Consider the following 56,585-nt stretch of genomic DNA (forward strand, 5'->3'; position numbering starts at 1 on the left):
TGCGATGCGCTCGGGCGGATAAGCCGGATCGATCGGGACGAACCCGGCACCGGTCTTGGTGATCGCCCAGACCGCGGCCACGGATTCGGCGGAACGTTCCACCGCCATGGCGACGAGTGTCTCCGGTCCCGCGCCCGCGGCCAGCAGCGCGCGGGCCAGGCGGGTGGTCTCGGCGTCGAAGTCGCGGTAGGTCCACTGCCGGTCGGCGTAGACGATCGCGATGCCGTCCGGGTTGGTGGCGACCGCGGCCGCGATGAGCTCGGCCAGGGTCGAGGGCGCGACCGTCTCGGTGCCGCGCCACGGGACCAGCCGCGCGGACTCGGCGTCGGTGAGCAGCGGCAGGGCGCCGATCGGGGTGTCCGGATCGGTGGTGGCGAAGGCGGTGAGGAAGCGCAGGAACCGGCGCAGGTGGGCGTCGAGTTCGTCGGCCCGGTAGCGGTGCCGGTTGCCCTCGAGCTCGACCCGCACCCGGTCCGCCGAGCCGGGGTACAGGTTCAGCGCCAGATCCTCGACCGGCCCGGTCGAGAGCAGGTGCAGGGTGCCGTGCGCGGCACCGAGACGCACCTCGGGCTGGAAGTTCATGATGTTGACCGCGGGGCCGAAGCTCAGCGAGCGGGTCGGGCGCCCGGCATCGCGCCACATGTCCGCGCCGCGGTAGCGCTGATGCCGTAGCGCGCCGGTGAGCTGTCCGCGCGCGGCGGCGACGGCCGCCGCGACGGTGTCGTCGGCGGGGCAGCGCAGCGGCACGATATTGGAGGTCATGCCCGCGCAGCCGCGCAGCGCGGCGGTGGTGCGCGCGGTCATCGGCAGGCTCAGCGCGACGGCGTCGGTGCCGGTCATCCGCGCCAGATAGGCGGCGAAGGCGGCCACCAGCACCGGCGCGTGACCCGGGCCGTCGGCGCGCTCGCGCAGCGCGGTCACCAGCTCGTCGGCCAGGTCGGCACCGGCCAGGCGGGGCAGCGGGTCCGGGTCACCGGCGCGGGTGGCCAGGGTGACCGGCTCGGGCAGCTCGGTCAGCTGGGCCCGCCAGTATTCGCGGTCGGTCTCGTGGCGGCGCGAGGCACGGTAGTCCAGATCGGCGGCGGCCAGCAACCCGGGCGAGTCGACGGTGCCGGTGGGCGGTTCGGTGCCCTCGACCAGGGCGGCGTAGTGCTCGGCGAGCCGTTCGTGCACGCGCATGCCACCGTAGCCGTCCAGGGCGATGTGGTGGGCGCGGGTGTAGAGGAACCGGCGGTCCTCGCCGATGAGCAGAATCGTGGTGTACATCGGCGGGTCGACGGTGACGTCCAGCGGCGACTGCTGGTCGGCGCGCATCCACGCGAACGCGGCGGCCTCGGGGTCGTCCTGCCCACGCAGGTCGACCACCTCGATGTCGTCGCGAACGGTGAGGTCGTGGGTCTGGCCGGGTTCCCCGTCGACGACCACGAAGCGCTGATGTATGCCCAGATCGCGCCCGGTGCGGCGCGCGGCCTCCTGGTGCGCGACCACATCCAGCGGTCCGGCGAGGTCGACGTACTGGGCGATGGTGAGCGGCACCTCGCCCAGCAACTGCTGGGCGAACCAGACCTCCCGCTGTGCCGCGCTGAGCGGCCGGACTTCCTGCGCGGGGCCGAACGAACTCATGGTGCCACTGCCCTTCAGACGAAACATGCAGAATGAAGGTTAGCCTAAGCTTGTGGCGGGTACCTATCCGAGTCGGTTCTCACCAGAACCGTGGACGGAGCCCCCAGGCCGCGAATTCGGCGGAGAGCAGCTCCTGGAGCGCCGCCCTGGTGGGGAAACGGTCGGGATCGCCGCCGGTGACGACCAGGGTGACGGTGTCGTCGTCGCAGGAGAACGCGAGGTTCACCCCGACCTCCACCTGCCGGAACAGCTCGACCGGACCAGGGTTCACCACCGGCCGCATGATGACATCGCGGGCCCGGTGCGGGCCGAGGACCGCGATGTTCTGCGCGGTGCGGCCCATATTCGTGCACAAGCACTCCGGGGCCTTGGCGGTGCGCGCGAACTTGTGCAGCACCACCTTGGGCAACAGCATCTGCACCGGCTGCAGGTGCTGGATCGGCGGGATCGTCGCCGGGTCGCGATAGGCCAGGCCCGCCGCCTTGAGCGCCGCGCGGATGGCGGGCAGATCGGCGCGCTGTCCGGCGCGGTAGTCGACGCTGATCGGCAGGCCGGTGGTGGCATTGGCGCGCGGATCGTCGGCCTCGCGCAGGGAGTGCGGGATGTCCACGCGGACCCGCGCGCCGTCGGCCACCCGGCCGCTGCGCCCGAGCAATCCCACCGCGACACCGATGAGCAGGCCGTTGGTGGTGCCGCCCTGCGCGGCGGCGACGGCGTCCCACTCGGCCAGATCCAGCTGGACGATGGTCTCGGCCGCCTGCCAGGTCTCGGCGTGCGGCAGGCGCGGCTCGGCCGGACGCGGATTACGGGCGGGCTCGCTGACCCCCTTGGCCCGCCGCGCGGCCCGGATGCCGCGCCCGACGGCCCGCAGTTGTCCGCGCGCGTCGGCGAGATCGGCCGCCCAGCGGCCCGCCCCGGCGACCGGGCCGACCAGCCGTCCGGCACTCGCCGCGCGATCCGGTGCTTCGCCCCGGCCGAGCCGGTCGAGCGAGTCGACGATCGCGTGCATCATCCCGCCGCCGTCACAGGCCACGTGCGAGGCCACCAGGGTGACCACCGTGCCGCCCGAGGTGGTGTGCGCGCCCGCGAGCTGCCAGACCAGACCCCGTTCGGGATCGAACTCCACCGCCGCCTGCTCGAGGAACCATTCGAGGACCCGGTCGTCGGGAATCGGGCTGTCCGACCAGACCAGCGGCAGCGACTCGGTGGCCGGTTCCCAATGGGCGCGCGCGATCGGGAAACGCGTGGTGACCACCCGGCGGGCGATGAAGCCGGTGGCCAGGTGCGCGTGCCAGCGTTCCAGCAGCTCGCGGTCCAGCGGCTCGTCGAAGCGGTAGGCCAGCTGGTTGACCAGTGCGTTCGGGTAGAGACTGTGCAGTTTGAAGAACAGGTCGTCGTCGGCGGTGATCCGGTTGAGGCCGGTCGGCCCGGCGGCCACCGTGGCGGCGGGGGAGGTGACGGTCATCGGGGGACTCCTAGCGGGAACGGAGAGTGCGCACGGTCAGCGGCGCGAAGACGGCGACCACGACCACCGAGGCCACCAGCGACCAGCAGGCATCGCTGCCCACCGCGCCGTCGGCGGCCAGCGTGCGCACCGCCGAGACCAGGTAGGACACCGGATTCACGTCGGAGACGTGCTGCATCCAGGTGGGCATGGACTCCTCGGGCACCAGCGCGTTGGAGGCGAAACCGAGGAAGGTCAGCACCAGCATGCACATGCCCTGCACGGCGGCGGGGCGGGCGATGGTGGCGCCGATGAAGGCGAACAGCCAGCTGATGGCGGTGGTGGCCAGCACCACCAGCACCGCGCCGGCCAGGAAGCCCGCGGTGTGCTCGGGGCGATAGCCCATACAGAATCCGACGATCACCACCGTGGTGGCGGCGAGGAGATAGCGCACCATCCCGGCCAGCAGCGCCCCGGCGACCGGGGCGGAGCGCGCGATCGGCATGGCCACGAACCGGTCGAAGACCCCGGAGTGGATGTCCTCGGACAGTTGCACGCCGGTGGCGACCGAGGAGGTCAGCACGATCTGCACCAGCACGCCCGGGATCATGATCGGCAGATACGCCGCCATGCTGCCCGCGATGGCGGTGCCGAAGATGCTGCCGAACAGGACCGGTCCGACGATGGGTAGCAGCAGCGCGTCGTAGAGCAGCTGCGGGCTGTGCCGGAAGGTGAGCAGCCCGCGCCAGGCCATCATGAGCGAATGGGCCACGGCGGCAACGGGTCCGATGCGGGTCACACGCGGGGCGCGCACCACCCGGGTGGGCGCGGGAGTGGTCTCGGTGGTGACGGTCATGAGTTCTCTCCTCAGGCGGCGGCGCGCGCGTGGCCGGTCAGTGCGAGGAACACCTCGTTGAGATCGGGCCGGTCGACGGCGAAGCCACGCAGGCCGATCCCGGCGGCGCGGCAGGCGGCGACGATGTCGGCGGCCACGGCCACCTCGGTGAGCGCGACGGTGAGCGTGCCGCTCGACGACCCCTCGGGGATCTGGCCGGTCATCTCCTGCACGAGCGCCTCGGCGCGGCGCAGATCGGCGGTCTCCGGAATGTCCAGGCGCAGGACCTGATCCCCGATCGAGGACTTGAGTTCGGCGGCGGTGCCCTCGGCGACCAGGGTGCCCCGGTCGACCACCGCGATCCGGTCGGCCAGCGCGTCGGCCTCCTCCAGATACTGGGTGGTGAGCAGCACGGTCGCGCCGCGCCCGACCAGTCCGCGCACGATGCCCCACATACGATCGCGGGTGTGCGGGTCCAGACCGGTGGTCGGTTCGTCCAGGAAGATCAACGGCGGCACCGTGATCAGCGTGGCGGCCAGGTCGAGGCGGCGGCGCATCCCGCCGGAGAACGCGCTGACACTGCGCCGCGCTACGTGGGTGAGCTCGAACTCCTCGAGCAGCTCGTCACAGCGGCGGGCCGCGGCCCGCCGGGACAGGCCGAGCAGCCGGGCGAACAACCGCAGATTCTCTCCGGCGGACAGGGTCTCGTCGACCGAGGCGTACTGGCCGGTGAGCCCGATCATCGAGCGCACCGCGGTCGCCTCGCGCACCACGTCGTAGCCGAAGACCTCGGCGCTGCCCCTATCTGGGCGCAACAGGGTGGCCAGCATCCGCACGGTGGTGGTCTTGCCCGCGCCGTTGGGGCCGAGCAGGGCGAAGACCGAGCCTGCCTCGATGTCCAGATCGACGCTGCCGACTGCGGTGAAATCGCCGTAGGACTTGCCGAGCCCGCGGGTGCGGACGGCGATGTCGGTGCTCATTGCGGCCTCCCCGCGTGGTCGAGTTCTGGTGCCGGAATCGACAGCGGCAGCAGCGATTCCACCGCGTCGGCGGCGCGCGCCACCCCGCCGGTGGGGAACGCGCGCGCGTAGGCGGCGGCCTTGGCGAGGACGGCGGGTTCGGCGACCCGGTCCAGCAGCGCCGCGAGCGCGTCGGCGTCGAGCTCGGCGGCGGGCAGGGTGGCGGCCAAGCCGAGGCGGGTCAGTGCCCGGCCCCAGTACGGCTGGTCGGCCTGCACCGAGCAGATCACCTGGGGCACTCCGGCCCGCAGCGCGGCGGCGGTGGTGCCCGCCCCGCCGTGGTGCACCGCGGCCACACAGCGCGGGAACACCGCGGCGTGGTCGAGCTGTTCGACGACGGCCACCTCCGCCGAGAGCTCGGGGGTGATTCCGGCCCATCCGGCGGCGAGCAGCAACCTGCGCCCGCGCCGGGCGCACACCGCGCGCAGCATGCGCACCAGCGCGGCCGGATCGTCGACGGCCATCGACCCGAAACCCACGTAGACCGGCGCGGGCCCGGCGTCGAGCCAGGCGGCCAGGGCCGGATCGGTGCGCCCGGCGAGGAATCCGCCGGTGTCCACGGCGAACCCAGTGACCGGATGACGGCCGGGCAGCTCGGCGGCCAGCCCCGGGAACAGGTCGATGTCGTAGGCCTGGATCGAGACCCGCCCCGGCAGCGGATGCTCGACGATCCCGGACTCGGCCAGCGGCTGCGCGAGCGCGGCATCGCGCGCCCACCGCAGCCCCGACCAGATCCGGCGATTGAGCCCGCCCGGAATCCGGGCACCCCAGGCGGCGGGCACCACCGGCACCGCACGGCTCGGGTGGATCGGGAAGAAATGCACTGCGGCCAGCGGTATTCCGACGCGGCGGGCTACCTTCTCGGCGGCTTCCTCCCCGGCCATCCCGGTCACCAGCACGTCGTGGCCGGGCGCGAGCGCGAGCAGATCGCGCACCGCCTCGGACACGCCACGCCGCTGCAGATCCAGCACCGCGCGCATCCGCTGCCGCGGGGACGGGCTGCGGAAGCGGCGGTCCTCGTGCTGGGTGCGCAGCAGCTCGGCGCTGTCGCGGCCGAAGCCGACCGCGGGAATGCCGTGCGCGGTGGCGAAGCCGGCCAGGTTGGGCGAGAGGGCGAGGGTCACCGCGTGCCCGCGAGCCCGGAGCTCGCGGGCCAGCAGGATGCCGGGCTGCGCGTCGCCGCGGCTCCCGGTGAAGGCCAGCAGTGCGCGCATCAGCCCGCGATCGTCGCCGCCGCGGCGTCGACGGCGGCGGCGATATCGGCGACGGGCGCGGCGAGGGTGGTCACCGCGTAGAGGGCACGGGCGAACTCGCTGAGGAAGCGATCCATCACCTCGGCGGGCAGACCCGCCGGATAGCGGGTGGACAGGTAGAGACCCTCGGGCCCGCGCACCACCCAGAAGTAGACCTCGTCGGTGGAGTACGACACCGCCCGCAGGGTCCGTCCGCGCAGGTCGGCGACCAGTTCGTAGTCCGGCAGCATGCGGATGTCGAGGAAGGAGGCGCCGTAGACCGGGCCCTCCACCGCGCCCACCATGGCCAGCGACCGGCCCCACGAGGCGTCGTCGCACAGGTGTGCCCGCTTGAGCGCGCCCCGGGTGACATCCAGCGCGGCGGCCATATCGGCCCCCGCGGGCAGGGTGACATCGACCGGGACGACATTGACGAACCAGCCCATCGACTCCAGCCAGCTCAGATCCGGCCGGGTCGCGATCGGCATGACCGTGCGGAAACGGTTCTCCCCGAAGACTTCCCGGCTGGCCACGGCCAGCGCGGCGAACACGGTGACCGAGAGGCGGTGCTTGATCCGGTCCAGCGCGGCCTCGACCTCCTCGAGCTGCGCGAGGTCGAGCAGCGTGCGCGAGACGCTGGGCTGGGCGTGCTCGCCCGCGAGGTCGGCGACCCGGCCTTCGGCGAAGCGCGGCATGGGTGAGCCCGGGGTGCCGAGGAATTCGCGCCAGACCCCGACGGCGGGGGAGTCCGGGCCGAGTTCCTCGGCGGCGGCGCGTTCGAAGACCGCGTAGTCGGCGGCGGAGCCGAAGGTGGCCGAATCGCGGATCTCGCCGCCGGTGGTGACCGCGGTGTAGAGGGTGCGCAGTTCGAGGATGAGCACGGCCTGGGAGTAGGCGTCCAGCACGGAGTGGTCGGCGCCGACCAGCACGGTGAAGTCGTCGGTGTCGTGCGCGACGGTGGCCACCAGCAGATGCGGCCAGATCAGCGGCGAGAGGCGCAGTTCCAGGGTGTCGGCGAGGTACTCGTTGATCTCGTCGCCGTCGGTCAGACCGGGGACCGCGGTGGCGGTGACCCGCACGGTGCCCGGCTCGGTGGTGATCCGGTGGTAGCCGCCGTCACCGGTGGGGGCCACGGTGGTGCGGAAGCCCTCGTGCCGGTCGTGCCACAGCTCGAGGGTGCGCGCCCACGCCCGCGCGTCGAGCGGGGCGTCCATCTCGAAGATGGTGCCGATCCAGCGGCCCCGGCCCGGGCGCGGATCCTCGGGATCGAGGAAGCCGAGGTACTGCTCGTGCACGCTGGCCAGGGGGCGGTCGTCGTCGCTCCAGGCGTCGGCGGCGGTGACTTCGGGGGTCCAGAGCGAGAGTTCGCCGGAACGGATCTGGAATTCGGAGAGATGGGTGTATTCCATGCGGACTGACCTCATGACGCACTGCGAGCCGCAAACGGCGCGAACGGGGATGCGGTGAACGCGGTTGCGTCACCGGGAGTATTGCTCTGGATCCCGCACCGGAGATGGCCGGCGAACCCTGGGCTAATCCGGAGTCTATAACTCTGAGAGATTTCTGAAACGGTTCTTAGTCAGAATTTAGAGATGTGAAGAAGCTCACCTTCTGATTGTTTCGGAATGCCACCCTAACCCCGGGCCCCTGGAGTAGGGGGCGTTTTGTTCAGCGGGCCCGATCGGCGCCGGTCACGCCGGTGCGCTACCGCCGTACTCGGCCAGGACGGTGCCGTGACGGACCACGCCGGACAGGCCGGGGACCTCGCGCGGCGGGGTCCAGGTGCGGAAACCGTCATAGCTGTCGCTCATCAGATAGCGACCTTCGGTGTAGGCGTCGAGATAGAGGCGGTAGCCGCCGTCGGCGAGACGCACCACCGACTGGCCCTCGCGCGGCCCACCCCAGCCCGCCCAGTCGCCGCGCGCGATCACGGTGTACGGGCCGAGCGGGCGATCGGCCACCGCCAGCTCGACGAGTTTGGTGTCCTCGTTCTTGGCGAAGGCGAAGATCCGGCCGTCGCGGCGGACCAGGGTGGTGTCGATATAACCGAGCGAGCCCGGCCCGCCGGGACCCAGGCCGAGCAGCGGCAGCGGCGGTGCCCACTGGGTGAGCCCGGCGTCGACGGGGATCAGCAGGTGCGGGGTGAAGCCGTGACCCCAGGTCAGCGAGACGATGATGCCGACCCGGCCCGCGGCGTCGGCGTACCACTCCGGCGCCCAGGCGCCCTCGAGCCTGCCGGGCACCAGCATCGGCACATTCGCCAGGAAGGTCCAGCTGATCCGGTCCCGGCTGCGGGCCAGGCCGATCGCGGTGGCGTCCCCGGCGATCGTGTAGGTGAGGTAGTAGCAGCCGTCGGCGTGCAGCAGCACACTGGGATCGCGGACCAGCCCGCGCGGTGGGGTGAACGCGTACTCGCTGACCGGGGTGAAAGCGGTGCCGTCGAAGGACTCGTACACCGCCAGGCTGGTATCGCTGTCGGCGCGGAAGCCGGTCATCGTGTAGCGCAGCGGCGGGCGGTCGGGTTCCGGGCCGACACCGGGCCCGAGCGAGGACTGCGCGCGCACCGGCGCGGCCGCGAGCAGCGGCAGCCCCGCGAGCAGGGTGAGAACCGATCTGCGCCGCACGGTGATCGCCATGACCGGGGATTATCCGGCCGGGCGCGGGCCGCCGACGGCAGGCGCGCCGGGTCAGCGGGTAACGGCCACCGGCTCGGCCGCGGGCGCGAGCGGGTCCAGCTCCACCGGCATCCGGGCATCCACGAGCAGGCCGATCACCCCGATCGACAGGCAGATCGCGGAGACGGTGACGGCCACCGGATGGGTGTCCCCGGCCAGCGACCCGGCCAGCACCACCGTCGCGATGGTGCCCGGCGCCGACCCGACCACGGTCGCGACCAGATAGGGCAGCACCCGCACCGAGGACAGCCCGCAGCAGTAGTTGACCACCGAGAACGGCGCGAACGCGATCAGCCGCAGCGCGGCCACGGCCAGCCAGCCCCGCCGGGCCAGGCGCGCGTCGATCGCGCGCACCGCCGGATGTGTCAGATGCGCCGCCACCCGGTCCCGGCCGAGTACCCGCACGCCGAGCAGGGCGATGGTGGCGCTCACCGCGGTCGCGGTCAGCGCCAGTAGTGAACCGAGCACCGGACCGAACAGCACTCCGCTGGTCACCGTGAGTACCGTGCGCGGCACCGGTGCGACCGCGACGACGGCATAGAAGAGGAAGAACAACACCGGCAGCAGCGGTCCCGCGTCCCCGGCCCAGTCCCGGATCTGCTGCGGGCCGGGCAGCGGCACGAGCATCGCCACCACGAACAGCGCGGCGACCCCGGCCAGGGCCATGAGCAGGCGCGGGGAGCGGATCAGTCGGGACACCCGGGTAAGCGTACCGGCCGGTAGGGGATGGCCGGAGTGGGTAGACACGGTGTCACAGATAGCATCGTCACGCGGTCGTCGACTGGAAGAGAGAACGCAGCTATGCCGAATGGTTCAGAGTCCGGGGCCGGGCTCGCACCGGATCCGGTGCCCGAGTACCCCGCATGGCGCAAGGGTGTGGCCGGTGTGCTGGCCAAAGCGCGACGGGTCGAGGCGTCCGAGCTGCCCGCGGAGCCGGAGCATCTGCTCGACGAGACCACCTACGACGGGCTCACCATCGCCCCGCTCTACACCCGCCGCGACGAGCTGCCCGAGCAGCCGCTGCCCGGCGCCTTCCCGTTCGTGCGCGGCGGCGACGCCACCCGTGACCCGCAGCGCGGCTGGTTCGTCGGCGCCTTCGCAGGCTCGCCCGACGCCGCGGCGACCAACCGCACGATCCTGTTCGGCCTGGAGAACGGCGTCAGCGCCACCTCGCTCGGCATCGGTGCCCACGGTGTCGCGCCCGCCGACATCCCCACCGCGCTGACCGGGGTGCTCTTCGAACTCGCCCCGCTGACCCTGGTCGCCGGCGCCGATGTCGAGGCCGCCGCCGACGCGGTCTTCGCCGTGCTCGACGGCTACCCCGTCGACGACCGCGCGCAGATCCGGCTCGGTCTCGGCGCCGCCCCGCTGACCAGCGCCTTCGCCGGGACCGCCGATATCGACCTCGAGCAGGCCGTCGCCCTGGCCGCGCGCGCGATCGCCCGCCCGGAGACGGTGCGCGCCCTCACCGTCGACGGCACCGCCTTCCACAACGCCGGTGCCGCCGACGCCCAGGAACTCGGCGCCGCGGTCGCCGCCGGACTCGCCTACCTGCGCGCGCTCACCGCCGCCGGAGTCGATATCGCCGACGCCTTCGGTCAGCTCGAGTTCCGCTCCGCGGCCACCGACGACCAGTTCGCCACCATCGTGAAGTTCCGGGCCGCCCGGCGCCTGTGGGCCCGGGTCGCGCAGGTCTGCGGCGCGCCCGCCTTCGGCGCCGCCCCGCAGCACGCGGTCACCTCGGCGGCCATGATGACCCAGCGCGATCCCTGGGTGAACCTGCTGCGCACCACCCTGGCCGCCTTCGGCGCCGGTGTCGGCGGCGCCGATTCGGTGACCGTGCTGCCCTTCGACTCCGCGCTGCCCGCGGGCGAACTCGGTGTCTCGCAGTCGTTCTCGGACCGGATGGCCCGCAATATCCAGCTGCTGCTGCTCGAGGAGTCGCGCCTGGGGCACGTGCAGGACCCGGCCGCTGGCTCCTGGTACGTCGACGCGCTCACCGACGAACTGGCCGCCAAGGCCTGGGAATTCATGCAGGAGATCGAGGCCGCGGGTGGCTACCAGGCCGCGCTGGCCTCGGGTCTGCTGGCCGAGCGGATCGCCGCCACCGCGGCCACCCGCGCCGCCGACATCGCGCACCGCAAGACCGCGGTCACCGGCGTCAACGAGTTCCCGAATCTGGCCGAGACCCCGCTCTCGGAGCAGGCCCGCGCCGATGTCGCGGTCGCCCGCTACGGCGCGGCCTTCGAGGCGCTGCGCAACCGCTCCGACGCCTACCTCGCGTCCGAGGGCGCCCGGCCCAAGGCGCTGATCGTGCCGTTGGGCCCGGTCGCCGAGCACAACGCGCGCACCATCTTCACCGCCAATGTGCTGGCCTCCGGCGGGATCGAGTCGGTCAACCCCGGCCCGCTCACCGTCGACGGGATCGCCGCCGCCGCGGCCGATGCCGGTGCGCGCCTGGCCGTGCTCTGCGGTGCCGACAAGCGCTACGGTGAGGAGGCGGGCGCCGCGGTCGAGGCCCTGCGCGCCGCGGGCATCGACACCGTGCTGCTGGCGGGCCCGGAGAAGTCGGTCGCGAACTACAGCGGTACACAGCGTCCCGACGGATTCCTGACCCTGCGCATCGACGCGGTCGCGGTCCTGTCGCAGCTGCTGGAGAAGGTGGGAGCCTGATGACCACATCGAATATCGAGCACGTGATCGGTAGTTTCGCCGAGGTCCCGCTCAGCGAGCACGCCCCGGAGGCGGCCGCCGTGGACGACGCGCAGGTCAAGGAGTTCGTGGCCGAGGCCGCCGCGGCCAACCACACCACCGCCGATCAGCTCACCTGGTCGACCCCCGAGGGCATCGATGTGCCGCCGGTGTTCACCAAGGCCGATCGCGATGCCGTGGTGGCGCAGGGCTATCCGCTCGACACGGTGCCCGGTGTGGCGCCGTTCCTGCGCGGTCCCTACCCGACCATGTACGTCAACCAGCCGTGGACCATCCGCCAGTACGCGGGCTTCTCCACCGCCGCCGACTCCAACGCCTTCTACCGCCGCAACCTGCAGGCGGGCCAGAAGGGCCTGTCGGTCGCCTTCGACCTGGCCACCCACCGTGGCTACGACTCCGATCACCCGCGCGTGCAGGGTGACGTCGGCATGGCCGGTGTCGCGATCGACTCGATCCTGGACATGCGCCAGCTCTTCGACCAGATCCCGCTGGATCAGGTGTCGGTCTCGATGACCATGAACGGCGCGGTGCTGCCCATCCTGGCGCTCTACGTCGTGGCCGCCGAGGAACAGGGCGTCACCTCCGAGCAGCTGGCCGGAACCATTCAGAACGACATTCTGAAAGAGTTCATGGTCCGCAACACCTACATCTATCCGCCCAAGCCCTCGATGCGGATCATCTCCGACATCTTCGCCTTCACCAGCGCCAAGATGCCGAAGTTCAACTCGATCTCCATCTCCGGCTACCACATCCAGGAAGCCGGTGCCACGGCCGATCTGGAGCTGGCCTACACCCTCGCCGACGGCGTGGAGTACATCCGCGCCGGGATCGCCGCGGGCATGGACGTGGACAAGTTCGCGCCGCGCCTGTCGTTCTTCTGGGCCATCGGCATGAACTTCTTCATGGAGGTCGCCAAGCTGCGCGCGGGCCGCCTGCTGTGGAGCGAACTGGTCTCGAAGTTCGAGCCCAAGAGCGCGAAATCGCTGTCGCTGCGCACCCATTCGCAGACCTCCGGCTGGTCGCTGACCGCCCAGGACGCCTACAACAATGTGGCGCGCACCTGCATCGAGGCGATGGCCGCGACCCAGGGCCACACCCAGTCGCTGCACACCAACGCCCTCGACGAGGCCCTCGCCCTGCCGACGGACTTCTCCGCCCGCATCGCCCGCAACACCCAGCTGCTCATCCAGCAGGAGTCCAACACCACCCGTCCGATCGACCCGTGGGGTGGCTCGTACTACGTGGAGTGGCTCACCCACCAGCTCGCCGAGCGCGCCCGCGCGCACATCGCCGAGGTAGAGGCGCACGGCGGTATGGCGCAGGCGATCTCGGAAGGCATTCCGAAGCTGCGCATCGAGGAGGCCGCCGCCCGCACCCAGGCGCGCATCGACACCGGCCAGCAGCCGGTGATCGGCGTCAACAAGTATCAGGTGGAAGAGGACCAGCAGGTCGAGGTCCTCAAGGTCGAGAACTCGCGCGTGCGCGCCGAGCAGATCGAGAAGCTGGAACGCCTGCGCGCGGAACGGGATCCGGCCGCCGTCGAGGCCGCGCTCGCGAACCTCACCCGCGCCGCCGCGGCCACCGAGGGCGGCATGGAGAACAACCTGCTGGCCCTGGCCATCGAGGCCGCCCGTGCCAAGGCCACCGTCGGCGAGATCTCCGACGCACTCGAGAAGGTCTACGGCCGCCATCAGGCCGAGATCCGTACGCTCTCCGGTGTGTACCGTGACGAAGCAGGCAAGGCCTCCAACATCGGCGCCGCCATCGCGCTGGTCGAGGAATTCGCCGCAGCCGAGGGCCGCCGCCCGCGCATCCTGGTCGCCAAGATGGGCCAGGACGGCCACGACCGCGGCCAGAAGGTGATCGCGACCGCCTTCGCCGACCTGGGCATGGACGTCGACGTGGGCCCGCTGTTCCAGACCCCCGAAGAGGTGGCGCGCCAGGCGGCCGACAACGACGTGCACATCGTCGGTGTCTCCTCGCTGGCCGCGGGGCACCTCACGCTGGTGCCCGCCCTGCGGCAGGCACTGGCCGATGTCGGGCGCCCCGACATCATGGTCATCGTCGGCGGGGTCATCCCGCCCGGTGACTTCGACGAGCTGTACGAGGCGGGCGCCGCGGCGATCTTCCCGCCCGGCACCGTCATCGCCGACGCGGCCATCGATCTGCTGCGCAAGCTGGGCAGCTCGCTCGGCCACGAGATCGGTGGCGGCGCAGCGGAATGAGCGAGGCCGCACAGACCACCGGGGGTGCCGCGCACCCCCGGCTCGGCACCACCGCGGGTGTCGGTGCCCCGCGCAACGAGGGCCGCACCGTGGCCAGGGCCGCCCGCACCATCGATGTCGGGGAGCTCGCCGAGGGGATCAAGGACGGGCAGCGCGCGGCGCTGGCCCGGGCCATCACCCTGGTCGAGTCCACCCGCGCCGATCATCGGGAACTGGCCCAGCGGCTGCTGCTCGAGCTGGGTACCGAAGCGGGAACGGTGGTTTCCAACCGGGTCGGCATCACCGGCGTGCCCGGGGTCGGCAAGTCGACGTTCATCGACGCGCTCGGCATGTACCTGCTGGGCAAGGGTCACCGGGTGGCCGTGCTCGCGGTCGACCCGTCCTCGACCCGCACCGGCGGGTCCATCCTCGGCGACAAGACCCGCATGGCCCGGCTCTCGCTCGAGGCCGACGCCTTCATCCGGCCCTCGCCGACCGCGGGCACGCTCGGCGGCGTCGCCAAGGCCACCCGCGAGACCATCGTGCTCCTGGAAGCCGCGGGCTACGACGTGATCCTGGTGGAGACCGTCGGGGTCGGCCAGTCGGAGGTGACCGTCGCCAATATGGTCGACGTGTTCTGCTTCCTCACCCTGGCCCGCACCGGAGATCAGTTGCAGGGCATCAAGAAGGGCGTCCTCGAACTGGCCGAGCTGGTCGCGGTGAACAAGGCCGACGGCAAGCACGAGATGGAAGCCAAGAGCGCGGCCCGCGAACTCCAGGGCGCGCTGCGCCTGATCCACCCGCACGACGCCCTCTGGCGCCCCCCGGTGCTCACCATGAGCGGCCTGGAAGGCCAAGGGCTGGACAAGTTCTGGGACACCGTCCTGGAACACCGCCGCGTGCTCACCGACGCGGGGGAGTTCGCCGAGAAGCGCCGCAGACAGCAGGTCGACTGGACCTGGACCATGGTCCACGACCAGATCCTGCGCCGCCTGGCCGACAATCCGCGCGTCGCCGCCGTGCGCGCCGACATCGAATCCGCCGTCCGCGAGGGCACCCTCACCCCCGCCCTCGCCGCACAGCAGATCCTCGAAGCCTTCGACTCCTGAGGATCCCGCGGTTTGCTGGACCGGTCGATCGCGACGATCCACTGGGTCTTCGATCGACTGTTTTGCCAGCTGATCCGTGTATCGAGGCATGATAGATCCCGCTTCCAGAATTTGCCAGCTGTTGTCTGAGGTGGAATTCGGGGACCGTGGAGGGTGGAAGGGAAAGCCTGCGGTCTAGGAGGCAGTCATGGCGATCTTCCACCGGGATCGAACGATCGGCAGCGATCGCACCCCCGAGCGCGCGACCCAGGGCCCGGACGGCTGGTGGCGCCTGACCTGGCTCCCCGAGCGCCCCCTCACCCGCGACCAGGCCATCGCGGGCCTGCGCCTGGACGAGATCCTCAGCGACCCCGCCCTGGTCGACGACCGCATGGCCATCGCCGAGGCCACGAGCTGCGCCGACCGCATCGGCATCATCCTCGAACAGGCCGTCATCCGCCTCTGGAAGCGCACGTTCACCGCCCTCACCCTGTGCTCCCTGGTGCTGACCCGCCTGCGGCTGAAGCCCGCCGTCTGGGGCTGAACCCGCCCCGGCGGTGTCAGCCGTGATCCATGGCGCTCATCGCCCTGGGGGCGGGCTGTTCGCCCGGGGCGAGGACGAGGAACTGGCCCATCATCCCTTGATCCTCGTGGTGCAGCAGGTGGCAGTGGTACATGTACGGGAATGTCGGGTCGGCGTGGTCGGTGAAGCGCATGGCGAGGGTGTAGGTGCGGTAGGGTTCGGTGTAGACCGTGTCCTTCCAGCCGGACAGGGCCGGGGGCGGCGGATTCCCGTCGACGGCCACGATCTGGAACCGCACATCGTGGATGTGGAAGTTGTGCGGCCAGTTGTCCTTGTTGCGGACCGTCCAGACCTCGGTCGACCCGAGCGGGATGGTCATGTCGATCCGGTTCATGTCCATGCGGCGGTTGTTGATCATGAACCACCGCAGGTCGAAGGACCGGGTCGGCGCGGTATCGGGGGCGACGAGGGGGAGCAGTGGCACCAGCGTCGTGGGGAGAGCCGGTGACGGGCGCAGGGTTTCGGCGGCGCGCAGCACGAGGACGTCGAAGATGTCGTCGAAGCCGAACTCGCGGGCCCGATCGATGCCCGCCCGCTCGGTGATCGGCAGCGACCGTACCGTGACGTTCTCGCCGGGAGTCATCGCCACCACGATCTCCGCCCGTTCCCCCGGGCTCAGCCGGATATCGGTGAGCCGCACGGGTTCCGGGAGCAGGCCGCCGTCGGTGCCGACCAGGTCGAAGGCGCGGCCGTCGGCGAGCGCGAACCGGTACAGCCGCCCCGAGGACCCGTTGAGCACCCGCAGCCGGACCCGCTCGGTGGTGACATCGAGATGCGCGCCCGCGATGCCGTTGGTGATCACGGTGTCGCCGAGCAGGCCGACATCGGTCGGATCGGATTCGTCCAGGGCGCCATCGGCGGTGAAGCGGCGGTCCTGGACGACCAGCGGAATGTCGTCCACGCCGTACTCCTGCGGGAGGCCCAGCGCATCGGCGTCCTCGTCGTCGAGCAGGAAGAAGCCGGAAAGCCCCCGCTGGACTTGCTTCTCGGTGACACCGTGCGGATGCGGGTGATACCAGAGCGTCGCCGCGGGCTGCTCGATCGTCCACTCCGGCACCCACGTCGCACCGGGCGCGATCATCTGATGCGGACCGCCGTCGCAGCGCGCGGGAACATGCATCCCGTGCCAATGCACCGAGGTCGCCTCCGGCAGCGCGTTGGTGACGGTGACCGCGACCCGATCCCCGCGCCGAGCCCGCAGCGTCGGCCCGAGAACATCACCGCTGTAGCCCCAGGTCGGGGTGCGCGTGCCCCGCACCATCTCGGTGCTGCCCGGCTGGGCCCGCAAGGTGAAGCGGCGCACCCCGTCGGCGCCGACCGCCCCGGTGGCGAGCGGCGGGAGTGGCAGCGAACGCGTCGTCGCCGGGCGTGCCGGGGTGCGCGTCGCGCATCCCGCCGCGGCGATCACCGGCGCCAGGGCCGATCCGATGAGAAATCCTCGTCGCGAGACCACGCGTACTCCTTCGGGTGCGGGACAGTTCGGGGCTGGAAATTCCAGCCTCGACCAGGCGCGGCGCCGCCGACTCCACCCGCCGGGCTCGGATTCCGGCCGGGATTGCGCCCGCGCGGCCCTTGCGGACGCGCCGATCGCGTGCTAGCTCGCGGTCCGGGTCCGCCGGTCACCTACCGTGGGGGCGTGATCGACGCCCTGCCCCGCCGCGCGCTGCGCGGGCTGCCGCTGGTGCTGATCCCGGTCCTGCTGCTGGCCAGCACGTATCCGGGCCAGTACCGGGTGCCCGCGCACTACTGGATCCTGGCGCTCACGGCGGGCGTGGTGATCCTCGCCGGGGCGCGACGGCCGCTGGCCACCTCGCTGGTGCTGTCGGCACTGGCCGTGCCGATGCTGCGCACGCCCGCGTGGGGTGTGTCCGGTCTGGTGCCGTATCTGGGCGCGGTGGCCCTGGTCGACGTCCTCGCGCGCACCCACCGCACCTCGACGGTCTGGGTGGCCACCGCCGGGTGGACCGCCGCGGTGGTCCTGGGCCGGGTCGGGCTGCACGACACCTCCATCGGTCGCGCGTCCACGGTGGTCGAGGCCGCGGCCTACGTGGGCCTGCCGCTGCTGCTCGGGCTGTACCTGCGCGGGCAGCGCGATCTCGCGGAGAACCTGCGAATGCGCGCGGCCGAGGCCGAGGCCCGCACCCGCCTCGACGAACGCGCCGCGCTGGCCAGGGAACTCCATGACGTGGTCGCCCACCACATCGCCTCGATCATCCTGCGGATCTCGGTGGCCGGACACGTCGTCCGCACGGCGGACCCGCGCCTGGTCGCCGTCCTCGACGATGTCCGCGCGACCGCCGCCGACGCCCTCGCCGATATCCGCGGACTGCTCGCCGCCCTGCGCGACCCCGCCTTCGGCACCGTCGCCCTCGTCGACGCCGACTCGGTCGACACCGAGATCGCCGCCGTTCTGGCCCGCACCCGCGCCGCCGGATTCACCGTCGACGCCGCGATCACCACCGACCTCGGCGGACTCGACGCCATCACCCGGCTCACCCTGCTGCGGCTGATCCAGGAATCCCTGACCAATGTCATGAAACACGCGGACCCCGCGGTGCCGGTGCGGGTGTCGATCGACGGCCGCGACGGCGGCCTCGCGATCGATATCGTCAGCGGCGGCCACGCGCCCGCCACCGTGGCCGGGCACGGGATCGTCGGGATGCGCGAACGCGCCGCCTTGGCCGGGGGCACGGTCTCCGCCGGGCCCGACGGACGACACTGGACGGTGCGCGCCCGGCTGCCCGGCCGCCCCCGAGACGAGGAGCTCGCATGATCACGGTCCTGCTGGCCGACGACCAGCGCCTGGTCCGCGCCGGACTGCGCATGCTCATCGAGGACACCACCGACCTGACCGTCGTCGGCGAGGCGGCCGACGGCGTCGAAGCGATCCGGCTCCACGCCGAACTCGCGCCGGACCTCGTCGTCATGGACCTGCGCATGCCCGGACTCGACGGTATCGCGGCCACCCGCCGGATCCTCGCGACGGCACCGCGCGCGAAAGTCCTGGTACTCACCACCTTCGACGATGACGACCACCTGTTCCCGGCGCTCGCCGCCGGAGCCGCGGGCTATTTCGTCAAGGACACCGAACCCGCCGTGCTGCTCGACGCCATCCGGCGCACCGTCGACGGCGACCTGCTGTTCTCCCCGGCACTGCTGCGCCGCCTGATCACCCGTGCGCTCGAGGCGCCCACCGCCGCCGAATCCGCCCCGGCCCCACCGGATCTGACCGCCCGCGAACGCGACGTGCTGCGGCTGGTCGGGGAGGGGTACGGCAATCAGGAGATCGCCGGACGGCTGCACCTCGGGGTGAGCACGGTCAAGACTCATGTCGCGAACCTGCTCGACAAGACCGGCACCGACAATCGCGTCCGTTTGGCGGTGTATGCCGCCGATTCCTTTGTGACCCGCCACAGAAACCGTTATGACGGTGACGAATCGGTATGAAACAGGTAACGGCCATGTGACCTGACCCGATATTGTGACCGACCGCACTGAGCGGTCGGTTTTCGGTGTGTGGAGGTTCGATCGATGAGGTGCCGCAGCGCGGTGTCGGTGGTGGCAGCGGTGATGGTGGCGATGGGACCGGCGGTGGCCGGGTCCGCGCTGGCCGAAGGTCCGGGATCCGGTGTCACGGTGTCGAATCGGGCCGTCGCCGTCGACGGCTCCCGCGCCGAGGTGGTCTCGACCTCCGGCCGTCAGGTGACGGTGCGCATCCACTCGGCGGCCATGGGCCGCGACGTCTCGGTGAAGGTGCAGCGCCCCGCCGACACCTCCGTTCCGCGCCCCGCGCTGTACCTGGTCAACGGCGCGGGCGGCGGCGAGGACACCGCCACCTGGGAACACAACACCGACGTGGTCGACTTCCTGGCGGGCAAGAACGTGAATGTGGTGATGCCGATCGGCGGCGCCTGGAGCTACTACACCGACTGGCGCGAACCCGATCCCACACTCGGCGTGAACAAATGGCGCACCTTCTTCCTCGATGAACTCCCCGCCCTGATCGACGCCATGTTCCACACCACCGGCCGCAATGCCATCGCCGCCAACTCGATGACGGTCACCTCGGTGCTGCAGCTGGCCATCGCCAAACCCGGCCTGTTCCGCTCGGTCGCCGCCTACAGCGGCTGCGCCCAGATCAGCGACCCGGTGGGCAGGCAGTTCGTGAACGTGGTCGTCGGCACCGGCGGCGGCGACGCCTCCAATATGTACGGCCCGCCCGGCGATCCGGCCTGGGCCGCCAACGATCCGGTGGTCAATGCCGAGGGCCTGCGCGGCACCAAGCTCTACATCTCCAACGGCAACGGCCTGCCGGGCGAATACGACAAGCTCGGCGACCCGCACCTGATCACCTGGGGCCCGGTCGGTCTGGCCAATCAGATCGTGGTCGGCGGGGTGATCGAGGCCGCCACCAACTGGTGCACCCAGAACCTGCAGGACCGTCTCGCCGAACTCGACATCCCGGCCACCTTCGATCTGTCCACCCAGGGCACCCACTCCTGGGGCTACTGGCAGAAGGCCTTCAAGAACTCCTGGCCGCTGCTGGCCGAGGGCATGGGGATGCCCGCCTGATCAGTCCAGCGCGAACAGCCGCGCCGCATTGTCGTGGCACACTCCGCGCAGCCACTCCGGGCCGAGGTCCAGGCGTTCCAGCGCGGTGATCGCCTCGGCGTACGGGTAGGGGATGTTCGGGAAGTCGCTGCCGAACAGGATGCGGTCGCCGAAGCGGAGCAGCCGGTCGCGTTCGGCGGGCGGGAACGGCGCACCGCCCTCGCTGAAATCGGTCCACACCATGGTCGTATCGAGGAACAGGTCCGGGTACTGCTCGGCCAGGTCGAGGAACTCGGTGTACTCGGGCGTGCCCATGTGCGCGATGATCAGGCGCAGCGCCGGATGGCGGCGCAGCAGCTCGGCGATCGGGGCGGGACCGGTGAATTCGCCGGGCGCGGGCCCGGATCCGCAGTGGATGACGATGGGCGTGCGCGATGCGGCCAGGATCGCCCACACCGGATCGAGCAGCGGATCGAGCGGGGAGAACGCGCCCACCTGGATGTGCACCTTGAACACCCGCGCGCCCCGGTCCAGCGCCGCGCGGACATAGCCGGGCGCCGACGGCTCCGGATAGAACGTGGCCGTGTGCAGGCAGTCGGGGGTGCGGGCGGCGAACTCGGCGGTCCATTCGTTGAGCCAGGCGCCCATCTCGGGCTTGTGCGGGTAGACCAGCGAGGTGAACGCGCGAACCCCGAACTCGCGCAGTGTCTTCAGCCGGACCTGCTCGTCGTCGCGGTAGGTGATCGGCCAGGGCTTGCCGGTGAGCGGGCCCGCCGAGTCGAAGTAAGCCCACACCTTGCGCATCACCTGATCGGGCATGAAGTGGGTGTGTACGTCGACGATCGCGGGCAGGTCCAGGCGGCGCCGGAAGTCGGCGAGGTAGGTGGCGGTGTCGACGGTCATGCGGGCTCCTGGCTCAGGCGGCGGGCGAGCGCGCCGACGCGGGTGACGAGGCGGTCGAAGAAGACCGCGGGATCGGTGCCGATCACGATGTCGGCATTGGGTTCACGGCCCCACATGCCCGCCCAGTCGGCCACCGTGGTGGCGCGGGTGAGCGTGCCCGTCAGCTCGACGTCGACGGTCGCGGGGCGGGTCACGGCCAGGGCCGGGTCCAGCGCGACGGCGGCGGCGAACGGGTCGTGCATGTGCGCGAGATAGCCCAGGTCGTAGAGCTGGTGGAAGTCGAAGTAGAAGCGGACCGCGTCGGTGAGGTACCGGATGACGGGATCGCTTGCCGCCGAACGCCATCCGGGGTGGTGGCCGGGCCCGACCGGTTCGATCGGCGCGCTGCCCGCCGCGCGCGCCAGCGCCTCGAGGTGCGCGGGCCGCATCTCGATGGTCTCGGTGATGTCGAGGGCGCACACCAGCGGCCGCCGGTCCGCCGGTGCCGCGGAGAACGCGTCGAACACCTCCTTGGCGGCCTCGGGGTCGACGTGGATGTTCCACTCGTTGGTCGGGGTGGTGTTGCCGGGGTGGTTGAACGCGCCGCCCATGACGACCAGGCGGCGCAGCAGCCGGGGGAGGGCGGGTTCGAGGCGCAGGGCGAGCGCGAGATTGGTGAGCGGGCCGGTGCACAGCCCGATCACCTCGCCCGGCGCCGCGCGCACCTTCTCCACCCAGAGCTCGGCCGCGGTGCGCGCCGAGAGCGGACGCGCGGAGACGGGCAGTTCGGCGTAGCCCAGGCCCTGCGGGCCGTGCGTGTCCTCGGTGGTGCGCAGCGGGATCGCCAGGGGCTCGGCCGCGCCCAGGGCCACCTCGATCGGCGGTGCCCCGCCCAGATCCAGGATGGCCAGGGTGTTCGCCGCGACCTGTGCCGCGGGCACATTGCCCGCGGTCGCGGCGATCCCGGTGATCCGCGCCTCGGGTGAGGCCAGCAGGTACAGCACGGCCAGGGAATCATCGATCCCGGTGTCGACGTCGAGGAAGATCTGCTGGGGCACGCACCGAGGGTAACCGGGCGTGCCCGGCTCCCCGCTCGGGGTGATCAGTAGGTGGGCAGGGTGAACTCCTCGGTGTGGCCGAAGAAGATCTTCTTGGTCAGCGGACGCATCGGGCGCGACATCATGATCCGCACATTGACCTTCGCCAGCGCGGCCATCACCCGGGTGTTGGGCAGCATGGTCTTCATGCTGCCGCCCGGGATCTGCTTGGCCTTGTCCAGGAACGGGGTGATCACGTCCTGGTAGCGCCGCTGCGCTCCGGCGAGATCGTCGGGGGTGGCGGCGATCTCGGCGGCCAGCACGTAGGCGCCGACGAGTGCCATGGCCGTGCCCATGCCGGTCAGCGGCGAACCGCAGTAGCCCGCGTCGCCGATGAGGGTGACCCGCCCGATCGACAGCTCCGGCACGTCGACCCGGGCGACCTCGTCGAAGTAGAAGTCGGTGGCCGAGTCCATCGCCGCCAGGATCTCCGGCGCGCGCCAGCCCGCGTCGGCCAGCCGGGCGCGCAGCAGCGCCTGCTGCGCCTCGGGGTCGCGGCGCAGGGCCGGGTCGACCTCGGCGCGCACGGTCAGGATCGCCTTGCTGGTGGCCGGATCACCGTCGGGCCGGATGCCGACCATGGTGCCGGGCAGCATCCGCATGTGGAACCAGCCCGGCTCGATGTCGTCGGGGCTGGGCATGGTGAAGAACGCGCCGTACCCGCCGAGGTTGGTGCTGAACTGCTCCTCGGGACCGAAGACGAGCCTGCGGGTGGCCGAGTGCACGCCGTCGGCGCCGATCACCAGGTCGAAGCGTTCGGTGCTGCCGCCCGCGAAGGTGACGGTGGCGCCGGTGCCGTCCTGGTCGATGCGCTCGATCCACTCGCCGTAGCGGTAGTCGAGCAGGCCGGTGTCGGCGGCGGCCACCGCGTCGAGGAGGACCTGGTTGAGGTCGCCGCGGGTGATCTCGATATCGGCCACGATCCCCGCGCCGTCGAAGTCCTCCATGGCCATCCGCGCGTAGGGCTCGCCGTCGGCGCCGATGTAGGACATGCCGCGCTCGTCGAGCTGGTGCTTCGCGATCCCGGGCAGCAGCCCCATCCGCTCGGCGGCGTCCTTGCTGGGCCCGCGCAGGTCGACCGCCTGGCCACCCGGGCGGGGGGCGGTGGCCCGCTCCACCAACGTGGTGCGGATTCCGCTGCGCAGCAACTGGAGTGCGGCCGCGTTGCCCGCGATCCCGCCGCCAGCGACCAGAACGTGCGGGGAGGTGGTGGAGGCCATGATGTGGTTCCTATCTGACGAACGAATGTCTTAGACATATGTCTAACACGGCGATGGCACATATGTCTAGAACAAATGTCTAAGACGGTCGGGTAGGGTGACGCTCATGGGCAATCGAGAAGATCTCCTGGCCGGTGCGCGCAAAGTGATCCTGGAGCGCGGTGTCGCCAAGGCGACCGCGCGCGATATCGCCGCGGCCGCGGGCGTGAGCCTGGCCGCCATCGGCTATCACTTCGGGTCCAAGGACCGCCTGGTCACCGAGGCGCTGGCGGACGCGCTCGGCACGGCCATGGGCGACGGGATGGACGCGCTCATCGCCGCCGGTGCCGGGCAGGCGCCGCTGGCCGGATTCGCCCAGCTGTGGAACGGGATGCCGGAGGTGTTCGCGAACAATCACGAGGCGATGCTGGCCAGCCTGGAGAACATCGTGCGGATCGTGCGCTCGGCGGAGGCGCGGGCCCAGCTGGGCGATCAGCTCGGCGGCGCGGTGGCCGACATCGCCGCCTCGGTGCGGGCCGCGCATCCCGAACTCGACGAGAACCAGGCAACCGCCATCGGCAGGCTGTATTTCGCGCTGGTGCAGGGGCTGGGCGTGCTGTGGCTGCTGACACCGGGGGAGGGACCCGACGGCGATGAGCTGGCTACGGCGGTCCGGGCGCTCGCGGGGACCTGAGCGGGTCGGGCGCACGCTCACCCAGCATGCGCGAGTCCGATCGGGGCGGCCGACACGGGTTGTTCCGTGCGCGGCTGGCACGGGCCGTGGCAGTACCGACGCGGCAGCCGATCAGTGCCGGAGGCTCGCGGCGTCGATCCAGAACGGCTGCGCGGATCCGTAAGGCGGTGCGGGCCATCGGTAATCGTCGTAGCCGACCAGCGCGGGTGCCGCTGTCGTCGTCGCTCCGTGGGAGACGGTCGCGGCCGGGCTCGGCGCGGCCGGTTCCGGATGCCCGGGATCGCGTCCGCCCGCGGCCAGCAGCCAGGACGCGGTGCGGGCCAGCGAGACCCGGACCGTGCGGCCGAGACCGTCCCCGGCGCGCGCGGCCAGCGCGTCGATCACGCCCGCGGCGAGCAGATACCCGGAGCCGTGGTCGAGGGCCTGCGCGGGCAGCGCGCCTGGACGATCGGCGCTCCCCTCCAGGAGCGAGATGCCGGACGCGGCTTGGACGATGCTGTCGAACCCGCGCCGATCACCCCACGGTCCCGTGGTGCCCCACGCCGAGACCGAGGCCTCGATGAGGTCGGGGCACCCGACCGTGCGGACGCCCGCCGCCGCGAGCGCGCCCGGACGGTATCCGGTGACCAGCACATCGGCAGCGTCGAGCAGGGTCTCGAAACTCGCGAGATCGGTGCGCAGGTCCAGCAGGGTCGACCGTTTGCCCTGGCAGGTGTCGAGGAACTGCCAGTCGATCTCGGGGAGCCGGGGCGGATCGACGCGCAGCACATCGGCGCCGAGCAGCGCCAGGGTGCGGGTGGCGACCGGTCCCGCGAGGACGCGCGTCAGATCGAGGACACGCAGACCACGCAGCGGCGCGGGCGAGCTCGGCGCGTGCCGTTCGGGCCAGGTGATCGGCGGGTCGCCTGCGGCACGCGGTCGCGTCGCCGCATGGTCGCGGCGGTCGACCGTGACGAGCGGGCCCGCGGCGGCTGCCCGGCCCATCGGGCTCCCGGCCCATTCGGCCTCGGTGCGCACGCGCACCGCGATAGCACCGGCCGGTGCCGCGGCCGTCTCGATGTCGGCCGCCGCGGTCGTGCGCAGCCGCGCGCGGACCTGCTCCGCGGTCGCGTCGGCGGGAAGATCGAGGACCGCGGCCAGCCGGTCCCGGTGGTGGGGATAGTTGGCATGGGTGCGCACCCAGCCGTCCGCGGTCGGGAAGAAGCCGGACAGCGCGGCGAAGACCTGGGGCGCGGCGTCATGATGCCGCATCAGCCGCTCGCTCGCGAACGCCGCGGCGATCCGGTCGGGATCGAGGCGAATCGGCACGTCCGGCACACCGCGTGTCGCACGCAACCGGTTGGCCGCGGCCTGCACCGCGCCGACCGAGCCCGCGGCCAGCGCCCACACCGGTAGCGTGGCGGCCAGCCGGGCACCGGGATCGGGCTCGTCGGCCAGCGCCGACGTGGGCACGCCCAGCCCGGCCTCGTAGGCGTGCAGAAGCTCTCGCGCGGCGGTCACCTCGACCAGCCTAGCGACCGCGACAACGGAACAGGAGGGTGAGGTGGGCGTGAATACCGCTGCCACGGAATGGGTTCGGGTACTGCGGCCGGAACCGGCGCCGCACCGGCGACTGGTGTGTTTCCCGCCGGGTGGCGCCTCGGCCCCGTTCTACCGGACGCTGGGCAGGCACATCGGGCCGGGCATCGAGGTCAGCGCCGTGCAGTACCCGGGCCGCCAGGACCGCCTCGGCGACCCGTTCGTCACCGACCTGCACCTGCTGGCCGACCGGATCGCCGCCGACATCCTCGGCCAGCCGGGCCCGGCCCGCGTGCTGTTCGGACACAGCATGGGCGCCACCGTGGCCTACGAGACCGCGCGCCGCCTCGACGCGGCAGGCCAGCCGATCCGCGCGCTGATCGTCTCCGGCCGCCCCGATCCCTCCTTCGCTGAGACCGGCAGCCTGCACCGCGGCACCGACACCGCGTTGATCGACGACCTCGAACGGCTGGCCGCCGACCCGGCCTCGGTCGGTGTGCTGCGCACCGAACCGGGCCTGGCCGAACTGGTGCTGCCCGCCCTGCGCGCCGACTACCAGGCGGTGGAGACCTACCGGCAGCAGCCGGGTCCGGTGTTGCGCTGCCCGGTCGTCGCGCTGGTCGGCACCGAGGACCCGACCACCACGGTGGCCCAGGCCGAGCAGTGGCGCGCGGTCACCGACGGCGATTTCACGGTGCGTACCTTCCCGGGCGGGCACTTCTACCTCGATGAGCAGCCCGCCGCCGTGGCCGCGGAGATCACACGGCACCTGAGCTGAGGTGGCGATGCCGGTGGTGCAGGCGGACATAGCCGATCCAGGACGCCAGCACCGCCGTCGCCGCGAGCAACCGGACCAGACCGAGCGCGCTGTCGGGATAGATCACCCCGGTCAGATAGTGGTCGATGAACCCGGTGGGCGGCAGTTCGGCCACCGCCGCCTGCCTGCGCGCCCAGTTCTCGGCATGGGTCAGCGGGCAGTCGAAGCCGATCAGAATCGTGCCGAACCCCCAGGCCACCGCGATCACATGCGCGCCGATGGTGCGCGGCCACCGCCACGCCAGAAAACCACCGGCGACCACGTACGCGATGAACGCGACGTGGGTGACGGCGATCAGATCGGCCAACACCCGGTACGGCACGTGTTCAGGATATGTGCCGCGTCACCGACCGGAATCATGATCGACATTCCGGTTCGGCATCGCTTGGATCGCGCTCACCAGGGGGAAGGACGGTAGTCCTTGAGGAAGCAGCCGTACAGGTCGACCCCGTTCTCGCCCTGCACGATCGGGTCGTAGACCCGGGCCGCGCCGTCGACGAGGTCGAGCGGGGCGTGGAAGCCCTCCTCGGCCAGGCGGATCTTGGTGTAGTGCGGGCGTTCGTCGGTGATCCAGCCGGTGTCGACGGCGGTCATCAGGATCGAGTCGGTCTCGAACATCTCCAGCGCGCTGGTGCGGGTGAGCATGTTCAGCGCGGCCTTGGCCATATTGGTGTGCGGGTGCCCCGGACCCTTGTAGCCGCGGCCGAACTGACCCTCCATGGCCGAGACGTTCACCACATACTTGCGCCTGCCCGCCGCCGCGGCCATCGCGGGGCGCAGCCGCGACACCAGCAGGAACGGCGCGACCGAGTTGCACAGCTGCACCTCGAGCAGTTCGGTGGCTTCCACCTCGCCGACGGTCTGCACCCAGCTGTTGGTGTGCGCCAGATCGGGGACCAGCCCGCCCGCGTCGATCGCCACTCCGTTCGCGATGCGCTCGGGCGTCGCCGAGCCCGCGACCAGGGCGAGTTCGGCCACGTCGGCGGCCGACAGCGACGGCGTCAGCGACGCGGTGAGCGCGGTCGGATGCGCCTGCATGGTCTTGCCGAAGGTGACCATCTCCGGCAGCGCGCCCGCGGGCAGCGGCGCGGTCTCGGCGTCGACCAGGGCGCTGTAGGCGCCCACCGAACGGCGCACGGTCTGGGCGGCGTTGTTGATCAGGATATCCAGGGGGCCCTGGGCGGCGACGTCGTCGGCCAGGGCGACCACCTGCGCGGGATCACGCAGGTCGATGCCGACGATGCGCAGCCGGTGCAGCCAGTCGGCGCTGTCCTCCATGGCGGTGAAGCGGCGGATCGCGTCGTTGGGGAAGCGGGTGGTGATGGTGGTGTGCGCGCCGTCGCGCAGCAGGCGCAGGGCGATGTACATGCCGATCTTGGCGCGACCGCCGGTGAGCAGCGCGCGCTTACCGGACAGGTCGGTACTCGCGTCGCGCTTGGCGTGGCTGGCGGCGGCGCAGTCCGGGCAGAGCTGGTGGTAGAAGGCGTCGACCTGGGTGTAGCGCTGCTTGCAGATATAGCAGGGCCGCGCCTTGAGCAGCGTGCCCGCGCTGGCGCCGCTGGTGGCCGAGCTGATCGGGATGCCCGCGGTCTCGTCATCGATGCGCTGCGGCGAGCCGGTCGCGGTGGCCGCGATCACGGCCCGGTCTGCACTGGCCACCTGCTCGCGCGCCTCGACGCGGCGGCGCTGCTTGAGCTTCTTGAACATGTGCCCGACGGCGCGCTGCACCGCGATCGAGTCGGGGTGCTCCTTCTCCAGGCGCCCGGCCTGCTCCAGCACCCGCAAACAGGTCGCCAACTCGTCCGGATCGATCGTCTTCTCGGTCATCGGGGACTGCGGCATTCCTTCGTGCGGGGGCGTGGGCGCCCTCTATTGTCGCATTGGCCGCGTGCCGTACCCGCTGGGTATCGTGGTCTGCCGCCGCCGCGACCCCGCGGCACCCCGACGAACGCGACGGAGCAGCCCGATTTCCCCGCTGGATACCGACACCGCAGACGCGCCACGCAGGCGCAGGCTCGAACCCGACGAGCGCCGCGCGCAGATCCTGGCCTGTGCCATCGACATGTTCGGGGAGCGCCCGTACGCGGCGGTGTCGACCGCGGAACTGGCCCAGCGCGCCGGGGTCGCGCGCGGCCTGATCAACCACTATTTCGGCAACAAGCGCGACCTGTACCTGGCGGTGGTGCGTCGCATGGTGACCCTGCCGCGCGCGGAGAAGGTGTCCATCCCGGAGGGCACCCCGCGCGAACGGGTCGACGCGATCGTGGGCTGGCTGCTCGACACCATCGCCGAGCACGGCAGCACCTGGGTGAAGGTCACCAGTCACGAGGGCGTGGGCGACGACCCCGAGGTCCAGCAGATCCTCGACCAGGCCGACGACGCCGCCGCCGAACGCATGCTGATGATGCTCGGGCACGCGGATCTGGCAGACGATGCACGGTTGCGCGCGCTGATCCTCGCCTACGCGGGCATGGTGAAGGTGGCGGGCCGGGAGTGGATCACCCGCGGCAGCCTGACCAGGGACCAGGTGCACCGGCTGCTGGCCGACACCCTGCTCACCGTGATGACCGAGACGATGCCGCGCGTGCGCGGCTAGCGGCCGATGCCCCGCACCCGCGGGTGCGCGGGCATGGCGATCTCGCGCGCGCTGTAGCGCTGCGGCCCGAGATGGCCGGGCGCGTGCCCGCTGCGGCCGTAGGCCAGCTCGATCTGCTGTTCGCGCCGGTGCTCGAACAGCAGCGCGGCCGCCCCGCCGAGCAGGAACACCGCGGTGCCGATCGCGCCGAGCACCGCCCAGCCGGTATTGCCGGAGCCCGCGGCGACCAGCGTGCAGGCCAGGCCCACGATGCCGATCGCGCAGGCGATGATCCCGGGGACGTTGTAGTCGTCGGCGAGCAGGTCGCCCGCCTGGGCGTGCCAGACCCGCCGGTCTGCCGAAGTGGTGCTACCGGACATCGGGCCCTCCTCGCGAGCTCGGGATGCGCGCTGTGGTCCCCCTGATGACCAGCATGGACCCGGACCGGCTGGTCAGGCAAAGGTGTTTGCCGCTTCGTTACCCGTGCCGACGCCCCCGTAACCGGGGGCGGGGTCGCGCGGACACATTTGCCGGTTGTGCTGAACCGCTGCCCCGGAGTCCTTATCCTCGTCGCGTAACCCGGCGTCGCGAGCGGGCTCGTTCGCGTGTCCGGGGGCAGATTTCGACACGAGGGACCCGGGGTTGATGGCACGGTACGAGCAATGGGACGACGACCCCGAGGAGGATGTGGACGATCGCCGGTGGAACGGCCAGCGCTGGCCGCACGCGAGCACCGACGACGGCCACGGGGGACGCCAGGCTGAACTGCCGCGGGTGAACCCGTACGCCATGGTGGCGCTGGCGGCGGCCCTGGTGCTGCTGTTCCCGATCGCGATCGTGTTCGGGCTGCTCTCGTTCGGGCATCCGCGCGGACGCGGGATCGCCGTGCTGGCGCTGCTGCTCGGCGTCGCCGAGGTCGCCGCGGCCGCGGCGGTGGGGATGGCGCTGGTCGGCGGCTTCGACGTGACCCTGCCGACGCTCGCGCAGGACTCCACCACGACCGCGCCCACCCCCGTGGTGTCGGCGCACGGCACACCCGAGGCGACCGGGGTGGTCCCCGCGGCGAGCTCCAGCCCGAGCCCGGCGCCGGGCGCGGTGGTCATGAAGGGCACGCCGTGCGCGGCCGAGCAGGCCGGGCTGATCGGGGTGGCCGCCGACGGCGCGACCCTGCTGTGCCTGCGCACCGCGGACGCCTACGGCTGGTCGGGCCCGTTCCGGGTCTCCGGTTCCACCTACGAGACGGGCGCGAGCTGCGATCCGTCGGTGGACAAGTCGGGCCGCACCGCGGGCGATATCGCGCTGGTGTGCGAGGGCAAGGGCAGCACCGGCAGCTGGGTGCCCTGGACCGAGTAGTTCAGTCGGACTTCTTGGCCCGGCTCGGCTGGACCCGTGGCGGCTCGTTGGGCATCTTCGGATACTGCGGCGGCCAGGGCGCGTCCATCAGCCCGGCGGCCAGGTCGCGTTCGGACATGGCCAGCAGCGGTTCGATCGACTGCGGGGTGCGGTCGGCCCACGGGTCGCCGTGCTCGGCGAGCCGGGCGGGCACCGTGGCCAGGGTGAGTTCGTCGGGGACGACGGTGTCGAGCTCGGCCCAGTCGATCGGCGTGGAGACCTGCCCGCCGACCTTGGGGCGCACCGACCACGCCCCGAACACGGTCTTGTGCGGGGCGTTCTGGTTGAAGTCGACGAACACCCGCGAGCCGCGTTCCTCCTTCCACCACTGCGCGGTGATCTCCTCGGGATAGCGGCGCTCGAGCTCGCGGGCCATGGCGACCGCCGCGGCGCGCACCTCGTAGCCGTCCCAGCGCGGTTCGAGCGCGGCGTAGATGTGCAGGCCGCGCGAGCCCGAGGTCTTGACCCGGCAGTCGATGCCCAGTTCGGTCAGCAGCTCGCGGGTGCGGACCGCGGCGCGGCGCAGGTCGTCGAAACCGATGCCGGGCGAGGGATCCAGGTCGATCCGCAGTTCGTCGGCGATCCGCAGATCGGGAACGTGGTTGGGCCACACGTGGAAACCGAGGCAGCCCTGGTTCACCGCCCACAGGATGTGCGCGAGATCGTGCGCGACCAGGGCGTCGCTGGTGGTGCCGTTGGGCGTGGACACCTCCACCGTCCGCAGCCAGTCCGGCGCCGATTTCGGCACCCGCTTCTGGAACCAGGACTTGCCCGAGGCGCCGTCGGGATAGCGCTCCAGCAGCAGCGGCCGGTCGCCGATCACGCGCAGCAGCGGTTCGGCGACGGCCTGGTAGTAGCGCACCAGATCGAGCTTGGTCTCGCCGCGCTTGCTGAAGTACACCTTGTCCGGATGACTGATCGACAGCGTCTGCCCGTCGACCTCGAGCTCGGCCGCCGCGCTCATCGGTGCGCCCCGAAGATGGCGTCGAGTTCGGCGGGGGCGACCTCGTCGAGCTGGGCGTAGGTGCACGACTCCGGGGTGCGGTCGGTGCGGAAGCGCACCAGCCTGCCGCCGTGCCGGAACCGCCCGGACTGCACGTGCTCGTAGCGCACCTCGGCCACCAGTTCCGGCCGCAACGCCACCCACGACAGATCTTTGCCGCCGGTCCAGCGGCTCACCCCGCCGGGCATCTTGCCGCCTGCCTCGGCCTGGGCCATCGCGTCCGCCCAGTCACGCCACGGGTGATCGTCCAGCGCGTTCTCTCGTAACGGCGCGAGCTCGCCGAGCAGTTCGCGCCTGCGCGCGGCGGTGAAGCTCGACGCCACGCCCACGTGATGCAGGTTCCCCTCGTCGTCGAAGAGCCCGAGCAACAGCGAACCCACCCCTTCTCCGTCCTTGTGCACGCGGTACCCGGCGACCACGCAGTCGGCGGTGCGCTCGTGCTTGATCTTGAGCATCACCCGCTTGTCCTGCAGGTAGGGCAGGTCGTCGGCCTTGGCCATCACCCCGTCGAAACCGGCGCCCTCGAACCGGGTGAACCAGTCCTGCGCGATATCGGGGTCGTGGGTGATCGGTGTCAGGTGGATGCGGCCGGGCGCGGCGTCGAGCAGCGATTCCAGGGCGCGGCGGCGTTCGGTGAACGGGGCGCCGGTGAGATCGCGGTCGTCGAGGGCGAGCAGGTCGAAGGCGACGAAGCTGGCCGGGGTCTCGGCGGCCAGCTTGCGCACCCGCGAGGCCGCCGGGTGCAGCCGCTGCTGCAGGGTGTCGAAGTCCAGGCCCTGATCGGTGACCACCACGATCTCGCCGTCCACCACACACCGCGGCGGCAGCGCGGCCTGCAGTAGCTCGGCCAGTTCGGGGAAGTACCGGGTCAGCGGGCGGTCGTTGCGCGAGCCGAGCTCGATCTCGTCCCCGTCGCGGAACACGATGCACCGGAACCCGTCCCATTTGGGCTCATAGCTCAGGCCGGGATCGCGGGGCAGCGACGGCGTGGATTTGGCCAGCATGGGGCGCACTGGCGGCGGCACCGGTAGATCCATCGATTCTCCTCGCGGGTGGGTTCACCCGTGTCGACGATGCGAGCACGCCCGATTCATCGGTGTGGTCCGATCGTAGGTGGAGGGACCGACAAGCGCCGGGACATCCGTCCCGGGGCGCTCAGCTGTCGAGCCAGCCGTGTTCGTCGGCGAAGGTGGTGAACCGGTCGCGAATGGTGATGATCTCCGCCGCGGTGAGTGCGGGGGACGCCTCCAGCAGCAGCTCGGTGATCTGCTGACGCATCTCCTCCGACCCCAGCCGCTGCCCGCGATCCTTGCGCGCCTTGGCCGCCGGTGTCTGCCCGACCGCGGTGAGGTTGACCGCCTTGGGCCCCCGGTCACCCTCGGTGACGTCGAAGGCGAAGATCCGGCCCTGGCGCAGCTCGTCCTCGTCGAGGCCGATGTCGTTGACGTGGACGAACACATCCGGCCCGCCGTCGTCGGGCCGGATGAACCCGAAACCCCGTGACCCGTCGAACGACACCAATTTCCCGATGGACACCAACCAGCTCCTCAGCTCCGCTTCCCGACGCCCACTCTATCGCGGCATTTGGGCGTTTTACCCGGAAAATGGTCACCGGAAGGAGCACGGTCACAATCGGGTAACTTTGCGTTAATCTCCACTCGTTAGCGTTCCAAATCTGTTCGGCGGTGTGGAGGTTGCGGCGAGTGTTCGACCCCGGTGCGGGGATCAGGTCGGGGGGATTCGACGCCGGTCGCGGCGTACTCGTTGCCACGCAGCGCGGTGGCGCGCCGTGTTTCCGGCCGCCCGTGCCGCCGGTGGTCGCGCTGGGACCCCAGCCGCGCCCCGCGCAGGTCCCGCTGGCGCCCGCGCAGGAGCGGATGTGGCATGCCGCGCGCCTGGGTCGGTCGGCGGACTGGAATGTCGCGCGGGCCATGCGATTACAGGGCACGGGCATCGACGTGGCCGCCCTGCGCGCCGCGCTGCGGCACCTGGTGATCCGGCACGAACCGCTGCGCACCCGCTATCCGATGACCGCGACCGGCCCCGCCCAGGTGGTCGCCGACCCCACCGATCTCGTTCTCGACGTGGCCGAATCCGCCGTCACCGAGGACGATCTCGCGGCGGCGATCGCCGAGCAGGCCGCGCACACCTTCGACCTCACCCGTGACCTGCCGGTGCGGGCCCGCCTGCTGGTGCTCGGCCCCGAGGAGGTCGTGCTGGTCCTGGTCGTGCACCACATCTCCGTCGACGGCCGCTCGCTGGGCCCGCTGATCCGCGATCTGGTCACCGCCTACCTGGCCTGCGCGGCGGGCACCGACCCGGACTGGCCGCCGCTGCCGCTGAGCTACACCGACTACACCCTGTGGAAGCACGCCCAGCTGGGCGAGTTCACCGACGAGTGGAGCCGGGCCACCCACCAGCTGCGCTACTGGGCCAACGCGCTCGCGGGCCGTCCCGCGCTGCTCGATCTGCCCGCGCGCGAACAACTCTCGCCGTCGCCGGACCCGGCGGCGGGCGCGCTGATCCCCGTCGGCTTCGACGCGCGCACCCACGCGGGCCTGCTGCGCCTGGCCCAGGACGGGCGGGCCAGCCTGTTCATGGTGTTGCAGGCGGCGTTCGCGGTGACCGTGGGCGCCGTCGCGCGCAGCGCCGATGTCACCGTGGCGACGGCGGTGTCCGGGCGGGAGCACCGCCTGCTCGACGACCTGGTGGGCAACTTCGCCGATGACGTCCTGATGCGGGTGCGCCTGGACCGCGCCGGGGACGTCGCGGAGCTGCTCGACCAGGTCCGCCGAGTGGCCCTGGCCGCCTACGCCCATCCCGACACCCCGAACCCCCGGCTCAAGCGCTGCCTGCTCCAGGACGCGGCGCTGCCGCTGTTCCAGGCGACCCTGATCCTGCAGCGCGCCGAGGCACCCCACGCGCCGGACCCCGCGTCGGCCTCGGTGCTGTCCATCACCGAGCTGCCCACGGGTGTGGTGCGGGCCAAGCACGATCTCGAGTTCGGCCTCACCGACCACTACGACCGGTGCGGGGCGCCCGCCGGGATCGACGGCGCGTTCTGCTACCCGATCGCGCGCTTCGACGAGGAGACCGCCGCGCAGTTCGTCGCCCGCTTCCGCGCGGTGGTCGCGCTGCTGGCCGACGGCTATCGCGGCCCGCTGACCGCGCTGCTGGCCACCACCGCCCGCCGCCGCTCGGTGAGCACCGCGCGCCGGGCGGCCCGGGTGCTGCTGTGATCAGCCCCGCTCCAGCGGCAGGCCCGCGTCGCGCCAGGCGACGATGCCCCCGGCGAGGCTGAACGCCTGGTAGCCCGCGCGCCGGGTGACCGCGGCGAAGCGCAGCGAGGTCTCGCCGACCGGGCACACGAACACCACCGGTCGTGACCGGGCGAACGGAATGCCCTGGGCGAGCAGGTCGTCGAGCTGGTCGTCGCGGATATTGACCGCGCCCGGCACGTGTCCCACCCGGTAGGCCATCGCGCCGCGGGTGTCGACCACGGTGGGTCGTCCGGTGCGGTCGAGTTCGGCCAGCTCGGCGGGGGACAGGGCCGGGGCGGCATCCTCGGGTCCCGGGGCGGCGGGCGCGGCGGGCCTGCCGAACAGGTCGGGTCTGCGCTTGGCGAGATAGGACAGATACGGCTCGAGCCGGTCGCAGACGATGAGCACGGCCACCAGCGGCCCGTCCTCGGGCCGGGGCGCGGCCGCGAGCGTGCGCAGCGCGGCGGCATAGCCCGCGCCGCTGGTCGGCCCGGCGAGCACACCGAAGCCGCGCGCCAAGGTCAGGGTGGCGTCGATCGCGGTCGCGGAGTCGACGGTGACGATCTCCTCGTAGAAGCCCGGCTGGAACAGCCCCACCTCCCACATCTCGCGTTCGGACCGGATGCCGGGGATGAAGTCGAAGCGGTCGGAGACCACCCCGACGGTGCGCAGCGCGGGATGGTGGGCGCGCAGGGCGGTGGCGGTGCCGCGGGTGGAGCCGGTGGTGCCCAGGCCGCCGATCAGATAGTCGAGCCGGGGGATGCCCGCCGCGGCGAGGTCGGTGGCGATCTCGGTGCCGGTGCCGTCGTGATGGGCCGCGATATTGCGTTCGCTGGTGTACTGCGAGGGATGGAACCAGCGGTCCGGGGCCTGGCCGATGGTCTGCTCGATGACCGCCGAGACATCGTCGGCCGCCTGCGGATCCGGGCATTCGGACAGGCCGGGCAGTTCGACGATCTCGGTGCCGAGCAGCTGCAGCAGCTGGCGCACCTCGTCGACCCGGATCCGGTTGGTGACCGCCCGCAGCGGCACCCCGCGCAGCCCGCCGAGCAGCCGTAGCGCCTTGGCGGTATTGCCGCTGGACGCCTCGATGAGCGACTGCCCGTCCCCGGCGATCCGGTCGAGATCGTCGCGGAGCATCGCCCACGCCACCCGGTCCTTGACCGACCCGAACGGATTGTGCGACTCGAGTTTCGCGTACAGCTCCACCCCGTCGAGCCCGTGCACCGCCGGGTCGAGCCGGAGCAGGGGAGTGTCACCGATCAATTCGGTGATGTGGGAGTAGATCACGGCCGCTCCCCGGGCCGGTGGTCCGCGTCCGGGCACAGCACGAATTCCGTGCCCCGCCGCACCACCGCCACCTTCGCCGGGGTGGGATGCATGCTCGCCCCCGCCGCCGACAGATCCGTGTGATAGGCGGCCGTATTGGCGAAGACCACCGGGTCGCCCGGCTCGGGCAGCTGCGGGACCCGGACCTGCCGCTGGGTCACCAGATCCCGTTCCAGGCACAGCCGCCCGGCGAAATACACCCCGGCCGGGCCGGACCCGGTCGCTGCGGTGAGCACGATCGGGTCGATGAGTACCTCCTGATCGGCGGCGGTGACGGTATCGCGACTCAGATCCAGATGCACCAGCGTCGCGCCGCCACCGGTCCGCTTGACGAATTCGACCCGGGCCACGGTGATCCCGGCCCGGTCCACCAGGGCCTTGCCGGGTTCCAGCCACAGTTCGAGGAGATTGTCGGCGAGGACCTTGCCCAGCGCGCGGCCACCGTGCCCGGGCAGCGGCGCGGCCAGCAGCTCGGCGAGCAGGGCCGGGGCCGGGTCGGTATTGGCGTACTTGTGGAACACCGCGCTCCCGTGCACGGCACCGTCGGCCACGTGATACCCGAATGTGCTGGTGCCCCAGTGCAGCGCGGGGCCGTGGCCGAGCAGCCCGGCCCGCAGCGCGGCGTCGTAGGCGTCGTACCCGGCGGGGTCGGCGGTGAACACCTGACGCAGCCCGCCGCCGATATCGAGCACCGTCGGTGTCAGCCCGCGCGCGTAGGCGCGTTCGATCAGCTCCAGGCAGTCGGCGACCGCGCGCACCCGCTCGGCGGTCGAGGCGGTGTCGAGGTGGAAGGCGAACCCGCGTAACGGCACCCGGTCCCGGTGCCGTACGAGCATTTCCAGCGCGGTGTCGATGTCGGCGAGGTCGACACCGAACCGGCTCGGCGCGCTGCCCGCGAACCCCGACACCCGCACCAGGACCGGCGCCGGTCCGAGTGCGGCGAGGGTCTCGAGCTCCCAGAGATTGTCGACATTGACCGTGACCCCGGCGTCCACGGCGGCAACGAGCATGGCCCGGCCCTTGGGACCGGTCACCTCGATCCGGTCGGCCGGGAACCCGGCGGCCCGCGCGGACCGCAGCTCCGGACCCGAGGCCACATCGATGCCGATGCCCGCGTGCGCCGCCGTCGCGGCGAAGGCCGCCGACCGATTCACCTTGTGCGCGTAGCAGATCCGGTACCGCAGACCCGCCCCGTCGAGCACGCCGCGCAAGGCCGCCAGATTGGTCTCGAACACCTGCGGGAACACCAGGTGCACCGGGGATCCGAACCGCCGCAGCGCGTCGCGCACCGCCGCGCGATCGGCGAGGAACGCGGCGACCGGCGGGGCGAGGGCGGCGGGAACAGCGGGCGGGGTCATCCCACCGACGCGCCGGGCAGCGTCGCCGGCGCCTCGTCGACGGGGTTGTAGCCGCCGTCGCGCAGCGCCTCGAACACCCGGAGCCGGTGGCGCGGGCTGCGGATCCGCGCCACCACCCGCTTGGACTCCAGATCGATCTCGCGCACCGGGATCCGCATCGACTCCAGCAGGGCGGTAATGGTCCGCACACAGTGCTTGCAGCTCATATCGGGCACGAAGAAGACCCCGTCGTCGCCCGACGCGGCACCGCCCGGCGCGGCGTCGGAGATGTCGACGACGAGCTCGACCGAGCCCGCCAGCGCGGCGAAGGTCTCGACGAAACGGTCCACCACCGTCGCCAGCACGGGCGTGCCACCGGTGTCGACCGCCGCCGGACACGCGGGCGCGGTCCTCGGCGGCAGCAGCGCGTACTGCCGCGAGATCAGGTCGAGGTCGTCGTGGTACTTGGCCACGGCGGCCTCGGTATCGAGCCCCTCCTCGGTGGTCGCGCGCCGCATGACCGCGTGCGCGTCGGCGATCGTGGCCTCCTTCATCGCCCGCAGCAGGGCCAGCGATTCGGCGGTGTAGCGCACCCGGCCGTCGGGCAGGGTTTCCAGCCGCACCGGGATCATCCCGCGCCGGAAGGTCGAGGCCTGTAGCTCCCAGAACCAGCGGGTCGCGACCGCGGTGAAGATCCCGGAATCGCGTAGGCCCGTGGCGAATTCGGTGATGCCGCGATAGGGCGTGTCACCGGCCACGAGCCCGTGCTGCACCAGCGCCCGCCCCGCCGCCTCGATCCCCACCCGGACGATCTCCACCGGCTCGTGATCGGTGGTGGTCGCGGCCAGCACCGCCCGGTCGGACGCGGGCAGCGCGTCGGCCCGCGCGGCCAGACCCGAGTCCGCCACTGCCCGCCACAGCGCCAGCACGGTCTCCCGCGCGACCACCGCGAGTTCGGGCCCGGCACCGGCGGTGTGGCAGTAGCCGGTATTGGGAATGCCCGCCGAGTCGGTCCAGGTGAGCCGATGTGTCGCGCTGGTGACCTGCTCCGGGCGGCACGGCCGCATGAATCGCTCCAGGTACAGCCGCTGCGACTCGGTCAGCGTCCGTCCCGGCTCGGGCCGTAGTGCCGTGGCCCGCACGGTGATCCGGACCGGCGCGACGGGTTCCGGGGCGGCGAACAGCCCGGGCGCGGCCAGCCCGGCCAGGATCCGGGCGGTGGCCCGGCGATCGTAGTGCTGCGCGGGAGGCGTGCCCATCAGTGCTCCTCGGCTCGGGGGACAGGTCGTGGCTCACCGGCCGTGCCCGGCGAGGCCGGACACGCAGGCGACGAAGCGATCGATCTCGTCGAGGGTGGTGTAGAGGTGGGTGCTCACCCGCACCGAACCCGCGCCGTCCTCGGCCCCGGGCACACAGTGCGCGCCGGTGCGGACCAGGAAACCGGCGTCGGCCAGCACGAACCCGAGATCGGCCGCGCCGATCCCGTCGAGGGTGAACGAGACGATCCCGTAGCCCACCGCGCAGTCCGCGTAGGCGGGACCCGGCAGGAAATCCAGCCCGGGAACCGGGCGCAGACCCGCGATCAGGCGCAGCGTCAGGGCACGATTGTGCGCGGCCACGGCCGCGAGACCGACCTCGTCGAGCAGGTCGAAAGCCGGTGCCAGCGAGAGGATTCCGGGCAGATTCGCGGTGCCGCCCTCCAGCAGCGCGGGCATCCCCGACCCGGTCAGCCCCGTCTCGGTCACCCGCACCCCCGACCCACCGCCGGGCAGGAACGGGCGCAGCCGGTCGTGCACCCGCCGATGGCAGTACAGCAGCCCGACGCCGGGCGCGCCGAACATCTTGTGCCCGGCGAACACGGCGAAATCGGCCCCCAGCTCGGTGACGTCGACAGGCAGATGCCCCCCGCTCTGCGCGCAGTCGAAACACAGCAGGATCTCCGGATCGATCCGCCCGCGCAGCTCCTCGAGCGTGGTGAGCCCGCCGTACACGTGGTGCAGATGCGAGGTGGTGATCAACCGGGTGCGCGGCCCCACCTGGGCGAGGATGTCGTCGGTATCGGCCTCACCGGTGCGCGTACTCCGATAGGGGCGCAGCACGATCCGGCGGCCGAACCGGGCCAGGGTGTCGCGCAGGTGGTGCCAGGGCAGCACATTGGCGGCGTGATCGGCGGGGTTGTAGAGGATCTCGTCGCCGTCGTCGAGGGTGTGCAGCCCCCAGCTGTGCGCGATGGTGCCCAGCGCCGCGGTGGCCCCGGCGGCGAACACGATCTCGTCGGGATGGCGCGCGCCCAGGAATCCGGCCGCGCGGCTACGGATCGCGGCGACCCGGGCGGACAGTGTCGTGGCCCAGCTGTAGGTGCCCCGGCCCGCGTTGGCGGTGTGCGCGCGGTGGTAGCCGGTCACCGCGGCGATGACCGATTCCGGCTTCTGCGCGGTGGCGGCACTGTCGAGATACACCACGGCATCGTCGGCCAGCGCGGGGAAACGGGCGCGGAGGGTGGCGGGTACCGGGGCAGGCGCGTGCCGGGTCGCCGGGACGGCGGCGAGCTCGGGCCGGACGGGGTGCACGCGATCAACGATACGCGCGCACAACACCTTTCGGCCGCGACAACGGTCGAGGCGGTCAGTACCTGCCCTGCAGATAGTCGACCAGATGCCCGCGTTCCTCGGCGAGTTCGGTGATCTCGCTCTTGACCACGTCGCCGATGCTCACGATCCCGACCAGCCGGTCCTCGCGCACCACCGGCATGTGCCGGATCCGGTGTTCGGTCATCACGTGCCGCAGCGAGGAGACGTGATCGTCGGGTCCGCAGGTGCGCACCTGCGCGGTCATGATCTCGGCGACGGGGCGGTCGAGCAGCCCGGCGCCGTCGGCGTCCAGGCGGCGCACGACATCGCGTTCGGAGACGATCCCGCTGATCGTCGCACCGTCGGGGGAGACCACCACCGCGCCGATATTGTGCTCGGTGAGCACGCCGAGCAGGGCGCGCACCGTGGTCTCCGGTGGCACGGTCGCCACCGCCGTTCCCTTGTTCCGCAGGATCTCCGCTATCCGCATGGGCCACTCACTCGGGTCGCACCGGCCGTACGACTACCAGCATGCCTCGCGCGCGGGGCGCTGACCAGCACGGAGACGTCACGGCCTATTCGTCGTCGAGGCCCGCCGAGAGATAAGCCGCCGCGGCCAGCCACTGCCTGCACTGCGGACCGTGCACGTCGTGCTGGCGCAGCATCTCGCGGGCCTGGCGATAGGTCAGCCCGTGCGGCTCGTCGCTACAGGCGGTGGGCGGCGCGAGCGGCGCGCCGAGGTGTCGCGGGATCTCCAGGCCGGCGGTACCGGCCGAGATCCGGCGGGGTGTTCGAAACGGACTGCTCATCCGAGGCCCCTCGCATCCGGCGCCGGTGGGTCGGGACGGCCGGTGTGCCGTCGACCTTCCGGTGATCTCGAGCGCTGAGTCTACGGTCGGTTCGTTTGCAGATGCAAGAACATCTGCACGACCGTCGACGGCGTGTCGCGGGACCGAACGACTTGTGGCGCTTGCGAATTCAGGGGGCTGGACAGGCTTGTGGGCGGCGGCTGCCTGGTCGTGACGCCGGGTAAGTACCGACCGGTGCGCGGTGCCCTGCCCCGTGTTAGTGTCCGCGTCGAATCATGCAGATGCAAGAACGTTTGAGCGTGCATCTGCAATTTTCGTACCGATGGGCATCATTCGAGAACGAGGAGTGTGGCGTGTCCGGAATCCAGCATGATCAGCGCGAACGCCCGGGCGTCGGCGCGTGGCGCAAGAGCACCTTCAGCAACCCCAGCGGCAACTGCGTCGAACTCGCCGAGGCGACCGACGGTTCGGTGGCCGTGCGCAACTCGCGCGACCCGCAGGGCTCGGTGATCTTCTACACGCGCCCCGAAATCGACGCGTTCATCCGCGGCGCGAAGGCCGGAGAGTTCGACTATCTGACCCAGTGATCGGTAATATCGGCGTCCATGACGGCTGAACCCGACGAGATCGGTCGCGTACAACCGGTTGTCGACCGTGGCCCTACCGTGCTGCGCATCGCACTCGGTGGTCAGTTGCGCAAGCTTCGCGAAGGCAAGGGCATCACCCGTGAGGCCGCGGGCGACGCGATCCGTGGCTCACACGCCAAGATCAGCCGACTCGAGTTGGGCCGCACCGGCTTCAAGGAACGCGATATCCGCGATCTGCTCACCCTCTACGGCGTGCACGACGTGGCCGAGCGGGAGTCGTTCTTCGAACTCGCCCGGCAGGCAAGCGAACCGGGCTGGTGGCATCGCTACAGCGACCTGCTGCCCTCCTGGTTCAGCACCTACCTCGGGCTCGAGCAGGCCGCCAGCCAGATCCGTACCTACGAGGCACAGCTGGTGCCGGGTCTGCTGCAGACCCCGGAGTACACCAGGGCCATGGTCACCCTCGGATTCGACGACGCCGAGACCGAACGCCGGGTCCAGGTCCGCCAGCTGCGCCAGGACATCCTGCGCCGGATCGACCCGCCGGTGGTGTGGGCGGTGATCGACGAGGCCGTGCTGCACCGCCCGGTGGGTGGGCGCGAGGTGCACCGCGCGCAGCTGCGCTATCTGGCCGAGCTCTCCGAGCTGCCCAATGTCACCGTGCAGGTCCTGCCGTACGCGGCGGGTGGCCACGCGGCGGCGGGTAGCTCGTTCTCGATCCTGCGCTTCGCCGAACCCGAACTGCCCGACATCGTCTACCTCGAGCAGCTCACCAGCGCGCTGTATCTCGAGCGCAGGCAGGACCTGGCGCTGTACAAGTCGGTCATGGACCAGCTCAGCGTGCAGGCCGCCCGGCCGGACCGCTCGCGCGAGATCCTGCTGGAGTACGCCGAGCGCGACTGAGCGACGGCCTACCCACTGACGCCGACCGGCCCGGAGCCGGTCGGCGTTGTCGTCAGTAGCGGATGCAGCCGGCGGCGATGCGCCAGAACGTATCGGGAGCCAGCGTCTGCAGGTCCCAGTCGTCGGCCATCTCGTGTGCGGTGGTCACGATCCGGTCGATGTCGAAATCGTTGCGGGTCGCGGCGCCGGTGGACTCCACGGCATCGATGACGAACGCGATCGCGGTCTCCCGCGAGAACCCGGCGGTGACCGGGAAGGTGGTCGCCGCGCGATCGGCGAGGCCGAAACGGCCCTTGGTGTTGTTCATAGTGAGCGCCCCTGTGTTTAGGCAGTGGCAAACCCAGGGCAACTAATACCCCGGGTGAGCCGCTCGCGGCCTCCCCTGACTATCCCCTGAATTGTGTTGCGGCCCTGAGTTTAGGACGGCAACACTTTCAGATGCAAGCACATCTGCACGATCGATTCCGTCTCGATGCGCCGCTTTTCCCGGCTTCTGAGCGGCGAATCCGCGCCGGTCACGCCGCCCTCGGCGGACGGCTGTCGTGCGCGACGGCGTGACCGGCGGTTCGTCGGCGAAACCGCGTCCCGGGGTGTTACGCGTGGGATTCCGAAATGGCGCGAACAGGTGAATTGGGTTGCGATAGTTAATTTTCGGCTATCGAAATGTCGGCGACGGCCGTGTCGACCGGCACCGGGCCGGACACCAGCTCGAGGGTGTGCCGAAAAGTGTTGTCCGCGACCAAGATCGACGCGAGGACTGCGGCGACGTCGGCGCGGGGCACCTCGGCCCGCGGAATCGGCGGCGGTCCGAGCGTGACCAGACCGTTGCCTGCCGCGTCGGTCAACCGGCCCGGCCGCAGGATGGTCCAGTCCAGCGCGCGGGCCCGCAGATCCTGCTCCGCGCGGGTCTTGGCGTCGAGGTAGGCGGCCCACACTTCGTCGGTGCCCGGCGCGGGCGGCTGCCCGGCACCCATGGTGGAGATCTGCACGAACCGGCGCACCCCGGTCCGCTCGGCGGCGTCGGCCAGCTGGACCGAGCCGTTCAGGTCGACGGAGTACTTGCGCTCCACGCCGCTGCCCGGGCCCGCGCCCGCGGCGAAGACCACCGCCTCGGAGCCGTCGAGCGCGGCGGCCAGGTCGTCGGTGGTGTCGCGTTCCATGTCGTAGATGACGGGCACGCCGCCGGTGGCGGCGATATCGGCGGCCTGGGCGGGGTCGCGGATCAGCGCGTGGACCTGATCACCGCGGCGGGTGAGCCGCTGGGCGAGCAGCAGAGCGATCTTGCCGTGTCCACCGGCGATGACGATGCGCATGCGAGTGCTCCTTTCGGGCGGTCAGCGTTCCGGGCCGCCGGGGTTGCAGTTGGCCGCCACCGTGGCCGGATAACCGACATCGGGGCGCCACGGCTCGATATTCCAGCTCGGTTTGTCCGGCGCCACCATCCTGGCCCAGACCCAGTGGCAGCGGAACTGGTCGAACATGCCGGGGCTCTCGGCGGTGGCGTCGAGGGCGAGGACCTCCTGCCAGGCGAGCTGGTCGCCGTCGGCGACCGCGGTCTTGCGGCCCGCGACGGTCGGGTAGACCTCCAGGCGTGGACCGTCGATGTTCTCGGTCCAGGTGAGGTGATCGATCAGCGGCTGCCCGGCATAGGGATCCACCGTGGTGGTCGGCGGCGCGATGGTGGCGGGGGTGCGGGCGGTGGTGCTCGGCGCGACCGGCGTCGTCGTGGTGGACGCGGACGCGGGGGGTTCGTCGGCGGGGCCGCATCCGGTGAGCGCGAACACCGCGCTCACGACCAGCACGGGCCGGTGATACCACCGAGTCACGGACGCCTCCTGTTCCCGCGGCGCAGACGCACGCCGCCCGGCCAGCCTAGTGCGGCGGGCCGGGCGGTGGCCGGTGGTCGGGATGACTCAGTGCCAGAGCGAGCGGCAGGGCAGGCGGCGTAAACCGGGGCCGACGTGGCCGTCGACGGTCACCAGCAGCCCGGCCGCGACCGCCGCGGAGGTGAACTCCCACGCCTCGGCCTGGGTGGCCGCGTAGCGCAACACCAGCACGTCCGCGGGGGTGGGGCCGTCGAAGTACACCGTGATCCGCCGGGTGGGTATCTCGGTCCGGTCGACCGGCTGGGCGGTCGCGGCGCTGTTCTCGTCGGTGCGGATCATGGCGTGCTCCTTCTGCCCCGGCGCTGGTGAGCGCCTTCCTACTCGACGGTAGGGCCCCGGCCATCGAGTGGAACATGTTCTGGTAATCGCCTGGAGATCTCACAGTTCCCGTCGGCCCGGCGCGGTGGGTCCACCCCAGCGGGGCGGCCGGCTCGAGTCCGGGCACAGCCTCGCCGAGTGCGGATTGTGAGCCGCGCCGATGTTGCCGGAAAGGGGTGCCGACGGGCCACGGTACCGGTCAGGATCGGCATCGACGGCAGCGACACGGGAGGGACAGCCGGATGACCTGGATTGCCGCGGCACGACAGACTCGGCCGCGCCGCACACTGCTCGCGACGATGGTGACGGCGCTGCTGGCGCTCGTCCCCGCCGCCGCGGGACACAGCGCCCCGCTCTATCCGACCCCCGACCCCGACCCGATGTACCAGCAGCCCGCCGACCTGGCCGAACACCGCCCCGGTGACGTGCTCGCGGTCCGGTCCATGCCACCGCTGGCCATGTTCCCGGACACCACAATCACCCTCGTCCAGTTCCGGTCGACCAACTCCGCGGGCGAGCCGATCGCGGCCACCACCACGGTGCTGCAACCGAACAACCAGCCGCCCGACGCGCCGGTGCTGTCCTATCAGCACATCATCAACGGCCTCGGCGTCCAGTGCTCGGTGTCGAAGGTGCTCTACACCGACGACCCGAATCTGATGGTGCGCGAGGCCGTCTTCTGGAATGTGGCGCTGCGGCGCGGCTGGACGATGGCCCTGCCCGACCACCTCGGCCCGAACTACGCCTACGGCGCGGCGAAGCTGGGCGGTCAGGTGACCCTCGACGGGATCCGGGCCATCCGCCAGGTCGAGCGGTTGCGCGTCGAGCACAGCCGGGTGGCGATGGCGGGCTATTCCGGCGGCGGCATGGCGACGGCGTGGGCGGCCGCTCTGCAACCCAGCTACGCCCCCGAACTGGCGATCGCCGGGGCGGCGATGGGCGGGGTGCCGATGAACCTGGTCGCCATGCTGGAGGGCCTGGGCTTCGGTTCGCATCCGGTCTTCGGGCTGGCGCTGGCCGCGGGCATCGGCCTGGAACGCGAGTATCCCGAACGCTTCCCGATCAGCGACCAGATGAACGCCCGCGGCCTGGCCGCGCGCGCCGCCATCGCGAACGCGTGCACCAACGACATCCTCAGCACCGGCGCGGGCCACGGTATCCTGGACTTCGCCGCGACCACCTCGCTGGTCGACGATCCGCGGGCGCGGGCGGTGGTGGAGGAGAACAGCCTCGCGCTCTACGACGGCGCGCCGAGCATGCCGGTGTTCGAATGGCATTCGCCGATCGACGGGCTGATCCCGGTCGACGCCATCACCGACACCATGCGGCGCTGGTGCGCGGCGGGCGCACCGGTGGTCACCGAATCCACTCCCACCCCGGATCATCTGACCGCGGCCGTGCTCGGCCTGCCCGCCGCGGTGGGCTGGCTGGACGCGCGCCTGCGCGGGGAGCCCGCACCCAGCACCTGCTGAGCCGCCGCCGCGATCGTATTGCGATCGGGACGCGGTGCGCACACGAGTCGGGCACGACGGGGGAGCCCGCGCGGCGGCGCGGGCTACCGTGAATGCACTGACGGCGGGCGTTCTTGGGGGAGATTCGACGGAATTCGAAGCACCGCAACGCGTCACGTCTGTCGACGATTCCGTCGCCACCCGAAGGCGTGTGTGCCATGAGATCTGTGCGTGTTCTCGTCAGTTCGATCGTCCTGCTCTGCTCGTTCGCCGTCGGCACCGCCGCGGCCGATCCGCCGCCGACCCCGGAACTGCCGGTGCCCCAGCCGGGTTCGCCCGGTTTCCTGCCCGATATCCAGCGCTGGATCGATCAAATCCTCCCGTCCCCGATCCAGAGCGGCGCCGCGGCGGGTGACGCCGAGGCCGAACTCGCCGCGCTGCACGCCGCGGTACTGCCGTCGCCGGTGGGGGACACCATGTTCGACGAGTGGCCCGAGGGTCTGGCCGAGCGGGTGCCGGGGGAGCTGCTCGCGGTCCGCGACATCACCGCGACCGCGGGCCCGCTGACCCTGGTCCCGCTGCGCTCGGCCACGCTGCTGAAGTTCCGCACCTCCGACGCGCAGGGCAGGCCCTCCTTCGCCACCGCGACCCTGATCGTGCCCGCGGCCGACTGGACCGGGCCCGGCGACCGTCCGGTGCTGGTCAACAACCTGCCCATCGACGCCCTCGGCCGCGCGTGCACCCCGGGATACACGCTCTCGCACGGGCTCACCCTCGATACGAACATGACCGACTTCTTCCCGCCCACCACCCAGCTGGCCGCGCTGCGCGGCTACGCCGTGCTGGTGCCCGACCACGAGGGCCCGTGGATGGCCTACGCCGAGCCGTATATGGCCGGGCACGCGGTGCTCGACTCGATCCGGGCGATGCGCGGGTTCGATCCGGCCTCCTTCGGCGCCAGCCCGGTCGCCATGACCGGCTATTCCGGCGGCGCCATCGCCACCCACGGCGCGGCCAAGCTGATCGAGCCCTACGCGCCCGAGCTCGCGGAGGTGATCGTCGGCGCGGCGCTGGGCGGGGTGCCCGCCGATTTCGAGATCCTCTCGCGCAGCATGAACGCCAACCTGGCCTCGGGCGTGTTCATGGCGGCGACCTTCGCGATCGGCCGGGAACGCCCGGAGATCCTGGCCGCCATGAACAATCTGGCCCGCTGGGTGGCCACCTCGCCGATGAAGGACCAGTGCATCAGCGTGTTCGCCCTCCCCGGCGCGCTGCACCTGCCCATCGACATCGGCGCCAACATCACCGACCCGCTGCGCTCGGAACTGGCCACCGACATCTACGAGATCACCCGGATGGCCGGGATGCGCTCGGCCACCCCGCTCTACATCTACAACGGCGAACAGGAGTTCTGGATCCCCGCCGCCGGGGCCCGCAACCTCTACAACGAGCAGTGCTCGCTGGGGGCGAACGCGATGTACCGCAGCGTCTTCGGCGAGCACGTCATCGGGGCGGTGACCGGCTATCCGGAGGCGATGCTGTGGCTCGACGAGCGCTTGCAGGGGGTCCCGGCGCGCAGCGAGTGCTGAGACGCTAGACCGGGAACAGCCCGTGCTTGCGGGGATTCGGCCGCACCACCGCCTCCTTCTCGCGCAGCAGGTGCAGGGCGTGCCGGATCTCCAGCCGGGTCGTTGCCGGTTCGACGACGGCGTCGATGTACCCGCGTTCGGCCGCGATCCACGGGGTGGCCACGGTGGCGTTGTACTGGTCGATCATGAACTGGCGCGCGCCCGCCCGGTCCGCGGCCGGAACCTGCTCGAGCTGGCGCTTGCCGACGATGCCGACCGCGCTCTCCGCGCCCATCACCGCGATCCGCGCGGTCGGCCAGGCCAGGCTCAGATCGGCGCCGAGCTGCTTGCAGCCCATCACCGCGTACCCACCGCCGTAGGCCTTGCGCACCACCACGGTCACCATCGGCACGGTCGCCTCGATCACCGCGCGGAAGAACCGGCCGCCGCGCTTGATCACGCCATTGCGTTCCTCGTCGACACCGGGCAGCACGCCGGGGGTGTCGACGACGAAGACCAGCGGAATCCGGAAGGCGTCGCAGATGCGGATGAAATGGGTGGCCTTGTCGGAGCATTTCGCGTCGAGGGCACCGCCGAGCACCATCGGCTGATTGGCCACCACCCCGACCGGTCGGCCGTCGACCCGGGCGAACCCGGTGATCAGATTGGGCGCGGTGGCCGCGGCGATCTCGTGGAAATCGCCGTCGTCGAACAGGCGCAGCAGGATGTCGTACATGTCGTAGCCGGTGCGATCGGCGTCGGGGATGATCGTGTTCAGCTCGCGGTCGCTGTCGGTGAGCTCCGGCTCCAGCCCGGGGTTCACGATCGGCGGCACCTCGTTGCAGCTGCTGGGCAGATAGCTGAGATATGCCCGCGCCCAGGCGAACGCGGCCGCCTCGTCGGCGGCGATGTGGTGGATGGTGCCGTTGTCGGCCTGCACCCGCGCGCCGCCGAGCTCCTCCATCGTGACCGATTCGCCGGTGACCTCCTTGATCACCTCGGGCCCGGTGACGAACATGTAGGACTGCTCGGTGGCGATGAGCACATCGGTGTTCACGGGCGCGTAGACCGACCCGGCCGCGCACTTGCCCAGCATGATCGACACCTGCGGCACCAGGCCGGAGAGCTGTTCCTGGCGGCGGCTCATCAGCGCGTACCAGGCCAGCGAGGTGACCGCGTCCTGGATCCGGGCGCCGCCCGAATCGTTGATCGCCACCACCGGGCAGAGGTTGGCCAGCGCGAAATCCAGTGCGGCGGCGACCTTCCGGCCGAACATCTCGCCGACCGAACCACCGAACACGGTCTGGTCGTGGGCGATCACCACCACCGGCCTGCCGTCGATCTCCCCGCGGCCGGTGACCACCCCGTCGCCGTACATGGCCTCGGCGCGGCCGGGCTGGCGGACCAATTTGCCGATCTCGACGAACGTGCCCGCGTCGAGTAACGCACGCACCCGTTCCCGCGCGCTGGGAATATCCTTCGTTTTGCGTTTCGCGATACCGACCTCGCCCGCCGGTTCCTCGGCCAGTTCCAGCAGGCCCCGGAGTTCATCCAGTTTCTCGCGCGTGACGCTCATCGGTGGTGCGACCCTTCGAACATTTCTCCGCCGTCGTTGGCGACGGTCACGAGACTAGCCCCCGAAGACTGTGAAGTGTGACCATTCCACTCATTTTGCCAGGAAAGTTCCTGTTGGTAGGGGGCCTGGGTGGCCCCGAAAGATTCCTGTGTGCGGTCATGGGGGTCGTCCGCGAGGTGTGGTGACCTGCCCAGAACACACGTGAGGGCCCGGGTCGCGTGAATTCCGCGACTTATGTTCGTTCCGGTTTCGACAAGCCATTCACTCGCCCGCTCCGGAAAAGGGGCGAGGGAATTATCGAATCGCACAGGAAGATACTCCAGACGATGAAATCTCCCAGTCGCAGACGCGCGGTGCAGACAGCGGTATTCGCCGGTGTCGGCGCGCTCGCCGTCGCCCTCAGCGGGGCGGGTGCGGGCGCGTCGCCCGGGTCCGCGCCCACCGAACACGATCTCGCCGAGGTGATGTCGGGCAGCCCGATCGCGGGCACGGGCTCGGCGTGCACCTCCGGCAGCGGCGCCGGTTCGGGCAACGGTTCGGGCAACTGCTACGGCGGATCCGGTTCCAGCTCAGGCTCTTCCGGCGGCAAGTCCACCGACACCGTCGGTGTCGGTCCCGAACAGACCTCGTTCCTCGGCGCTTTCGCCTACGGCCTGGCCAACGGTGACGCCGCCCCGCCCGGCGCCAACGACTGGAACTGCAAGCCCACCGCCGACAAACCGCGCCCGGTGGTGCTGCTGCACGGCACCTGGATGAACGCCTACAACGGCTACGCCTTCATGGGTCAGCCGATCAAGGACGCCGGGCTGTGCACGTTCACCTTCAACTACGGCCGCTCCGGCCTGGTCGAGGGCGGCGGCCTGGGTTCGGTGCTGCCCGGCGTGATGGGCACCGGCTACATCCAGGACTCCGCCGACCAGCTCGCCACCTTCGTCGACCGCGTGCTCGCGGCCACCGGCGCCGACGAGGTCGACATCGTCGCCCACTCGCAGGGCGGCGCGATGGCCAACTGGTACACCAAGTTCGACGGCGGCGCGGCCAAGGTGAAGAACCTGGTGACCTTCGGCGCCACCCATCACGGCACCAGCCTCGACGGCATCGGCGCGCTCGGCCGCGCGATCAACAACCTCGGCATCGATGTGCTCGGCCTGGTCGAGATCTTCGTCGGGCACGCGGGCATCCAGCAGACCATCGGTTCGGACTTCGTCAACGAGCTCAACGCCAACGGCGACACCGTGGCCGGGGTGGACTACACCGTGGTCGGCACCCGCTACGACGAGGTGACCAACCCCTACGACCTGACCTTCCTGAAGCAGGGCCCCGGCGCCACCGTCAACAATGTGACGCTCCAGGACGGCTGCGAGCAGGACGTCTCCGATCACCTCACGATGATGTACTCCCCGCGCGCGTTGTCGATCGCGCTGCGCGCCCTGGATCCGGCGGGCAACCACGAGCTCGTCTGCACCTTCAATCCCTGGCTGATCGGAGGTGGTGGATCGCTGTGACACACCGCGAAGGCGCTGCCCGTGATCGGCGGGCAGCGCCTTCGGCGTGTGCGGGGTCAGGCGGCGCTGCGGTAGCTGCGCGCGACGAGCGCCGAGCGCAGGTACCACAGGCCCGAGGGCTGGGTGGGATCGAAACCGGTGAGCTGACCGATCCGTTTGAGCCGGTAGTCGACGGTGTTGGTGTGCACGTGCAGCACCCGGGCGGTGCGCTGGCGGTTGAGATTGTTGGCGATGTGCCGCTGCAATGTCTCGAGCAGCTCCGGGTACTGATCCAGCGGGTCCAGCAGCGACCCGAGGAACTCCCGGCCCGGACCGGGGCGGGTGAGCTGGTATTCCAGCGCGAGTTCGTCGAAGCGGTAGAGCCCGGAGGTCACCTGCAGTCGCTGCACCATGTCGAGCAGCTCGTGGGCCTGGTCGGCGGCGTCGGGGACGGCGGTGCTGCTGGACTCGACCATGGCGGCGGTGATACCGACCTGCGCGGCGTGCGAGAGCTGGGCCACCAGGGCGGCCAGCCCGTCGCGATCGAAGGTTTCGGCCGGGATGAGCACCGTGCCGCCGTCCACGCTGAGCAGCGACAATGCCGTCTCACCGCAGCGCTTGGCCAGCTCGGCCTGCACGCGGCGCAATTTGCGCCGGGCCACCACCTTGGCATCGAGTGCGGGATTGGCCTCCTCGCGATGCGGTGGGATGGCCAGCGCGATCACCGCGTAGGTGTCGGCGATGGCGATCCCGCATTCGCGGGCCATGGTGGAGGTGCTGTGGCCGCCGAGCAGCGCCGAGGTCAGTGTGTGCACGGCGGTGTGGTGTTCGCTCACAACCCCGCGCAGCTCGCGCACATAGGCCAGCGAGACCTGCGCGGTGATGGTGTCGAGCAGTTCCATCACCACCTTCACTCCGTCGACGAGGTTGTCGTAGTCCTTCACCGTGGCGCTGGAGACCACCAGATCCAGGCCGATCTTGAAACCCTCGGCGATCGAGTGGTGGATCGTGTCGATCGGGACGCCCTCCCTGGCCCAGCCGCTGGCCGCCTCCTGCAGCCGCTGCAACGTGTTGGGGATGTCGCGTCCGTCGAGCATGCTGACGGCGAATTCCAGGCAGATGCGGGTGATGGTGGTGACGTCACCGGAGATGGCGTCGCCGGGCAGGGTGCCGCAGGGGGCCACGTTCTCGACGAAGTGACCGACCATCTGACGCGAGAGCGCACGGACGTCCTTGAGGGGCGAAGACATCGGCCGCCCGGAGATCGTGAGTGATTGCCGGGGTGGGTTGTCTACGGACATCTGTGTTCCCTTCGCCTGTTTCCGGGCTGTACCCCCCCGCCGTCCAGCGACTTCACCCTAGCCAACCGGTGCGCGGAGTGGAAAGGATTGTCCGGTTCTAGGTCGGCGGCACAGGCGCCGGGACCGCCTTTGTGAGCCTTCACAAGTCTGGTCGATCGCTATCGGGGGTTGTAGAGTTCACCGCGCCGGAACGAACCGATAGGGGCACCCATGATGCGACCTGCCGTCCGTTGTCTGGTCTGGGAACTGGACGAAACCCTGTGGGACGGTGTGGTCCACGACGGGACCAGCGCCGCGCCGCGCCCACCCGCGCTGCGGACGCTGACGAAGCTGAGCGAACGCGGCGTGCTGCATGCCGTCGCGGCCCGTGGCGATCGCGCGCGCACGCTGCGCGCGCTCTACCGGCACGGTCTCTACGAGATGTTCTCGGCGGTCGAGATCGGCTGGGGCCGCAAGTCGGCCTCGATCGTGCGCATCGCCGACACGCTGGGCCTCGGCCTGGACGGCCTGGCCTTCCTCGACGCCGAGCCGGTCGAGCGCGCCGAGGTGTCCCGCGCGCTGCCGATGGTGCGCTGCTACGCGGCCCGCAATGTCGAGATGCTGCCGCTGCTGCCCGATTTCCGGCACGACCTGCGCTCGGGCCCGCTGCCCACACCGCCGCTGGGCTTCGCGAAGGTGCCCGCCTACTGATCGCCGGGCAGCAGCGCGAGCGCGAGACCGGCCAGCCGGTCCGGGTCGGCGACCACGTCGTAGGCGGCGACGCGTCCCGCCCGCACGGTGAAGGTCACCACGAACAGCGGCCTGCCCCGCAGCACCACGACCAGGCCCGGCCTGCCGTCGACCAGCACCAACACCGCCTCGCGCGAGCGCTGCCGCAGCACGATCGTGCCCTCGGCCACCGCGGCGGCACCGCGGACCAGCGTGGCCATCCCGGGTGGCAGCGCCGCCGGGTCCGCCGAGCGCACCACCTCGGGGGCGAGCACCGCCAGCAGTTCGTCCAGGTCGCCCTCGCGCGCCGCTTTCAGGAACGCCGACACCACCGCGCGCTGGGCGGCCAGCTCGGCCGGTCCGATCCGGGCGGGCGCGTGCACCCGCAGCCGGGCCCGGCTCGCCAGCTTCTTGGTCGCGGCCGCGCTGCGCCCGAGCATCGGGGCGATCTCGGCGAACGGCACGGCGAACAGGTCGTGCAGCACGAACGCCACGCGTTCTTCGGGGGCCGAGCACGTCGAGGACCACCAGCAGCGCGCGGCCGACCAGCTTTGTCGTCGTCACCGTGCTCGCCGCGTCGGCCGCGCTGCTGGCCGCCGCGGTCGATGTGGTCCGCGCCGACTGGGTGCGCGAGAACATGCGCCACTACGGCGTCACGCCGTGGACGCTCACCCCGTTGGCCGTGATCAAGGCGGTCGGCGGGCTGGCGTTGCTGATCGGGCTGGCCTGGCAGCCGCTGGCGATCGCCGCCGCGGCCGGACTGGTGCTGTACTTCCTGTGCGCAGAACTCACCGTCCTGCGCGCGCGGATGTACGGCCACCTCGGCTACCCACTGCCGTACCTGCTGCGCGCCGCCGCCTCGCTGGCCCTGGCCCTGGCGTGAGCCGGTGGTGGCGCGCCCGGCCGGACGCGCCACCACGGCGGGTCAGGACCCGGCCAGGATGAACGACGCGGCCTGCTCGCCGATGAACACGGCGGGCGCGTTGGTGTGGCCGCGGATGATCAACGGCATCACCGAGGCGTCGGCCACGCGCAGGCCCTGCACCCCGCGCACCGTCAGGTCGGGCGCGACGACGCTGGCCTCGTCGGTGCCCATCCGGCAGGTGCCGACCGGGTGGTAGAGCGTGTGCGAGAACTTCTCGATGGTCAGCGCGATGGTCTCCTCGAGCTCCGCGGGCGCCTGCGGCGGGTAGATCAGCGGGCCCAGCGCGCTCTTGAGCGCGGGCTGGCCGACGAACCCGGCGCACACCCGCAGCCCGGCCTCGAGCGCGGCCCGGTCGGCCCCGTCGGGATCGGACAGGTACCGCGGATCGATGACCGGCTTGGCCGTCGGGTCGGCCGAGGCCAGCCCGATCTTGCCGCGGCTGCGCGGGCGCAGCAGGATCGCGCCGAGCACGACGCCGTGCTCGCTCGCCTCCACCAGGCCCTCGTGATAGAACGGCGCGGGCGCGTAGATCAGCTCCAGATCGGGGTGCTCGAGCTCGGGCTCGCTGCGCACGAACCCGTAGGCCTCACCGACATTGGAGGTCAGCATGCCGCGATGCCGGACGAGATAGTTGATCAGTTCCAGGGGCTTCTCCGCCGCGAACAGCGAATCGGATTCCACGCCGTAGCCGAGCGCGGCGATCAGGTGGTCCTGCAGATTCGCCCCGACCTCGGGGGAGTGCGCCACGGTCTCGATGCCGTGCGCGGCCAGTTCGTCGCGGTCGCCGATGCCCGAGAGCTGCAGCAGCTGCGGGCTGTTCACCGCGCCGCCGCACAGGATGACCTCGCGGTTCGCGGTGACGGTGTGGGTCTGCCCGTCCCGCAGGTACTCCACGCCGGTGGCCCTGGTGCCCTCGAAGAGCACCTTGGTGGCCAGCGCCCCGGCGTGCACGGTGAGGTTGGCGCGCTTCATCGCCGGGCGCAGGTAGGCGTCGGCGGTGCTCCAGCGCCTGCCGTCGCGCTGGGTCACCATGGTCTGGGTGAAGCCTTCGGGCGCGGGCCGGTTGGCCGATTCGAGCTCGTGCCCGGCCTGGCGCACCGCCTCCAGGAAGGCGTGCGTGGAGGCGCGCGGGCTGCGCTGGCGCTGCACGTGCAGCGGGCCGTGCGTGCCCTCGTCGGGGAACTGCGCGTCCTGCACCCGCTCGATCTTGCGGTACTGCTCGATCGCGGCGCTCCAGTTCCACCGCTCCCCGGCGAGCAGCCCCCACTCCTCGTAGTCGGCCCGGAACCCGCGCACCCACATCATGGCGTTCATCGACGAGCAGCCACCGAAGGTCTTGCCCCGCGGCCAGTAGATCTGGCGGTCACCGAGCGCGGGCTGCGGTTCGGTCAGGTAGTCCCAATCACGTTCGGTGCGGAACAGTTTCGAGAACGCCGCCGGAATATGGGCGAACTTGTCGTCGTCGGCCGGACCGGCCTCCAACAGCACCACCGTGGTGCCCGGATCGGCGCTGAGCCTGTTCGCGAGCACCGCCCCCGCTGATCCGGAGCCGACGATCACGTACTCCGCGGACGTCCCACCTGCTTGCACTGTCCAACTCCGATCCTGCACTGCATCTGTCGTGGTCAACTCGGATGCGCCACAGCCGGACTCGTCGCCGGGCGGCGCTGGAAGCAGCGTACTGACAGTCGGCGCCCGGCGGGTGGTCCGCGTCTCAGTCGGCCGCCGCCGCGGCCGCGCGACCGGCCCGCCTGCCGTAGAAGCTGCCGTCACCCAGCGAGGCCCCGCTGACGTACCCGCCCGCGCACAGCCCCGAGGTGCACCGCCCCGCCGCGTAGAGCCCCGCGATCGGCTCCCCGCTGACGTGCAGCACCCGCGAATCCAGGTCGGTGCGCAGCCCGCCGAGGGTGAACCCGGCGGTGAATCCGCGCAGATCGAAACCGGCCAGCGCCCCCGAGATCGGCCGCACCCATTCGGGTTTCTTGCCCAGCAGCGGATCGCTGCCGTGCTCGGCGTGCCGGTTGTAGGTGGCGATCGTGGTCTGCAAGACCTGGTCGGGCAGCCCCATCTCGGCTTCGAGCTCGGCCGCGGTCTCGGCGACCCACTTGGGCGGGAACCGGAAGAACGGCGTGGCGCTCTCGGTGGCGAGCGCCTCCTCCAGGGACTTCTCGTCGATCACCAGGAATGCCTGGTTCTCCTGCTGGAGCAGGGTGGCCTGGCCGATCCGGCCGGGATAGGTGTCCTCGGCGATATAGCGCTGGCCGCGGCCGTTGACCAGGATGCCGCGCGCCATCATCTGCGGATCACCGAAGATGGCGACCTCGCTGGCGTCCATGTGCGCCAGCTCGGCGCCCAGCGCCTGGGCCAGCCGGATGCCGATGCCGTCGTGCTCCTCGATCGCCGCGCCCGGGCGCCCGCTCAGTTTCGGGGTGTAGCGGTCGACCATCTCGGTGTCGTAGGCGAAGCTGCCGGTGGCCAGCACCACCCCGCGCCGCGCGCGTACCGCGACCGGCTTGCCGAAGTGGGTGGCCAGCACGCCGACCACGCGCTCCTCGTCGTCGACGACGAGCCTGCGGATACGGGTGTCGTACTCGACCGGGATGCCGAGCTCGGCCACGGTGTCGGCCAGCGGTTTCATCAGCATGTAGCCGCCGCTACGCTCGCCGATCTTCTTACCGGCCAGCTCCGGCACGTGCCCGCGCGGGGCGGGCTTCGCGATATCGAGGAACGGCGCCGCGTTCTCCCCGCCGGAGTACATCAGCCCCTCGTCGTGCGGGGGCTCCCAGCCGGGCTCCCCCCAGAACGACTCCTTGAACGGCACCCCGCACCCGACGAGCCAGTTGTAGTGCTCGACGCTGCCCGCGCAGTAGTCCTCGATCTTGTCGGTATCGGCGCACGGACCCAGTGCCGCGGTGAGGAAGGTGGCCATGTTCTCGGGGGTGTCGTCGAACCCCAGCGCCTTCTGTAGCGGGGTGCCGCCACCCAGGTAGACGAAGCCACCGGCCAGCGCCGCCGCGCCGCCCCAGCCGCCGGTGCGCTCGAGGATCAGCACCTTCGCCCCGGCGCGCGCGGCCTCGATCGCCGCGCACACGCCGGCGATGCCGTAACCGGCGACCACCACGTCGGCCTCGAAGTCCCAGTGCGTCACGGTGTTCGCGCGCAGCGGGCGGACGGTGTCGATCCGGGCTGGGTTTTCGGTCACGAGCGGCCTCCGGTGTTCGGGTGTGTACCGAAATGGTGCCGCGTTGCCGCCGACAAAACAAGAACGTGTTTCAGAAACCTGTCCGAATCGGACCCTGGGCGGGGCGCGGCGCCTGCGGTACGGTGGCGCCGGTGAGCGCGAATATTCGAGACATCGCCGTGCGGACATTGGCCGGCGCGGACACCACCCTGGGCGCGGTGGCCGGTGACCGGGCGGTCCTGCTGGTCA

The 56,585-nt window shown here is 71.3% G+C and carries 54 protein-coding genes (2 of these 54 running past the window's edge); 20 read left to right on the plus strand and 34 right to left on the minus strand.

All coding sequences use genetic code 11. The annotated features are described in order from the left end of the window. From WA675_RS04780 to WA675_RS04815, 8 genes are all read right to left on the minus strand, one after another. A protein-coding gene (locus WA675_RS04780) for an amino acid adenylation domain-containing protein (RefSeq protein WP_336082244.1) crosses the window boundary here: on the minus strand, positions 1-1,650 show its 5' end (the start). 4,272 nt of this gene lie to the left of the window's left edge; the window shows 1,650 of its 5,922 coding nt (coding positions 1-1,650); its start codon is at positions 1,648-1,650; the stop codon falls past the left edge of the window. Between the two features lie 52 nt (positions 1,651-1,702). After that, positions 1,703-3,088 carry a hypothetical protein gene (locus tag WA675_RS04785; RefSeq protein ID WP_336082246.1) on the minus strand — a complete coding sequence of 462 codons (1,386 nt, stop codon included), beginning with the start codon at positions 3,086-3,088 and terminating at the stop codon, positions 1,703-1,705. A gap of 10 nt (positions 3,089-3,098) precedes the next feature. Continuing rightward, positions 3,099-3,923 carry an ABC transporter permease gene (locus WA675_RS04790; RefSeq protein WP_336082248.1) on the minus strand — a complete coding sequence of 275 codons (825 nt, stop codon included), beginning with the start codon at positions 3,921-3,923 and terminating at the stop codon, positions 3,099-3,101. Between the two features lie 11 nt (positions 3,924-3,934). After that, positions 3,935-4,882: an ATP-binding cassette domain-containing protein gene (locus WA675_RS04795; RefSeq protein WP_336082250.1), complete on the minus strand. Its 948-nt coding sequence runs from the start codon at positions 4,880-4,882 to the stop codon at positions 3,935-3,937. Continuing rightward, entirely contained in the window at positions 4,879-6,135 is a 1,257-nt protein-coding gene (locus tag WA675_RS04800) for a glycosyltransferase (protein WP_336082252.1), read from the minus strand. The genes WA675_RS04795 and WA675_RS04800 overlap by 4 nt, the downstream gene beginning before the upstream one ends. Next, positions 6,135-7,562, minus strand: coding sequence for a condensation domain-containing protein (locus WA675_RS04805; protein ID WP_336082253.1), 1,428 nt, complete (start codon positions 7,560-7,562; stop codon positions 6,135-6,137). The genes WA675_RS04800 and WA675_RS04805 overlap by 1 nt, the downstream gene beginning before the upstream one ends. A 282-nt stretch (positions 7,563-7,844) precedes the next feature. Further along, the gene (locus tag WA675_RS04810) at positions 7,845-8,789 is read right to left on the minus strand and encodes a hypothetical protein (RefSeq protein WP_336082255.1); all 945 of its coding nucleotides are present in this window, start codon (positions 8,787-8,789) and stop codon (positions 7,845-7,847) included. Between the two features lie 51 nt (positions 8,790-8,840). Next, the gene (locus WA675_RS04815) at positions 8,841-9,527 is read right to left on the minus strand and encodes a TVP38/TMEM64 family protein (protein ID WP_336082256.1); all 687 of its coding nucleotides are present in this window, start codon (positions 9,525-9,527) and stop codon (positions 8,841-8,843) included. Positions 9,528-9,629: 102 nt separating this feature from the next. Between WA675_RS04815 and WA675_RS04820 the strand changes: the two genes are divergently transcribed. The 4 genes from WA675_RS04820 (at position 9,630) to WA675_RS04835 (ending at position 15,376) form a co-directional block, all read left to right on the plus strand. Further along, on the plus strand, positions 9,630-11,501 hold the full coding sequence (locus WA675_RS04820) for a methylmalonyl-CoA mutase family protein (protein WP_336082257.1): 1,872 nt from the start codon (positions 9,630-9,632) through the stop codon (positions 11,499-11,501). Then, positions 11,501-13,765 (plus strand): methylmalonyl-CoA mutase, encoded by a 2,265-nt coding sequence (gene scpA / locus WA675_RS04825; RefSeq protein ID WP_336082258.1) that lies wholly within the window; start codon positions 11,501-11,503, stop codon positions 13,763-13,765. The genes WA675_RS04820 and scpA overlap by 1 nt, the downstream gene beginning before the upstream one ends. Continuing rightward, the gene (meaB, locus tag WA675_RS04830; RefSeq protein ID WP_336082260.1) at positions 13,762-14,853 is read left to right on the plus strand and encodes a methylmalonyl Co-A mutase-associated GTPase MeaB; all 1,092 of its coding nucleotides are present in this window, start codon (positions 13,762-13,764) and stop codon (positions 14,851-14,853) included. Before scpA ends, meaB begins: the two co-directional genes overlap by 4 nt. A gap of 187 nt (positions 14,854-15,040) precedes the next feature. Next, a complete protein-coding gene (locus tag WA675_RS04835; protein ID WP_336082262.1) occupies positions 15,041-15,376 on the plus strand; it encodes a hypothetical protein in 336 nt (111 codons plus the stop codon). Between the two features lie 16 nt (positions 15,377-15,392). Here the strand turns inward: WA675_RS04835 and WA675_RS04840 are convergent, their stop codons facing one another. Then, the gene (locus WA675_RS04840; RefSeq protein ID WP_336082264.1) at positions 15,393-16,868 is read right to left on the minus strand and encodes a multicopper oxidase family protein; all 1,476 of its coding nucleotides are present in this window, start codon (positions 16,866-16,868) and stop codon (positions 15,393-15,395) included. 183 nt (positions 16,869-17,051) lie between these two features. Between WA675_RS04840 and WA675_RS04845 the strand changes: the two genes are divergently transcribed. The 3 genes from WA675_RS04845 (at position 17,052) to WA675_RS04855 (ending at position 19,987) form a co-directional block, all read left to right on the plus strand. Further along, complete coding sequence (locus tag WA675_RS04845; RefSeq protein ID WP_336082266.1) at positions 17,052-18,188, plus strand: sensor histidine kinase; 1,137 nt, start codon at positions 17,052-17,054, stop codon at positions 18,186-18,188. Beyond that, the gene (locus tag WA675_RS04850) at positions 18,185-18,862 is read left to right on the plus strand and encodes a response regulator transcription factor (protein ID WP_336082267.1); all 678 of its coding nucleotides are present in this window, start codon (positions 18,185-18,187) and stop codon (positions 18,860-18,862) included. The genes WA675_RS04845 and WA675_RS04850 overlap by 4 nt, the downstream gene beginning before the upstream one ends. 84 nt (positions 18,863-18,946) lie before the next feature. Further along, entirely contained in the window at positions 18,947-19,987 is a 1,041-nt protein-coding gene (locus WA675_RS04855; RefSeq protein ID WP_336082268.1) for an alpha/beta hydrolase, read from the plus strand. Here the strand turns inward: WA675_RS04855 and WA675_RS04860 are convergent, their stop codons facing one another. Genes WA675_RS04860 through WA675_RS04870 form a run of 3 tightly spaced genes read right to left on the minus strand, consistent with a single transcriptional unit; the run spans position 19,988 to position 23,165 of the window. Continuing rightward, complete coding sequence (locus WA675_RS04860) at positions 19,988-20,869, minus strand: amidohydrolase family protein (RefSeq protein ID WP_336082269.1); 882 nt, start codon at positions 20,867-20,869, stop codon at positions 19,988-19,990. It lies immediately after the preceding gene. After that, on the minus strand, positions 20,866-21,906 hold the full coding sequence (locus WA675_RS04865) for a nucleoside hydrolase (protein ID WP_336082271.1): 1,041 nt from the start codon (positions 21,904-21,906) through the stop codon (positions 20,866-20,868). Before WA675_RS04865 ends, WA675_RS04860 begins: the two co-directional genes overlap by 4 nt. A gap of 44 nt (positions 21,907-21,950) precedes the next feature. After that, positions 21,951-23,165 carry an FAD-dependent monooxygenase gene (locus tag WA675_RS04870; RefSeq protein ID WP_336082272.1) on the minus strand — a complete coding sequence of 405 codons (1,215 nt, stop codon included), beginning with the start codon at positions 23,163-23,165 and terminating at the stop codon, positions 21,951-21,953. 106 nt (positions 23,166-23,271) lie between these two features. Here WA675_RS04870 and WA675_RS04875 point away from each other — a divergent pair, with 106 nt between their 5' ends. Then, on the plus strand, positions 23,272-23,838 hold the full coding sequence (locus WA675_RS04875) for a TetR family transcriptional regulator (RefSeq protein ID WP_336082273.1): 567 nt from the start codon (positions 23,272-23,274) through the stop codon (positions 23,836-23,838). Between the two features lie 111 nt (positions 23,839-23,949). Here WA675_RS04875 and WA675_RS04880 read toward each other — a convergent pair whose 3' ends face one another. After that, a complete protein-coding gene (locus WA675_RS04880; protein ID WP_336082275.1) occupies positions 23,950-25,338 on the minus strand; it encodes a CoA transferase in 1,389 nt (462 codons plus the stop codon). A gap of 49 nt (positions 25,339-25,387) precedes the next feature. Between WA675_RS04880 and WA675_RS04885 the strand changes: the two genes are divergently transcribed. Next, positions 25,388-26,134, plus strand: a complete 747-nt coding sequence (locus WA675_RS04885) for a thioesterase II family protein (RefSeq protein WP_336082276.1) — start codon at positions 25,388-25,390, stop codon at positions 26,132-26,134. Here the strand turns inward: WA675_RS04885 and WA675_RS04890 are convergent. Together WA675_RS04890 and WA675_RS04895 are read right to left on the minus strand one after the other, a co-directional pair. Beyond that, positions 26,115-26,495: a DUF2784 domain-containing protein gene (locus tag WA675_RS04890; protein ID WP_336082278.1), complete on the minus strand. Its 381-nt coding sequence runs from the start codon at positions 26,493-26,495 to the stop codon at positions 26,115-26,117. The two genes, WA675_RS04885 and WA675_RS04890, sit on opposite strands and share 20 nt — an antisense overlap. 74 nt (positions 26,496-26,569) lie before the next feature. Continuing rightward, positions 26,570-28,000 carry an SDR family NAD(P)-dependent oxidoreductase gene (locus WA675_RS04895; protein WP_336082280.1) on the minus strand — a complete coding sequence of 477 codons (1,431 nt, stop codon included), beginning with the start codon at positions 27,998-28,000 and terminating at the stop codon, positions 26,570-26,572. Between the two features lie 139 nt (positions 28,001-28,139). Between WA675_RS04895 and WA675_RS04900 the strand changes: the two genes are divergently transcribed. Further along, positions 28,140-28,769 (plus strand): TetR/AcrR family transcriptional regulator, encoded by a 630-nt coding sequence (locus tag WA675_RS04900; RefSeq protein ID WP_336082829.1) that lies wholly within the window; start codon positions 28,140-28,142, stop codon positions 28,767-28,769. On the opposite strand, the gene WA675_RS04905 is transcribed toward WA675_RS04900, so the two are convergent. Continuing rightward, a complete protein-coding gene (locus WA675_RS04905; RefSeq protein ID WP_336082282.1) occupies positions 28,766-29,128 on the minus strand; it encodes a hypothetical protein in 363 nt (120 codons plus the stop codon). The genes WA675_RS04900 and WA675_RS04905 overlap by 4 nt on opposite strands. 265 nt (positions 29,129-29,393) lie before the next feature. Between WA675_RS04905 and WA675_RS04910 the strand changes: the two genes are divergently transcribed. Beyond that, entirely contained in the window at positions 29,394-30,101 is a 708-nt protein-coding gene (locus tag WA675_RS04910; protein WP_336082283.1) for a hypothetical protein, read from the plus strand. Between the two features lies 1 nt (position 30,102). Here the strand turns inward: WA675_RS04910 and ligD are convergent, their stop codons facing one another. From ligD to WA675_RS04925, 3 genes are all read right to left on the minus strand, one after another. Then, positions 30,103-31,104, minus strand: coding sequence for a non-homologous end-joining DNA ligase (ligD, locus tag WA675_RS04915; RefSeq protein ID WP_336082285.1), 1,002 nt, complete (start codon positions 31,102-31,104; stop codon positions 30,103-30,105). After that, a complete protein-coding gene (locus WA675_RS04920; protein ID WP_336082287.1) occupies positions 31,101-32,180 on the minus strand; it encodes an ATP-dependent DNA ligase in 1,080 nt (359 codons plus the stop codon). Before WA675_RS04920 ends, ligD begins: the two co-directional genes overlap by 4 nt. Before the next feature lie 118 nt (positions 32,181-32,298). Beyond that, positions 32,299-32,682: a cold shock domain-containing protein gene (locus tag WA675_RS04925; RefSeq protein ID WP_336082289.1), complete on the minus strand. Its 384-nt coding sequence runs from the start codon at positions 32,680-32,682 to the stop codon at positions 32,299-32,301. 164 nt (positions 32,683-32,846) lie between these two features. Here WA675_RS04925 and WA675_RS04930 point away from each other — a divergent pair, with 164 nt between their 5' ends. Next, complete coding sequence (locus WA675_RS04930) at positions 32,847-34,382, plus strand: condensation domain-containing protein (protein ID WP_336082291.1); 1,536 nt, start codon at positions 32,847-32,849, stop codon at positions 34,380-34,382. On the opposite strand, the gene WA675_RS04935 is transcribed toward WA675_RS04930, so the two are convergent. From WA675_RS04935 to WA675_RS04960, 6 genes are all read right to left on the minus strand, one after another. Beyond that, on the minus strand, positions 34,383-35,693 hold the full coding sequence (locus tag WA675_RS04935) for a pyridoxal-phosphate dependent enzyme (RefSeq protein WP_336082292.1): 1,311 nt from the start codon (positions 35,691-35,693) through the stop codon (positions 34,383-34,385). Then, a complete protein-coding gene (locus tag WA675_RS04940) occupies positions 35,690-37,090 on the minus strand; it encodes a decarboxylase (RefSeq protein WP_336082294.1) in 1,401 nt (466 codons plus the stop codon). The genes WA675_RS04935 and WA675_RS04940 overlap by 4 nt, the downstream gene beginning before the upstream one ends. Beyond that, complete coding sequence (locus tag WA675_RS04945) at positions 37,087-38,328, minus strand: heavy-metal-associated domain-containing protein (protein WP_336082296.1); 1,242 nt, start codon at positions 38,326-38,328, stop codon at positions 37,087-37,089. Before WA675_RS04945 ends, WA675_RS04940 begins: the two co-directional genes overlap by 4 nt. Before the next feature lie 33 nt (positions 38,329-38,361). After that, on the minus strand, positions 38,362-39,639 hold the full coding sequence (locus WA675_RS04950; protein WP_336082298.1) for an aminotransferase class V-fold PLP-dependent enzyme: 1,278 nt from the start codon (positions 39,637-39,639) through the stop codon (positions 38,362-38,364). Positions 39,640-39,694: 55 nt separating this feature from the next. Further along, a complete protein-coding gene (locus tag WA675_RS04955; RefSeq protein WP_336082300.1) occupies positions 39,695-40,129 on the minus strand; it encodes a CBS domain-containing protein in 435 nt (144 codons plus the stop codon). A gap of 85 nt (positions 40,130-40,214) precedes the next feature. After that, positions 40,215-40,448 carry a hypothetical protein gene (locus WA675_RS04960; protein ID WP_336082302.1) on the minus strand — a complete coding sequence of 78 codons (234 nt, stop codon included), beginning with the start codon at positions 40,446-40,448 and terminating at the stop codon, positions 40,215-40,217. 275 nt (positions 40,449-40,723) lie between these two features. Here WA675_RS04960 and WA675_RS04965 point away from each other — a divergent pair, with 275 nt between their 5' ends. Together WA675_RS04965 and WA675_RS04970 are read left to right on the plus strand one after the other, a co-directional pair. Beyond that, a complete protein-coding gene (locus WA675_RS04965) occupies positions 40,724-41,035 on the plus strand; it encodes a DUF397 domain-containing protein (protein ID WP_442945558.1) in 312 nt (103 codons plus the stop codon). Positions 41,036-41,053: 18 nt separating this feature from the next. Next, entirely contained in the window at positions 41,054-41,938 is an 885-nt protein-coding gene (locus tag WA675_RS04970; protein ID WP_336082303.1) for a helix-turn-helix domain-containing protein, read from the plus strand. Between the two features lie 52 nt (positions 41,939-41,990). Here WA675_RS04970 and WA675_RS04975 read toward each other — a convergent pair whose 3' ends face one another. From WA675_RS04975 to WA675_RS04990, 4 genes are all read right to left on the minus strand, one after another. Further along, positions 41,991-42,245: a hypothetical protein gene (locus WA675_RS04975; RefSeq protein ID WP_336082305.1), complete on the minus strand. Its 255-nt coding sequence runs from the start codon at positions 42,243-42,245 to the stop codon at positions 41,991-41,993. Positions 42,246-42,582: 337 nt separating this feature from the next. Next, positions 42,583-43,251: an SDR family oxidoreductase gene (locus WA675_RS04980; RefSeq protein WP_336082306.1), complete on the minus strand. Its 669-nt coding sequence runs from the start codon at positions 43,249-43,251 to the stop codon at positions 42,583-42,585. 21 nt (positions 43,252-43,272) lie between these two features. Beyond that, on the minus strand, positions 43,273-43,764 hold the full coding sequence (locus WA675_RS04985; protein WP_336082308.1) for a DUF2599 domain-containing protein: 492 nt from the start codon (positions 43,762-43,764) through the stop codon (positions 43,273-43,275). Between the two features lie 87 nt (positions 43,765-43,851). Continuing rightward, complete coding sequence (locus WA675_RS04990) at positions 43,852-44,103, minus strand: hypothetical protein (RefSeq protein WP_336082310.1); 252 nt, start codon at positions 44,101-44,103, stop codon at positions 43,852-43,854. A 281-nt stretch (positions 44,104-44,384) separates the two neighbouring features. On the opposite strand from WA675_RS04990, the gene WA675_RS04995 reads away from it, so the two are divergent. Then, positions 44,385-45,614, plus strand: a complete 1,230-nt coding sequence (locus WA675_RS04995) for a lipase family protein (protein ID WP_442945559.1) — start codon at positions 44,385-44,387, stop codon at positions 45,612-45,614. 197 nt (positions 45,615-45,811) lie between these two features. Then, positions 45,812-47,182 (plus strand): lipase family protein, encoded by a 1,371-nt coding sequence (locus WA675_RS05000; protein ID WP_336082312.1) that lies wholly within the window; start codon positions 45,812-45,814, stop codon positions 47,180-47,182. A gap of 4 nt (positions 47,183-47,186) precedes the next feature. Here the strand turns inward: WA675_RS05000 and WA675_RS05005 are convergent, their stop codons facing one another. Next, entirely contained in the window at positions 47,187-48,737 is a 1,551-nt protein-coding gene (locus WA675_RS05005; RefSeq protein WP_336082315.1) for an acyl-CoA carboxylase subunit beta, read from the minus strand. Positions 48,738-49,063: 326 nt separating this feature from the next. On the opposite strand from WA675_RS05005, the gene WA675_RS05010 reads away from it, so the two are divergent. Beyond that, positions 49,064-50,242, plus strand: coding sequence for an esterase/lipase family protein (locus tag WA675_RS05010; RefSeq protein WP_336082317.1), 1,179 nt, complete (start codon positions 49,064-49,066; stop codon positions 50,240-50,242). Positions 50,243-50,298: 56 nt separating this feature from the next. Here the strand turns inward: WA675_RS05010 and WA675_RS05015 are convergent, their stop codons facing one another. Continuing rightward, positions 50,299-51,471 (minus strand): PucR family transcriptional regulator, encoded by a 1,173-nt coding sequence (locus WA675_RS05015; protein ID WP_442945560.1) that lies wholly within the window; start codon positions 51,469-51,471, stop codon positions 50,299-50,301. 261 nt (positions 51,472-51,732) lie between these two features. On the opposite strand from WA675_RS05015, the gene WA675_RS05020 reads away from it, so the two are divergent. After that, positions 51,733-52,212, plus strand: a complete 480-nt coding sequence (locus tag WA675_RS05020) for an HAD-IIIC family phosphatase (RefSeq protein ID WP_336082321.1) — start codon at positions 51,733-51,735, stop codon at positions 52,210-52,212. Here WA675_RS05020 and WA675_RS05025 read toward each other — a convergent pair. Beyond that, positions 52,206-52,724: a hypothetical protein gene (locus WA675_RS05025; RefSeq protein ID WP_336082322.1), complete on the minus strand. Its 519-nt coding sequence runs from the start codon at positions 52,722-52,724 to the stop codon at positions 52,206-52,208. The two genes, WA675_RS05020 and WA675_RS05025, sit on opposite strands and share 7 nt — an antisense overlap. A gap of 71 nt (positions 52,725-52,795) precedes the next feature. On the opposite strand from WA675_RS05025, the gene WA675_RS05030 reads away from it, so the two are divergent. After that, entirely contained in the window at positions 52,796-53,113 is a 318-nt protein-coding gene (locus WA675_RS05030) for a DoxX family protein (RefSeq protein ID WP_336082324.1), read from the plus strand. Between the two features lie 42 nt (positions 53,114-53,155). Here the strand turns inward: WA675_RS05030 and WA675_RS05035 are convergent, their stop codons facing one another. Beyond that, entirely contained in the window at positions 53,156-54,745 is a 1,590-nt protein-coding gene (locus WA675_RS05035) for a GMC family oxidoreductase (RefSeq protein WP_336082326.1), read from the minus strand. A 124-nt stretch (positions 54,746-54,869) separates the two neighbouring features. Then, a complete protein-coding gene (locus WA675_RS05040) occupies positions 54,870-56,357 on the minus strand; it encodes an FAD-dependent oxidoreductase (protein ID WP_336082327.1) in 1,488 nt (495 codons plus the stop codon). A 131-nt stretch (positions 56,358-56,488) separates the two neighbouring features. Between WA675_RS05040 and WA675_RS05045 the strand changes: the two genes are divergently transcribed. Then, positions 56,489-56,585: the start of a glutathione peroxidase gene (locus tag WA675_RS05045; protein WP_336082328.1), read on the plus strand. 395 nt of this gene lie beyond the right edge of the window; 97 of the gene's 492 nt are visible here — the first part of the coding sequence; it begins with the start codon at positions 56,489-56,491; its stop codon lies off the right edge, out of view.

The sequence above is a fragment of the Nocardia sp. SSK8 genome, assembly GCF_037034205.1.
Classification (GTDB): Bacteria; Actinomycetota; Actinomycetes; order Mycobacteriales; family Mycobacteriaceae; genus Nocardia.

Excerpts from the sequence above, each read along its gene's own strand:
- WA675_RS04785 (WP_336082246.1), bottom strand. The coding sequence starts at position 3,088 with ATGACCGTCACCTCCCCCGCCGCCACGGTGGCCGCCGGGCCGACCGGC.
- WA675_RS04790 (WP_336082248.1), bottom strand. The coding sequence starts at position 3,923 with ATGACCGTCACCACCGAGACCACTCCCGCGCCCACCCGGGTGGTGCGC.
- WA675_RS04795 (WP_336082250.1), bottom strand. The coding sequence starts at position 4,882 with ATGAGCACCGACATCGCCGTCCGCACCCGCGGGCTCGGCAAGTCCTAC.
- WA675_RS04800 (WP_336082252.1), bottom strand. The coding sequence starts at position 6,135 with ATGCGCGCACTGCTGGCCTTCACCGGGAGCCGCGGCGACGCGCAGCCC.
- WA675_RS04805 (WP_336082253.1), bottom strand. The coding sequence starts at position 7,562 with ATGGAATACACCCATCTCTCCGAATTCCAGATCCGTTCCGGCGAACTC.
- WA675_RS04810 (WP_336082255.1), bottom strand. The coding sequence starts at position 8,789 with ATGGCGATCACCGTGCGGCGCAGATCGGTTCTCACCCTGCTCGCGGGG.
- WA675_RS04820 (WP_336082257.1), top strand. The coding sequence starts at position 9,630 with ATGCCGAATGGTTCAGAGTCCGGGGCCGGGCTCGCACCGGATCCGGTG.
- scpA (WP_336082258.1), top strand. The coding sequence starts at position 11,501 with ATGACCACATCGAATATCGAGCACGTGATCGGTAGTTTCGCCGAGGTC.
- meaB (WP_336082260.1), top strand. The coding sequence starts at position 13,762 with ATGAGCGAGGCCGCACAGACCACCGGGGGTGCCGCGCACCCCCGGCTC.
- WA675_RS04835 (WP_336082262.1), top strand. The coding sequence starts at position 15,041 with ATGGCGATCTTCCACCGGGATCGAACGATCGGCAGCGATCGCACCCCC.
- WA675_RS04850 (WP_336082267.1), top strand. The coding sequence starts at position 18,185 with ATGATCACGGTCCTGCTGGCCGACGACCAGCGCCTGGTCCGCGCCGGA.
- WA675_RS04855 (WP_336082268.1), top strand. The coding sequence starts at position 18,947 with ATGAGGTGCCGCAGCGCGGTGTCGGTGGTGGCAGCGGTGATGGTGGCG.
- WA675_RS04860 (WP_336082269.1), bottom strand. The coding sequence starts at position 20,869 with ATGACCGTCGACACCGCCACCTACCTCGCCGACTTCCGGCGCCGCCTG.
- WA675_RS04870 (WP_336082272.1), bottom strand. The coding sequence starts at position 23,165 with ATGGCCTCCACCACCTCCCCGCACGTTCTGGTCGCTGGCGGCGGGATC.
- WA675_RS04875 (WP_336082273.1), top strand. The coding sequence starts at position 23,272 with ATGGGCAATCGAGAAGATCTCCTGGCCGGTGCGCGCAAAGTGATCCTG.
- WA675_RS04895 (WP_336082280.1), bottom strand. The coding sequence starts at position 28,000 with ATGACCGAGAAGACGATCGATCCGGACGAGTTGGCGACCTGTTTGCGG.
- WA675_RS04905 (WP_336082282.1), bottom strand. The coding sequence starts at position 29,128 with ATGTCCGGTAGCACCACTTCGGCAGACCGGCGGGTCTGGCACGCCCAG.
- WA675_RS04910 (WP_336082283.1), top strand. The coding sequence starts at position 29,394 with ATGGCACGGTACGAGCAATGGGACGACGACCCCGAGGAGGATGTGGAC.
- ligD (WP_336082285.1), bottom strand. The coding sequence starts at position 31,104 with ATGAGCGCGGCGGCCGAGCTCGAGGTCGACGGGCAGACGCTGTCGATC.
- WA675_RS04920 (WP_336082287.1), bottom strand. The coding sequence starts at position 32,180 with ATGGATCTACCGGTGCCGCCGCCAGTGCGCCCCATGCTGGCCAAATCC.
- WA675_RS04940 (WP_336082294.1), bottom strand. The coding sequence starts at position 37,090 with ATGACCCCGCCCGCTGTTCCCGCCGCCCTCGCCCCGCCGGTCGCCGCG.
- WA675_RS04945 (WP_336082296.1), bottom strand. The coding sequence starts at position 38,328 with ATGGGCACGCCTCCCGCGCAGCACTACGATCGCCGGGCCACCGCCCGG.
- WA675_RS04955 (WP_336082300.1), bottom strand. The coding sequence starts at position 40,129 with ATGCGGATAGCGGAGATCCTGCGGAACAAGGGAACGGCGGTGGCGACC.
- WA675_RS04960 (WP_336082302.1), bottom strand. The coding sequence starts at position 40,448 with ATGAGCAGTCCGTTTCGAACACCCCGCCGGATCTCGGCCGGTACCGCC.
- WA675_RS04965 (WP_442945558.1), top strand. The coding sequence starts at position 40,724 with ATGCAGATGCAAGAACGTTTGAGCGTGCATCTGCAATTTTCGTACCGA.
- WA675_RS04970 (WP_336082303.1), top strand. The coding sequence starts at position 41,054 with ATGACGGCTGAACCCGACGAGATCGGTCGCGTACAACCGGTTGTCGAC.
- WA675_RS04975 (WP_336082305.1), bottom strand. The coding sequence starts at position 42,245 with ATGAACAACACCAAGGGCCGTTTCGGCCTCGCCGATCGCGCGGCGACC.
- WA675_RS04980 (WP_336082306.1), bottom strand. The coding sequence starts at position 43,251 with ATGCGCATCGTCATCGCCGGTGGACACGGCAAGATCGCTCTGCTGCTC.
- WA675_RS04990 (WP_336082310.1), bottom strand. The coding sequence starts at position 44,103 with ATGATCCGCACCGACGAGAACAGCGCCGCGACCGCCCAGCCGGTCGAC.
- WA675_RS04995 (WP_442945559.1), top strand. The coding sequence starts at position 44,385 with ATGACCTGGATTGCCGCGGCACGACAGACTCGGCCGCGCCGCACACTG.
- WA675_RS05000 (WP_336082312.1), top strand. The coding sequence starts at position 45,812 with ATGAGATCTGTGCGTGTTCTCGTCAGTTCGATCGTCCTGCTCTGCTCG.
- WA675_RS05005 (WP_336082315.1), bottom strand. The coding sequence starts at position 48,737 with ATGAGCGTCACGCGCGAGAAACTGGATGAACTCCGGGGCCTGCTGGAA.
- WA675_RS05010 (WP_336082317.1), top strand. The coding sequence starts at position 49,064 with ATGAAATCTCCCAGTCGCAGACGCGCGGTGCAGACAGCGGTATTCGCC.
- WA675_RS05015 (WP_442945560.1), bottom strand. The coding sequence starts at position 51,471 with ATGTCTTCGCCCCTCAAGGACGTCCGTGCGCTCTCGCGTCAGATGGTC.
- WA675_RS05020 (WP_336082321.1), top strand. The coding sequence starts at position 51,733 with ATGATGCGACCTGCCGTCCGTTGTCTGGTCTGGGAACTGGACGAAACC.